The organism is Xanthobacter aminoxidans (assembly GCF_023571765.1).
GTDB classification, from domain to species: domain Bacteria; phylum Pseudomonadota; class Alphaproteobacteria; order Rhizobiales; family Xanthobacteraceae; genus Xanthobacter; species Xanthobacter aminoxidans.
On record NZ_JAMJXC010000011.1, the window covers coordinates 110353 to 166784 of the forward strand.

The following is a 56432-nucleotide window of genomic DNA, read 5'->3' on the forward strand; positions in this document are numbered from 1 at the left end:
CACGAAGGGCCGGCGGCCGTGCAGGCGCACGAGCGCGCCCAGCTCACCAAGTGCCTCGGGGCCCTGGATGTAGCGGGCCGGAGACCCGAACGCGCGCACGCTCATGCGTCACCCCAGTGGAAATCGCGCTTGCCGCCATCCATGCAGATCAAGGCGCCGTTGATGAAAGCCGCCTGCGTGGAGCAGAGGAAGGCGACGAGCGCCCCCACCTCCTCCGGCTGGCAGAAGCGGCCGACGGGATTCTGTCCGGTGATCACCGCCCGCTTCTCCGGCGAGAAGGTGGCGATGAAATCGGTGGCCACATAGCCGGGCGCGATGGCGTTCACCGTGATGCCATCCGCACCCACTTCCTTCGCCACCGTGCGGGTGAAGCCGAGCACGCCGGCCTTGGCCGCCGAATAGTTGGCGACGCCCGGCCGCCCGCCGCCGGTGACGTTCATGGACGAGGTGTTGACGATACGGCCGAAGCCGTTCGCGCGCATCAGCGGAATGGCGTGCTTGCTGCACAGGAAGGTGCTGCGCAGGTGGGTGGAGACGATGATGTCGAAATCGTCGATCTCCATCTCCGCCACACGCCGCCCGAGATGGCGCCCGCCCGCCCCGGCATTGTTCACGAGAATGTCGAGCCGCCCGAAGGCGACCGCCGCAGCAGCCACAACGCCGGCGGCGCCCGCCTCGTCGGCCACGTCGCCCGGCGCTGCCGCCGCCTCGTACCCAGCCTGCCGCAGGTCCTCGGCGCAGTGGGCGGCGCCCTCTGCGTCGATGTCGTTGATGACGATGCGCGCGCCCTCGGCGGCGAGCCCCAGCGCCTCCGCCCGGCCGATGCCGCGCGCCGCGCCGGTGACAAGGGCGACCCGCCCCTTCAGTCCCAGATCCATCTTGGTCTCCGATCAGCCCTTCACCGCGCCCGCGCCGAGCCCCTGGATGAAGTATTGGCTCAGCAAGGCGAAGGCGCCGAACAGCGGCAAAGCGATGAGGGTGGAGCCGGCCATGATCTCGCCCCAGCGCAGGTCGAACGAGCCGACCATGGAGGCGAGCCCCACCGGTACGGTCTTGTTGGCATCGGAGCCGATCATGATCAGCGCATAGGTGTAGTCCGTCCACGACAGGAGGAAGGAGAAGATTGCCACCGTGATGAGCCCCGGCAGCGACAGCGGCAGCACCACGCGCAGGAAGGCGCCGAGCCGCGTGCAGCCATCCACCATGGCGGCCTCCTCCAGCTCGAACGGCATGCTCTTGAAAAAGCCCCACAGGAACCAGACGCCGAGCGGCAGGGTGAGGGTGAGATGGGAGACGATGACGCTCGCCAGCGTGTCGCCGAGCCCGAGCTTGGCGAAGATGGAGAACATGGGAATAGCGATGAGCAGCGGCGGGAACATGTAGGCGTAGAGCATCGCCCCCACGATGATCCCCTTGCCCCGAATGCGGTGGCGCGTGACCGCATAGGCGATCATGATCGAGAACACCATGGTCACCGCCACCGTCACCGCCGCGACGATCAGCGAGTTCAGGAACTGGGTGGGATAATCCGTCAGCTCCAGAAGGTTGGTATAGTATTCCCAGGTGAACGGGCCCGGCAGCAGCGACGTGGAATTGATGAGCGCCTCCGGAGCGCGGGTGGAGGACACCACCATCCAGTAGATGGGGAAGGCCGAATAGACCGCGATCAGCGTCGCGGCGCCATAGAGCGCCACGCGGCCGGCGAGCGAGCGGGGGGAGGAGCGAGACATTCCGGCATCACTCCGTGTCGAGCGGGAACAGGCGGAAATAGATGAACACCACCAGCGACAGGATGGCGAAGGAGATGGTCGCCACCGCCGCGCCGCCGCCGATGTCGAACTGCCCGAAGGCCTGGCGATAGGAGAGGATGGCGAGGTGCTCCGTAGCGCCCACAGGGCCGCCTTGCGTGAGCAGCCAGATGACGTCGAACTTGTTGAACATCCACACCGCGCGCAGCAGCACGATCACGGTCAGGATCGGCTTCAGCATGGGCAGGGTGATGTGGAAGAAGCGCTGCACGGCATTCGTGCCGTCCACCTTCGCCGCCTCGTAGAGCGAGGACGGCACCGTCTGTAGCGCGGCGAGGAAGGTGGTGGTGACGAAGGGCGTCCACATCCACACGCTCACCAGGATCACCGACGCCATGGCGGCGCCCGGGCTCTCGAACCACTGCACCTGCGGCAGGCCGACGGCGGACATCATGGTGGTGAGGACGCCGATGGAGCCGTCGACCATCCATTTGAAGGTCAGCACCACCACCACGGTCGGCAGCAGATAGGGCAGGATTGAGAGGCCGCGCACGATATTGCGGCCGGGGAAGACCTGGTTGAGCACCAGCGCGAAGCCGATGCCCAGCACCACCTGGAAGATGATGGTGCCGAACGAATAGATGAATCCGTTGATGAGCGCGCGCCAGAACACCCACTGCGACAGCATGCGCGTGTAATTGTCGAGCCCGGCCCATTTGGGCGCGCCGACGAAGGAATCCATCTGGTAGAAGCTCAGCGACACCGCATAGACCACCGGCGCCACGATGAGCAGCGCGGTCACGGCGAGGCCCAGGATGAGGAAGGAATAAATCGTCGCTTTGGAGCTCACCTGCGGCGCCTCGCTGGAGCGGCTTGTGACCCTTCAGGGCCAGCACGGAAACGCCCGGCCGGAGGGCCGGAGCGATGTGGAAGGATTGGCCGGCAGGCCACGATCAGGGCAGAGCCTGCCGGCCTTGCGTCTTCGGACGAAACCCTCAGGACGCAATCATGTGGCGATGACCGCTCACGAAGCGATGACCTGCCGCATGCGGTCGGCCGCCGTCTTCACGCACTCGGCGGAGGACATGCCCTTCAGCACCTTGTTCTGGAGCATCTCCGGGAACACGAAGGCCTCGAAGATCTTGCCCGGCTTCAGGCTCGGCGAGGGACCCTGGGTGTCGATGGAGGTGAGGATCATGTTCTTGTCGGTGAGGAACGACTTCATCATCTCCACCGCCGCATTGTGCTTCTCGATGAGCGGATGGGCCCGCCAGCGCGCATCGTCATAGACATCGAGGCGCGGCGGCTGGAAGTGCAGCGGGGCGGTGTGCAGGAAGTTGATGTACTGGTTCTCCGTGAACCACTTCATGAATTTCATGGCCTCGTCGGACTGGGGCGTCTTCAGCACCACCCAGCCGTCATAGCCATGGTTCACCGCCTGATGCTTTCCGGCGGAATCCATGTAGGGCATGATGCCGTACTTGTCGGCCAGCGCGGGGTTGTTGCGCTCGATGGTCTCGATGATGCGGCCCGCATAGGCGGTGTGCGCCACCTTGCCCGAGGTGAAGTTCGACAGCACCTCGCCGAAGCTCGCCTGGCTCGTGCCGGACGGCATGGTCTTGTAGAGATCGCCGAAGAAATCGAGATAGCGGCTCGCGCGCGGCGCCATGTCCGCATTGTCGAAGATGATGTTCCACTTGTCGTCGAACAGCTGCACGCCCTCGGCCCACATGAAGCCTGGGGAGAGCCAGTTGGTGGCGCCGTTCGAGCCGATGGGGAACAGGGAGCCGGACGTGCCGTCGCCGTTGAGCGCCTGGCTGTTTTTCAGGAAGCCGTCCCACGTCTTCGGCACGTCGAGCTTGTTCTTCTCGTAGAGATCCTTGCGATAATAGATCCAGGCAAGGTTGTAGTCGTAGGGATACCAGTAGACCTTCCCATCCACCGGGAACAGGATGTTCGGCCCCCACTTGTACTTGTCCGTCAGCTCGTTGAGCGGCATCAGCTGCCCCTCGGAGGCGAGGATCAGCACGTGGCCGATGAAGGCGAAGGTGGCGATGTCGTAGGGCGTGCCGCCGCGCAGCGACGTGGTCACCTTGGTGAAGATGCCGTCCAGCGGAACGGAATCCACCACCACCTTGGTGCCGAACTGCTTCTCGTATTCGGCCGCCGCCACCTTCAGCGCGCGGATGCTGTCGATGGAGGTCTCGGCATTGAGGAAGCGGATGGTCTTGGTGCCCTGCGCGCGCACCACGGCGGGGGCCGCGAGCCCACCCGCGGCGATGCCGGCACCGAGGGCTCCGGCACCCTTCAGTAGGGTCCGGCGTGACAGCCCGTCCTTCTTGATCTCATCCATGGCGTTCTCCCGATCGTCTTGTTCTGCGTTCTTGTTTTCACTCGGCAAATTCAGGCGGCGGGGCGCCGCCCCACGTCCGCGTCAGCGCGGTTGATCCGCGCTCCGGTTTCCTTGGAGAAGACATGCAGCCGGCCGGGCCGGAACTGGATGGGAAGGGTCGTGCCGTTGCGCACGGCGTCGGTGCGGTCCATGAGCACGCGAAGGCGCACGCCCGCGACCTCGCCGATGCAGAGCGTCTGCGCGCCGAGCTGCTCGATCACCGCCACATGGAAGGTGTGCGCGCCCGGCGCCTCGCCGACGCCGATATGCTCGGGCCGCACGCCCAGCACCAGCGGCGTGCCCTCGGCCACGGCGATGCCCGGGGGCAGCTCAATGGACAGGCCGCCGGCCTTGAGCGCGCCGCGCTCCAGATGCCCTTCGATGAGGTTCATCTCGGGCGAGCCGATGAAGCCCGCGACGAACAGGTTCGCCGGCCGGTCATACACCTCCAGCGGAGCGCCCACCTGCTGCACGTGGCCATCGCGCATGATGAGGATGCGGTTGGCGAGCGTCATCGCCTCCACCTGGTCGTGGGTGACGTAGACCATGGAGGTGCCCACCTCCTGGTGCAGGCGGGCAATCTCCTCGCGCATGCGTACCCGGAGCTTCGCGTCGAGGTTGGAGAGCGGCTCGTCGAGCAGGAACACGTCGGGGTCCCGCACCAGCGCCCGGCCCAGCGCCACGCGCTGCATCTGCCCGCCGGACAGCTGCTTGGGCTTCCGCTCCAGATAGGGATCGAGCCCCAGCATGGCGGAGGCAGACTTCACCCGCCGGTCGATCTCCGCCTTGTCCATCTTGCGCATGCGCAGGCCGAAGGCGAGGTTCTCGTAGATGGTCTTGTGCGGGTAGAGCGCATAGTTCTGGAACACCATGGCGATGTTCCGGTCCTTGGGCTCAAGGCGGGTCACGTCGCGCCCGCCGATCTCGATCGTGCCGGTGGTGATCTCCTCCAGCCCCGCGATCATCCGCAGCGTGGTGGACTTGCCGCAGCCGGAAGGGCCGAGGAACACCACGAACTCGCCGTCGCGGATGTGGAGGTCCACCCCATGCACGGCCACCTGGCCACCATAGGCCTTGCGGACGGTATTGAGCCTGACTTCAGCCATGGGTGACCTCATCCCGGCGGGCCGTGGCGTTGGCCCGCTCGTCCTCGACGAAGGCGTGAATGCGATGGTTGATCGGGGCGAGCGCCGCCTGGATCTCGCAATAGAGCCCGTGTCCCCGCGCATAGAGCGCCGCGCGCGCGGGATCGGGCGTGGCAGTGGAGACGATGGCGACGCGCCGCGCCGCATCCGCTTCGTCGGCATACGCCCCGACGCCCACGCCAGCCAGCAAGGCTGCGCCGAAGGAGGCTTCCGCCACCGCCGGCAACTCAACTTTCACATCCAGCACATCGGCCACGATCTGCCGCCACAGGGCGCTCTTCGCCCCGCCGCCGGTGAGGCGCGCGGTGGAGAAGTCCAGCCCCTTGGCGCGCAAGGCGACGAGGCAATCCTTCAGCGAATAGGCGATACCCTCATAGAGCGCCCGCACGAAGTGGCCCGGCCCGTGGTTGAAGCCGATGCCCACGAAATCCGCCCGCAGCAGAGGGTCCCAATGGGGGCTGCGCTCGCCGTTGAGATAGGGATGGAAGAACAGGCCCTCCGCCCCCGGCCGCACGGCGGCGGCAAGGCGGTCCATCTCGGTGAACACCGCGCCCCCATCCTCGCCCCCGCGCTTGAAGAAGGTGTCGCGCAGCCATTTGTGAGCAGAGGCGCAAGAATTGGTCGCCGCGATCACATACCAGTGGTCCGGCATGATGTGGGGGTAGTTGATGACGGTGAAGTCCGGCCGGGGATGGCGGGAGAGCACGCTCACCGTCGCCGCCGTGGCGAGCTTCACCACGCCGAGCCCCTCGCCGGTCATGCCCGCGCCATAGGTCTCGGCCGCCGTGTCGGAGGTGCCGCACACCACGGGCGTGCCCTCGGCAAGGCCCGTCTGCCGCGCGGCTTCCGCCGTCACGGTGCCCACCACGGTCTTCGGCGCCACGATGGGCGGCAGCGTCTCCAAGGGCCAGCCGATCATGGCGCACAATTCGGGCGACCAGCCGCCGGTTGTGGCATCGGCCATCAGCGTGCCGACGGCGTCGATGGTGTCCGTCTCCCAGGTGCCGGTGAGGCGGGAGCGCAGCCAGTCCTTGGCCACGTAGAGCCGGCGCACGCGGGCGAAGGCGGCCGGCTCATGCCGGCGCAGCCACAGCATCTGCGGCAGGGTCCAGGTGGGATTGGCGCGGTTGGCGCCGATCTCCAGGATGCGCGCATCCCATTGCCGGCGCAGGTCCGCTGTCTCGGGGCCGGAGCGCTGGTCGTTCCACAGAATGGCGGGGCGGATCACCGCGCCGTCCGCATCCTCCAGTACCTGGGTATGGGCACCGGCGGAGAAGGAGACGGCGAGTACGTCGCGCGGCGATGCGCCGGCGGCGGCGAGCGCGCGCGGCACGGTCTCACATACCGCGCGCCACCAGTCGTGCGGGTCCTGCTCGCTCCAGCCGGGATAGGGCGCGGAGGTGGCGATGGGCGCGGACGCCTCGCCCGCCAGCGTGCCGTCGATGCGGATCACGCTGGTCTTCAGCGCCCCCGCGCCGAGATCGATACCGATGAGGAGATCAGCCGCCACGGCGCACGTCCACCGCTCCGGCGGCCGGGCGCAGGCCCAGCTTGCCGGGGTTCATGAGGTTGCCCGGATCCAGCGTGTCCTTGATGGCCTGCAGGATGTCGAGGCCGACGCCCAGCTCCCGCGCCAGCCACGGGTTGCGGAACACGCCGACGCCGTGATGGTGGGCGATGGAGCCGCCGTGGTCCAGCGTCAGGGACTGGATGGTCTCCCACAGCCGCGCATGGAGCGGCAGCGCCTCGGCCTCCGGCATGGGCGGCAGGCGGATGGTCATGTACTGGCAGGCGCCCTCGGGATAGATGTGCGACCAGTGCGCACCGAAGTGGATGTTCGGGTAGATGGCCCGCACCGCTGCTTCCATGGCGGCATACATGCCGGGAAGCGCGGACCAGTTGCCCGTCACCTCGATGGTGTCGTTGTAATAGCCCGCCGCTTGCCATTTCTGCGAATAGGCGACGTAGCGGTTTTCCTTCCAGTGGTGGTACGGCCCATCGGGCGCGATCAGCGCGCCCTGCGCCTTGGCGATGGCGAGGCTCATCTCCTGTTCCGCGCTCACCATGGGCTCGGTGCCGGAGAAGGCGAAGATGCCGAGAATGGGCCGCGTGGCGAATGCCTCAAGCCCCTGCGTGCGCTCCGCGCTCTCCGCCGCGTCGTAGAGGCGGGCGATGGTCGGGCGCAGTTCGGCCTGCATGATGAGGCGGGCAGTTTCCCACGCCGCTTCCAGCGAGGGGAAGGCCAGCACCACGCCGCGCTCCACCTCGGGCTTCTTCCAGATGCGGAGCGTGACCTCGGTGATGATGCCGAACGCACCCTCCCCGCCCACCATCAGGTCGCGGATGGACGGCCCCACCGAACGGCGGGCGAGCGGGCGCACCTCCAGCAGGCGGCCGTCCGGCAGCACCGCCTTGAGGCCGAGCACGATGTCCTCGATCTTGCCATAGCGGCTCGAGGCCTGCCCGCCGCCCCGGCAGGCGACCCAGCCGCCCACCGTCGAAATCTCGATGGATTGGGGAAGATGGCCGCAGGTGAAACCCTCGGCATTCAGCGCCGCCTCGAACTCCGCGCCGTTCATGCCGGTCTCGACGGTGACCATGGCGTTTTGCGGATCGACCGAGACGATCTTGTCCAGCCGACGCAGGTCCACCATCACCTCGCGGGCGAGCGGGATGGCGCCGCCCAGCACGCCGGAGCCGTTCCCGAACGGGATGAGCTGGATGTTGCTTGCCCGTGCATGGCGCACGATGGCGGCCACCTCGTCCGCCGAGCCGGGCCGCACCGCGAGCCGCGGCATGACGCCGGCGAGCTTGCCGGTGCGGGCGCGGAAATTGGCGAAGGGCAAGCGGTCATGGGCATAGGCGCGCCGGTCTTCGTCGCCGGTCAGCACGTTGTCGCGGCCGACCAGCGCGGCGAAGGCGTCCACCAGCTCCGCATCGGCGGACGCTTCGGATCGCGCGGCTTCGTTGATGTTGGTTTGGACTGCGGCCGGACCGGTCATAGGCACCTCTTTGCGCGAGAGGCACGGCGATGCGATCCCTTGCGGGCTCCCATGCTGGCGTCCTCCCATCGTCGTTTTCGATCTTGAACAATCGTTTGTTCAAAGCTGTCAGAGAAAGCCGGAGGCGTCAAGCGGGGATATTCAGATGGGGGCGGGACCGGTGGAGCCGCGCACCACGAGGGCGCCGGGCGGCAGCGGCGCGACCGGGGCCGGGTCTTCCCCGCCGAGCGCCCGGATGAGCAGGTCGGCGGCGACGCGGCCCATCTCCTCGGTGGGCATGGCCACGCTGGTGAGGGCGGGATAGAGCATTCGCGCCACCGGCGCGTCGTGCAGGCCGATGACGGAGATATCCTCGGGAATGCGCAGGCCCGCCTCATGCAGCGTCGCCATGGCGCCGGCGGCGGACACAAGCGTCGCCGCCAGCACCGCCGTGGGGTGTTGCGGCAGCAGCGCCCGCATGGCCTGCGTGCCGCCTTCGGCCGTGTAGCCCGCCACGCCTACAAGCGCTTCATCGAAGGCGATGCCGGCCGCCGCGAGCCCGTCGCGATAGCCCTGCAGGCGCTCGCGGGCATTGAAGCCGCCCTCGCGACCGGCAAGATGGGCAATGCGGCGGTGGCCCAGCGCGGTGAGATGCTCCACGCCCTTGCGGGCGGCGGCGCGGCTGTCCAGCACCACGGAGAGCGGCGCGCCGGGCAGGATGCGGTTCATGAGCACGAAGGGCACCCGCGCGGCGGCGAGATCCGTGCGCAGCACCTCGTCATCGTCGAGGCTCGCGACCAGAAGGCCGTCCACGCGGTTGGTGCGGGAAATCTTGGCGATCGTGGTGGCCGTCTCCCCCGGCTCGCGATGGGAGATGAGCAGCGAATAGCCGCGCTCGGCCGCCTCCAGCTCGGCCCCGCGGATGGCCGAGGCGAAGACCGGGTTGTCGAGCTGGGGCACCACGATGCCGAGCGTATCCGTGCGCTGGGTCCTGAGCCCACGCGCCAGCGGATTGGCGAGGTACTGCATCTCCTCGGCGATCTTCAGGATGCGGACGCGCGTCTCTTCGCGCACCCGCTGGCTCGCCTCCCCCCTGAGGACGCGTGAGGCCGTCGACATGTCGACGCCCGCCGCCCGCGCCACATCCGCCAATGTCACCCTCGCCATTCCGCCGGAGCCCCCTGCCAGCTCTCCCGCGCCCACCATCCTCCAGGCACGGGCGTCTTTGCAAGGCGGGCGAAAAGCCCCGCCGACCGGGCCGGCGGGGCGGAGCGGCTCAGTGGCCGAGCGACCAGCGCCGCTCGATGGGGGCGGGCTGCTTCTTGCGGGTGGCGCAGAGCGAGCAGCCACAGCCGGCCAGATGCTCGCGCTTGACCACCTTGGGCTCGGCAGAGGTCTTCTCCGAGCGGTCGATGGCCCGGCGCAGCTTGCCGTTCATGGTGCTGAGGCGGGGCATCGCCATCTCGCGCGGCGCCTCGCCGCTGCAATTGGGGCAGCAGGCGGGCTGTTCGGCCGCGCTCATGGAGCCCCAGTCGTCGAAGGGGCCGCAGGCCTCGCAGGAGTAGGTATAGAGGGGCATCGTCTGTCTCCCGGGGGGAAACGGGCGGCCCACGGGCCGCCCGGATGGAGTGTCAGGGGTTGAGCCAGCCCTGAAGCAGCGAGAGGCCGGGCACCCAGCCGGTGAGAATGCCGATGAGCACGGTGAAGGCGCCGGTGAACTTCAGGATCGGCTGCTTCATGGTCAGCAGCAGGAAGTAGCAGAACCAGAGCAGGCCCCAGCCCACCCAGTTCCACCCCATCCAGAGCCCGATGGGGCTGTCCGCCCCACGCAGCGACTGGATCGCCACCGGCGCCACGGTGATGGCCACGAACAGGCTGAACCAGCCGAGCCCCCGCCCGTCCACCTTGGTGACGCGGTTGTAGGCCACCCAGAAATAGGTGGCGGTGAACAAGAGCGTCAGCGCGGCGCCCTTGATGGAGGCCGCATCCGCCGCCGGGTTGAAGGCCCAGAACAGCGAGATGGCGAGCGTCACCACGCCCGACACCACGTTCACGACGATGATCTCGCGGTCCTCGATCTTGCCCAGCAGCCAGAGGCCGTTGAGCACGAGCACCGCGCCCACATAGAGCAGGCCAAGTCCAAGCAGCATGATGGATCTCCTCAGCCCCGGCCGATGGCTCGGCCGGGGCGACAGGGGTTGTTCCGAAGGTGCCTGGACTTCAGCTCGCGCGGGCGACGTCGACACCCGAGACCTGCCGGGTGGGCCCGGTGGAGTTCGGGTTGATGTCGAAGTCGAAGATCTTGGTGGGGATCGCTACCGTCGCGCACACGTTCGGGATGTCCACGATGCCGGCGATGCGCCCCTCCACCGGCGCGGTGCCGAGGATGGTATAGGCCTGCTCGCCGGAATAGCCGAATTTCTTCAGGTATTCGATGGCGTTGAGGCAGGCCCGGCGATAAGCGACATGGGCATCGAGATAGTATTGCTCGCCGGTGTGCTCATCCACCGAGATGCCTTCGAAGATGAGGTAGTCGTCGAAGTGCGGGTCGATGGGGCTCGGCTTGAAGATGGGGTTGATGACCCCGTATTTGGCCATGCCGCCCTTGATGAGGCCCACGCCGATGTCGATCCACCCGGCCATCTCGATGGCGCCGCAGAAGGTGATCTCGCCGTCGCCCTGGGAGAAGTGGATGTCGCCCATGGAGAGGCCGCCGCCCTTCACATAGACCGGGAAGTAGCAACGCGAGCCACGCGACAGGTTCTTGATGTCGCAATTGCCACCGTGCTCGCGCGGCGGCACGGTGCGCCAGCCTTCCGCCGCCGCCTTGTCGCGCATCGCTCCGGTCATCTGGCCCATCAGGGCAGTGTCGGCATAGGGCAGCGCCGCGAGCGGCGGCACGCGCTGCGGATCGGTGGCGACGAGGGCGGCCTCGCGGCGGTTCGCCTCGGCCATCAGCTTGTGGTCGGGCAGGCAGCCGATCAGGCCGGGGTGGATGAGGCCGGGATAGCGCACCCGCGGCACATGGCGGGAGGTGGTGTAGATGCCGTGGAAGTCCCAGCAGGACTTCACCGCCTCGGGATAGTGCTCGGTGAGGAAGCCGCCGCCGTTCTGCTTGTCGAACAGGCCGTTGAAGCCCCACTCGGAACCTTCGATGGGGCCGATGTCGAGGATGTCCACCACCATCAGGTCGCCCGGCTCGGCGCCCTCCACGCCGAACGGACCGCTCAGATAGTGCACCTTGGTGAGGTCCACGTCGCGCACGTCGTTGGCGCTGTCGTTGTTGCCGATCTGCCCGCCGGTCCAGTCGTAGCATTCGACCCGGAACTCGTCGCCCGGCTTGAACATCTCGACCATGGGCAGGTCCGGATGCCAGCGATTGTGCGTCTTGATGGTCTGCTGCTCGGGCTTCTTGTTGAGGTCGATCTTGAAGACGGTCTTTGCCATGGGGCTTCCTCCTTGGAGGGTGCCGCGGCTTTCGCGCCGCTCTACGGGCAGCCTTGAAGCCGCCACGCCCGCACCCTGCCCAGGAAAGCTAGGAAGCCCATGTAAGCGGCTTAGGCGCTTCGTGGGCCGCGCATGTAAAATTTTGTAAGCGGCCGCGGCTCGGGCGCGCATCGCCCGCCGGTCGCGCTATGATCGCGAGGCGAAGCAATCTTGGGACGAAGCAGAAGCTCAGCGCGAGGGTGCACGGCGGGATGATGAACGAGGCTGCGCGCAGTCCGAAAATCCTGATGGTGGACGACGACCGCCGGATGTGCGGCTTCGTCACCAAGTTCTTGGCGCGGGAAGGCTTCTGCGCCGATTTCGCGCTGGACGGCAGCGCCATGCGCGACGCGCTGGCGGCGACGCGCTTCGACCTCATCATTCTCGACCTCACCTTTCCCCGCGGCGAAGACGGGCTCTCCCTCGCCCGCGCGGTGCGCGCCGGCTGGGACATGCCACTGCTCGTGCTGTCGGCCAAGTGCGAGACGGTGGACAAGATCGTGTGCCTGGAACTCGGCGCGGACGACTACGTGACCAAGCCGTTCGAGCCGCGCGAGCTGCTCGCACGGGTGCGGGCGCTGTTGCGGCGCGCCAATGGCGCCATCCGCACCACGCCCCCCTCCCCTGCCCCGGCCGTGTCCGCCGGCCATCATCTGGCGTTCGGCGTCTTTCGGCTCGACCTCGACCGCCGCGAGCTGACCCGGCAGGACGGCACCCGCGTGGCGCTGACCAGCCACGAATTCCGCCTGCTCGCCGCCCTCGCCGAGCGGCCCGGCCGGGTGCTCACCCGCGACCAGATGCTGGATCTCGTCGCCAACCGGCAGTGGGCGCCATTCGACCGCAGCATCGACGTGCTGGTCGGCAAGCTCCGGCGCAAGCTGGAGGATGGCGGCGGCGCCGAGATCATCAAGACCGTACGCGGGGAAGGCTATGTCTTCACCCCGCCCGCGCCCCACTGAAGCGTCGCCTCAAGCGCCGCGCGGGGCGGCCGGCAGCAGCAGCGTGACGCGGGTGCCCGCCCCCGGCTCGCTCTCGATGACGAGGTTGCCGCCAGACTGCCGCGCGAAGCCGTAGACCGTCGCGAGGCCGAGGCCGCTGCCGCTCTCCGCCGGCTTGGTGGAGAAGAAGGGATGGAACGCCCGCTCCACCACGTCCGGCGCCATGCCGCAGCCGGCATCCTCCACCACCAGCGCCACGTAGGTGCCGGGCGGCATGTCATCCAGAAGCACGGGCGCGCCGGGGGCAAGGTCACGCAGTTCGGCGCCGAGGCGGATGGTGCCGCGCCCGTCGAGGGCATCGCGCGCGTTGAGCATGAGGTTGAGCAGGCTCGCCTCCAGCTGGCGCGCATCGACAATGGCGGCACACGGCTCACGCGCGACCAGCCGATCCAGTGCAATGCCGGCGCCCAGCGCGGCGTTCGCCTGGTGGATCACCTGGTCGAGCACATGGTCGAGGTCCACGAGGCGCGGCAGCAGCGGCTGCGCCCGGCCCACGGCGAGCAACTGGCGGCTGGCGGCGATGCCTTCCTCCACCGCGCTGAGCGCATCCGCCACCAGCTCGCGCATCACCGCGCGATCCCCCGGCGGATCGCGCAGCACCTCCTCCTGAAGCAGCTTGAGATTACCGCCGACCACCGCGAGGAGGTTATTGAAATCGTGGGCGATGCCCGCCGAGAGCCGGCCGATGGCCTCCAGCCGCCGGCTGCGGCGCAACAGTTCCTCCGCCTGCGCCCGCTCGTGGGCCAGCGCGTGGCGATCGAAGCAGCGGCCGAGGGTGGCGAGAAGATCATCGGGATCAAACGGCTTGCAGACATAGTCATAGGCGCCGGCCTGCAAGGCCCGGATCGCGGTGGGCACGGAGGCATAGGCCGTCACCATCACCACCAGCAGGTCCGGCCGGATGCGACCGAGTTCCGTGGCGAGGGCCACGCCGTCCTCCCGTCCGAGGCGGATGTCCACCAGAGCGACGCCCGGCGCCTCAGGCGCCATGGCTTCCACCCGCGCTCTGGCACCGGCGCCGTCATGGGCGACGGCGATCACATAGCCTTCCATCTCCAGCAGCGCGGCGAGGCTGCCGGCGAAGTCCTGGTCGTCGTCCACGATCAGGACGCGTCGTTCCGCCCTACGCGGCATCGGCATGCTCCCCGGCAGCCGGCAGCGTGATGTCGACGCGCGTGCCCCGGCCCGGCTCGGAGCTGATGGAGACGCTGCCGCCGTGGCGCTCGGTGATGCGCTTGACCAGCGCGAGCCCGAGGCCAAGCCCGAACGGCTTGGTGCTGAACAGCGGCTCGAACAGGCGCCGGCGCACCTCATCATCCATGCCCACGCCATTGTCGGTGACGGTGATGCGCACCCGCTCGCCCTCCGCCGCGGTGGCGATGGCGACCCGTCCCGGCAGCGCCCCGGCGGGTCGCTCCAGCACCGCCTGCATGGCGTTCTGCACCAGATTGACGAGCACCTGCCGCAGCCGCTCGCCGTCCGCCTCGATGATCCGGTCGCAGTCGAGGTCCAGGGCCAGCTCGACACCGGACAGGGCACGCAGGTCCGAAGCCTGCTCGGTGATCCAGGCATCAAGCGCCAGCGGCACCATGCTGACGTCTGGCCGGCGGGAAAACTCCAGCAGATCCTCGATGATGCGCACGCAGCGCCGCACGTTGCGCTGGATGCGGTCCAGTTCCCCCCGTTCACGCTCGCCGGCGAGGGTGCCCGCCCGCTGCAGCACCGCCACCGAGGTCGTGAGCGTTCCCAGCGGGTTGCGCAGCTCGTGGCTCACCGTCGCGGTCAACTGGCCGATGGCGGCGAGGCGCTCGCTGCGTGTCAGCTCCTCCCGCGTCTCGTTCAGCTTCTCCAGCGAGCCGACGAGGTTGCGCTCGGCGAGTTCCCGGCTCTCGTTGGCGAGCACGATCCACCACGCGCTGATGGCGAGCAGCGGCAGCATGGCGAGGAACACGCGCAGCAGCAGCCCGCCATTGTCCAGATGGGGCGTCTCCGCCCCCGGATCGATCAGCCGGTAGGTGAGCAGGAACAGCGCCGCGGTGACCACCGTGAGGGCGACGAGCACGCCGCCGACCTTGAGGAGGCGCTGCGGCATGTGCGGCGCGATGCGCCGCCGGAACCCCTCGCCGAAATAGCGCGAGCGCGAGCTTTCGAGATCCTGATGCGACTTCTTGCAGGCATCGTGGCAGTGCGCGTCGAGGCTGCAGCAGAGCGAGCAGATGGGCCGCTCGTAGAAGCTGCAATAGGCCATGTCGTCCCGCTCATAGCCGTGATCGCAGATCTCGCAGCGCAGGACGGGCCCGCTGCCCTGCGCCAGCGAGGCGTCGACGGGTGGCCGGGCCAGATAGTAGCGCCCGCGCGTGGCGAAGCCGATCGCGATGGCGGTGAGGAAGGCGACGAGGAAGGAGAGCGGCGCCGCATAGGCCTCGACGGCCGGACCGAAGACCCCGGTGAAGGCGAGGAGGGAGACGAGCGAGCCCGCCGCCATGCCGCCGCAGCCCACCGGGTTGAAATCGTGCAGGTGGGCGCGCTTGAACTCGATGAAGCCGGGGCTGACCTTCAGCGGCTTCAGCACCAGCAGGTCGGCGATGATGGCGCCGACCCACGCCATGGCGATGTTGGAATAGACCGCCAGCACCACATCCAGCGTCTCGAAGATGCCGAGCAGCATCAGCAGCAGCGAGATGAGGATGTTGAACACCAGCCACACCACCCGGCCGGGATGGTAGTGGGTGACGCGGGAGAAGAAGTTCGACCATGCCAGCGAGCCGGCATAGGCGTTGGTCACGTTGATCTTCACCTGCGACACCAGCACGAACAGCGTGGCGCAGAACAGGGCCAGCGCCGGGTTATCGAATACGTGCTGGTAGGCGACGAGGTACATGTAGATGGGCTCGAGCGCCGTCTGGTGCGGCAGGCCGGCGCCGAGGACGAGCACCGCGAGCAGGCCGCCGGCGAGGATCTTCAGCCCGCCAATGACGATCCAGCCCGGCCCCGCCATCACCACCGCGCCCCACCAGGCGAGCCGGTTCGACGCCTTCTTCTCGGGCAGGAAACGCAGATAGTCCGCCTGCTCGCCGATCTGCACCACCAGCGAGCACATGACGCTCACCGCCGCGCCGAAGGCCAGCGCATCGAACCCGGATGATCCGGTGTCGCGGCCGACGAAGCGGGTCCACGCCGCGACTTCTTCCGGCGCCTTCAGCCAGATCATCACGAAGGGCAGCACCATCATCGCGAGCCAGAGCGGCTGCGTCACCATCTGCAGCCGCGAGATCATGGTGATGCCCATGAGCGTGACGGGGATGATGACGACGGACGACAGGATATAGCCGAGCACCAGCGGCAGGTCGAAGTAGAGCTTCAAGGCCTGCGCCATGATGGCGCCTTCCAGGGCGAAGAAGATGAAGGTGAAGCTCGCATAGATCAGCGACGTGACCGTCGAGCCGATATAGCCGAACCCCGCCCCGCGAGTGAGCAGATCGAGGTCGATGCCGCATTTGCTGGAGTAATAGGCGATGGGCAGGCTGGTGACGAAGATGAACACGGACACCGCGAGGATGGCGAGGCTCGCATTGGTGAAACCGTAGTTCAGCGTGATCGAGCCGCCGATCGTCTCCAGCGCCAGGAAGGAGATGCCGCCGAGCGCGGTGTTGGCGATGACGAAGGGCGACCAGCGACGGAAGGACCGCGCCGTGTAGCGCAGCGAATAGTCCTCCAGCGTCTCGTTGGCGATCCAGGAGTGATAGGACCGCAAAGCGGGCAGTTCGGGCGTTTCCAACGCGTTCTCACCTTGTTATTGCCTCCAAGGCTAGAGGTTCGCGCACGCAGAGGCCAGCCCCGCCGTCCGTGTGTGGCGCCGGTGCCCTCAGCCGCCGCCGGCGACGGTGGTCCAGACGGCCTCGGCGCTGACGGCGGTCACGCTTCCGCGCCGCATATGACACCTGCTTTTTGCAGATCCTGATAGTCTTCGGGGCTCATCCCGATCTCATCAAGCAGCTCGCGATTGTGCTGTCCCAGCCGGGGCGCCGCCAGCCGGATCGACCCGGGCGTCTGGTCGAGCCGTGGCACCACATGGTGCATTGGCAGGAGGCCCATCTCGGCGTCGGGATAGTCGGTAAGCAGTTCGCGTTCGGCGACATGGGGATCGGCCATGATCTGCGGCGTGTCGTAGATCGGCCCGATGGTGACCTCGGCCTGCTCGAAGAAGGCGACGTTTTCCGCCTGCGTGCGGGCCCCGATGAAGGCCCCGATGATGCGGTCCAGCTCAGCGGCATGCTGCAGCCTGTCCGCATTGGTGCGAAAGCGGGGATCGCCGACGAGTTCAGGACGCCCGATGGCCCGGAACAGCCGCTCGGTCATCTTCTGGGTGGAGCCGGACAGGCTGACATAGCCCCCGTCGCTGCACCGATAGGCGTTGCGGGGCGCGGAATTCGTCGATCGGCTGCCGGTGCGCGGCTTCACCTTGCCGGTCAGGCGGTAGTTGGCCGCCTGCGGGCCGAGGATGGCGAACAATGGGTCCAACAGCGGCAGGTCGATCACCTGGCCCCGGCCTGCCTTCACCTCCACCTCACGCAGGGCGATCATCGCGGCGGAGGCGCCATAGATCCCGGCAACGCCGTCGGCGAGATACATGGGCGGCAGGACCGGCTCGCGATCGGCAAATCCGTTGATGGCGGCAAAGCCGGACAGGCCTTCGATAACGGTGCCGAAGCCCGGCCGCTGCGCGTAGGGTCCGTCCTGTCCCCATCCCGAGATGCGGATGATGACCAGCGCGGGATTGATCGCGTGCAGCTCAAGCGGCGACAGTCCCATCTGCTCCAGCACGCCGGGGCGAAAGCTCTCGATGAACATCTGCGCCGACGTCACCAGCCTGCGGATGATCTCGATGGCGCGCGGGTCGCGCAGGGAAAGCGCCAGGCTCTTCTTGTTGCGTCCGTAGATCTTCCAGTGCGTCTCGATCCCTTCCGCCTTCCATGCGCGCAACGTGTCGCCTTCGGGTGGCTCGATCTTGATCACCTCCGCGCCGAAGTCGCCGAGAATCTGCGTCAGCACGTTTCCCGCGAACAGGCGCGACATGTCGAGGACACGAATGCCGTCCAGCGTTCCGCGTGCCTCTGGCTGATAGTCGAGGGTCCGAAGCGTGCTCATAGGGTCCTTTCGAGCGGATTCCGGTCCGCCAGGCGCATGACCGCGCGGGCGCGCTCGACGAACGGCTTGTCGATCATGTGACCGTCGACCAGATAGGCGCCGATGCCGCGCGCCTCGGCATCGGAGGCGGCCGCAACCACCTTTCGCGCCCAGGCGATCTCGTCGGCGTCCGGCGCGAAGATTTCGTTGGCCGTGGCGATCTGGCTGGGATGGATGCAGCTCTTGCCGGAAAAGCCGTGGTGCCTGGCGGCGATGCATTCGGCGCGGTAGCCGTCGCGGTCGCTGACGGCGGCGAAGGCGCCATCATAGGCGGCGATCCCGGCTTCCGCCGCGGCGAGCCGGACGGTGAGCCGCACATGCGCGAGCGCGGCCCCATCACGGCGTGCGATGCCGCAGGGTTCAAGCAAGTCCGCGTAGCCGACCTGCAAGCCCATCACCCACGGATGCGCCGCGGCGAGTTCGGCCGCCTTGCGCAGCCCCCTGGGCGTCTCGATGTTGAGCAGGATCTTCGGGCTGCGGTCCGGCGCGGCGTGTGGCCGGCAACCTGCGATCCGGGCGATGGCCTCACCCACGGCGCCCGCGTCCTCCGCCATGGGCAGGTTGACCACGTCGACGTGGAGACTGCCCAGAACCGCCATGTCCGCGTCGAACGCCTCGGTGCCAAAGGCATTGACCCGCACCACGATGGTCTTGGCCGTGGCCGGCCGGCATTGAAGGAACGCGGCGAGATTGGCGCGGGCCTGCGATTTCTGGTCCTGGGCCACCGCATCCTCGAGATCGAACGCCACGGCGTCGGCCTCTGACGCGAATGCCTTCTCGAACAGTTCGGGGCGGGAGGCGGGGACGAACAGCTTGCTTCGCATCAACACGGCCCTCGTCCTCCCCGTGCCTCTGGGCGTTCCGGATGCGGCCGATCTTGCGGGTCGGTCGATCTCGCGTAAAATGCATTAATCGCAATTTTTCATGAGTATTCTGCATGAAAATCCCCATCGACGGCGTTCAGGCTTTCGTGCATGTCGCCGAGCTCGGGAGCTTCCATCGCGCCGCAGAGCATCTCTTCATCACGCAGACCGCGCTCACCCGTCGGATCCAGCGCCTCGAGGCCTTTGTCGGATTGCGGCTGCTGGACCGGACGACGCGCACGACCACCTTGAGTCCCATGGGAAAGGAGTTCCTGCCCATGGCGCGGCGCATCATCGATGATCTTGTCGATGGTCTTGACCGGCTGCGTACCTCGTCCCGGCTGGGGGTGGGGGATGTCACCGTGGCGACCCTGCAGTCCGTCGCCTTTCGACACCTGCCCTCGGCGCTGCGCACCTATGCCCGCGCGCACCCGGACAATCGTGTCCAGGTGCTGGAGCGTTCGGGGGCGCTCGTCACCGAGGCGGTGCTGCAGGGGCATGCGGACTTCGGCATTCACATTCAGCAGGATCCCCACCCGGACCTGACCGAAGACATGCTGATGCGCGACCCGTTCGTGCTCGTGTGCAGCCGGTCGCATCCCGTTGCAAAGGCAAAGGGCGTGGCCTGGTCGGATCTGAAGGGCATCGACCTCATCACGCTCGGCGGCGCGAGCGGCAATCGTCGCAGCGTCGAAACCCAGTTGGCCAAGGCCGGTCTGAACACCCGTGGCCGGTTCGTGGTGGAGAGCACGCCCAGCGCCATCGCGCTTGCCCGGGAGAATGTCGGCGCGGCGATCCTTCCGGCCGCCATGACCAAGACGCTGGCGGCCGGCCTCGTGGAGGTGCCACTGGTCGAGCCGGTCGTGTTCCGTCTGATCGCCTTGGTGAAACGGAAGAACGAGACGCTTTCCCCTGCCGCCAGCGCGCTCTACGCGGTGATCAGGAACGAACTCTCGCACGCCCGCACAAAGACGCCGGCAGGACGCGCATAGCGACCCGACGCCGCGTCACAGCGCTCGGGCGACCTCCCGCACGGCATTGAAGAACAGCTCCACCTCCGGCCCGGGTCCATGCCCGGCCCGGGTCGTGAGGCCGACCGGACCGCCGGAAATGGAGGTGGACAGAGGCAGCCGCACGAGGGTGCCGTCTTCCAGATCACTCGCCACCACGCCCTGGGAGATGACCCAGACCGCATCGCTGGCCAGAACGTGGGCGCGTGAAAAGCTCGGGTCGGTGGTCTCGATCCGTTCGGCCGGGGTCCTGATGCCTTCCAGCAGAAACAGGCGATCGATCTCCGGGCGGATGATGGAGCCCGTCCCCGGCAGGATAAGGGGATGGCGGATGATCTCGGCAAGCGCCACCGGATGGCCGGTCTGCGCCGGGTGGTGCGGCCGGGCGACGAAGACGATGGGCTCCGAGTAGAGGTGCTCGAACGCCAGCCCCATCATCACCGCCGGGCCGGCAAGGCGACCGACCACCAGGTCCAGCCGCCCCTGCTTGAGTTCCTCCAGCAGCCATCCGTTGGGACCGGCTTCGATGGCGATGGCGCCGGCAAGGCCCGCCGCCCTCGCCCGCTGCACCGCGCGGGGCATGATGCGCGCCGCCACCGTGGGCAGGGCGCCGACGCTCAGGGTGGCCACCATGCCGGACTGGGGATGACGCAGGGTGTCGATGCCGCGGTTAAGCTCCACGAAGGCTGCGCCGGCGTGGATCCGGAAGGCGCGGCCCTCGGCCGTGAGCGAGGCCCCGCTGCGGCCGCGATCGAACAGCGCCGCGCCGAGGATCTCCTCCAGCTCCGCGATCGCCCGTGAGACGGCCGGCTGCGTGAGGTTCAGCGCCTCGGCCGCACGCCCGAAGCCGGCGCGGGCCGCCACCTCAAGGAAGCAGGAGATGTGGCGAAGCTTGATTCGGCCGTCGATCATGGCGCGTTACATATCAAAAACGCATGGGATGATACGAAACTATCATTTTTCATATCGAAATGCACATGAGAGCGTGACCTAGGGTGTACCGCAGCGACCGTTGCGGCACGCCGCTCCGAAGCCATGCAGAGGCATGGCGCATCCCGCTTTCCGCCCACTCACCCGCAAGAGGCGCCATGTCATCCCCCGCCGGCCGATCGCAACGTTGGACCACAGGCATGGCGACCCGTCGCGCGGTGCTCGGGGACGCCCATGTGGAAGCGGCAACGGCCCGCGCCACCCCGCTGGACGAGGCGTTCCAGACCTTCATCACCGAAGGGGCCTGGGGGTCCGTGTGGTCGCGCCCCGGCCTGAGCCGGCGCGAGCGCTCGATCATCACCATCGCGCTGCTTGCCGCCCTCGGCCATGACGAGGAACTGGAGATGCATGTCCGGGCGACGCGCAATACCGGGGCGAGCGCCGAAGATGTGTCCGAGGCCCTGATGCATGTGGCGGTCTATGCCGGCGTGCCGGCGGCCAACCGCGCCTACAAGATCGCCAAGGGGGTCTACGCCGAAGCCAGCTCACATGGAGACCAGGGCTGAGACAGGCAGATTCGAAGGCGGGACATACGTCTCCGCCTGGTGAGAAGACCCGCGCGCTGCGTCGGTCGTGACGGGGCGCTGACCGCTCGACAGCGGCGTCGCCGACTGCGCGTGTGCCCTCCAAGAATTCGAGAAACCAGGGAAGAAACGTATGACCACCCAAGACGCCGCCGCTCCCCCGCGCCCTCGCCGAAGCTTTGTGGCCGGATCGGTCTATCTGTTCGAGCGCCTCCTCCCCGATCCCTTCGTCATCGCCATCGGCCTGACGTTCGCGGTGGCGGGCGCGGCGCTGCTGTTCGCCCCGAAAGGCGACCTCGTGACGGTGGTGACGTCCTGGTACACGGGCGTCTTCGGCATTGTCGGCTTCGCGTTCCAGATGGTCATGATCCTCGTGACGGGCCATGCCGTCGCGCACGCCCCCGTCGTCCAGCGCGGCCTCAAGACGCTGGTGGCGACGGTTTCCACGCCCAATCAGGCCGTGGTACTCACATTCCTCGTCGCGGCCGCTGCATCCTGGCTCAACTGGGGATTTGGCCTGGTCGTCGGCGCGATCCTGGCGCGGGAGGTTGCCAAGCGCATCCATCTCGATTTCGGATGGCTTGTCGCGGCCGCCTATTCGGGATGGGTCATCTGGGCCAGCGGACCGTCGAGCTCCATCGCCCTGTCCCAGGCCACGCATGGCAACGCCCTGAATATCGTCGAAAAGCTGACGGGCAAGTTGCTTCCGTTCGGTGACACCGTCTTCACGACCTTCAATCTGGTCCCGACCATTCTGGTGGTCATCCTGGTGCCCATCGCCTTCATTCTTCTCAAGCCCCGCGAGGATGAGATCGTCGCGTTCGTTCCCGGGCCCGACGAGCAGGCGGCGCCCGCTTCGGCGAAATCGGCCGGCACCTTCGCCGACAAGGCCAACCGCTCGCGGATGGTCAGCCTCTTCCTGGTTCTGCTCGGCGTGGCCTATCTCGGCGTGTCCTGGACGACGAAGGGCGTCAAGTTCGACGTCAATACCGTCATCCTCATCTTCCTGATCCTGGGTGTCGCCCTTCATGGCACCCCGGTTGCTTATTCCGACGCCATGAAGAACGCGGCGAAGCAGACCGGATCGATGATCCTGCAGTATCCCATCTATGGCGGCATCATGGGCATGATCGACGCCACCGGGCTTGCCGCGATGATCTCGAAATTCTTCGTCGTGGTGTCGACCGCCCACACCTTGCCGTTCTGGACCTACATCGCCTCGCTGTTCATCACGTTTCTCGTCCCCAGCGGTGGCGGACACTGGGCCGTACAGGGACCTTTCGCCATACCGGCGGCGGTTGAACTTCACGCCTCCATTCCGGCGGTGACCATGTCTGTCGCCATGGGTGAGCAGGTGTCCAACATGATGCAGCCGTTCTGGGCCCTGCCCGTCGTGGCGATGGCCGGCATCGGCATTCAACGGGTGCTCGGCTTCACGGTGGTGACGTTCTTCCTCGCGGGCATCATCTATGGTGCCGCGCTGCTGCTGCTCCCGTGACAGGCGTGCCGCATTCCGCCGAAACCGCGCGGCCGACCACGGCCGCCCCGGCGGGCGCCTGCGATGCCCATTGCCATATCGTCGACCCCCGCTTTTCCCCCTCCGGGACCGGCGGGCCGGCCGGCATGGCCATCGAGGATTATCAGCATCTCCAAAGGCGGATCGGCACCACACGCGCGGTGTTCGTGCAGGCGAAGTCCCACGGGACCGACCATGCCTGTCTGCTTGATGCCATCAGCCGCCTTGATGGCAACGCCCGCGGCATCGGCGTGCTCCATCCCTCTGTCACCGACAGCGAGCTGAAACGGCTCGACGCCGGCGGCATTCGCGGGCTTCGCTTCAGCCTCTGGAAGCCCGCCGATGCGGTCGTCACGATCGACATGATCGAGCCGTTGGCGAAGCGGATCGCCGACCTCGGCTGGCACGTCCAACTCCACCTGTCGGGAGATCAGATCGTCGAGGCGGCGGCGCTGCTCGCCCGGCTGCCCTGCCCGATCGTGTTCGACCATATGGGACGCCTGCCGCCGGACCGCGGTCCGGATCACCCGGCGTTTGCCGTGATCGTCGACCTCGTGCGCAAGGGGCGGGCGTGGGTGAAGCTCGCGGGCGCCTATCTCAACACCAGGCAGGGACCGCCCTATGGCGATGCCACCCGGATCGCCCGGGCCTATGTGGCGCAGGTGCCCGAGCGGCTCGTGTGGGGCAGTGACTGGCCTCATGTCACCGAGACGCACAAGCCGGACGACGCGGAGCTTTTCGATCTGCTTGCGGTCTGGGCCGGCAGCGATCGCGTGCGCGACCTCATCCTGATCGAAAACCCCGCAGAGCTTTACGGCTTCCGGTAAGAGCCGAAACCAGCAGGCCGGACGGACGCCAAAGGCGCCCGTCCCGCTCTCGCATTCGCCGCGAAACCTGCGGCGGGGGCCGTTATTTCGCGGCCGGATGGGCGATGGGATCAAGGCCCGTCTTGCTGATGACGGGAGCGGCCTGCGGGGAGCCGAGGAAGGCAATGAGATCCGCGCCGGCCTTGGGCGATCCGGCCTTCGAGGACATGCCCGCGGAGAAGATCGTGATCTTCTGCACGCTCTCGGGAATGGGGCCGACCACGTCCACCCCCGCCACCGGCAGAAGCTCGCTGATCTGCTGGAAGCCCAGCTCGGCTTCGCCGCGCGCCACCACCGCGGCCACGGGCTCAGCCGGGATCATCCGCGCCTTGCCCTTCATCTGCTCCTCGATGCCGAGGCGCTTGAACAATTCATTCTCCACATAGACGCCGCTCGCGCTGTCCGAATAGGCGACGGACTTGGCGTTGACGAGCGCCGTGCGCAGGGCATCCACGGTGGAGATGTCGGGCTTCGGCGTACCCGCGCGGACGGCGACGCCGATGGGCGAGCGGGCGAGATCGACGCGCGAGGCCTTGTCCGCTTTCCCCTGCTCGGTCAGTCCGGTGAGAGCCTCGCCCACCATGATGAGCACATCCACCGGCTCACCCCGGTTGAGGCGCACCGGAATGGCGTTCTCCGTGGTGCCCATGGACGGCCCGTAGGCGGTCGACACCTTGTGCCCGGTCGCGCGTTCGAACTGCGGCACCAGCTGCTTGTAGGCAGCCGAGAAGCCGCCCGAAATCATGACGCGCACCTCGTCGGCGCGCGCCGAGGCCGGCAGCGCCAAAGCGGCGCCGATCAGCAAGGCGGAAACCCAGCGTCGTGAGATCGTCATTGTCTTTCCTCCCGAGATCGATGTCTTGATTTTTTCGGTCCTGCCGGCCGCATGAGCGACGGCCGCGCCCACCGGCTCGCGTCGCCCCAGGTCGCGTCCTTTGGCGTCAGGCGCAGCCCGAGCGCTCCTCGACGGAGCGAACAACCATTTTTCTGGTTCAGCGGATTCAGGGACCGCCACCCGATATGCGGACGCGGCGCCCGAGGGGCGCCGCGTCCTTGCCTTCAACCTCGTGAGAGGGAGGCGTTGCGACCGCGATAGATGAGGATGGTCGCGATGAGGCCCGAGGCGGCCGCCGCCATGAGCCAGAAGCCGGGGGCCGCGCGGTTGCCCGTCATGTCGATCAGCCAGGTGGAGACCAGGGGCGTGAACGTGCCGAACAGTGCGGCGGCGAGAGCGAACGCGAGCGAGAAGCAGGTGGTCCGCACATGCGCCGGCACTTCCTCCGACAAGGCGGCCACCATGGCGCCGTTGTAGACGCCGAAGCACATGGAGAACCACAGCTCCACCATCAGCATCTTGTTGAAGGTCGGCTCCACCACCAGCCACGCAAGGGCGGGATAGGCCGTCGCCAGCGCCAGGATGGCGATGGTCAGCAGCACCGGACGGCGCCCCACGCGGTCGGAGATGGCGCCGCCGATGGGCAGCCAGATGAAGTTGGTGGTGGCCACCAGCAGTGTGACCAGCAGACTGTCGGTAATGGACAGCTTCAGCACGTTCCTGCCGAAGGTCGGCGTGTAGACGGTGATGAAATAGAAGGTCACCGTGGTCATGGCCGTCAGCATCATGCCGAGCACCACGATCCGCCAGTTCGCCAGCATCGCGGCGAAGACCTCGCTCTGGGTCGGGTGCTTCTTCTGCTTGAGGAACTCGGGGGTTTCCTCCAGCGTACGGCGGATGAAGAAGATGAAGGGGATGATCGCGCAGCCGATGAAGAAGGGAATGCGCCAGCCCCAGGCGGTGATGGTCTCGGCCGGCATCAGCTGGCTCAGCGAGAAGCCGATGATCGCCGCGAAGAAGATGGCGACCTGCTGGCTGGCCGACTGGAACGAGGTGTAGAAGCCCTTGTTGCCGGGCGTCGCGATCTCGAACAGGTAGATCGAGACGCCGCCCAGCTCCACGCCCGCCGAGAAGCCCTGCAACAGGCGTCCGAACAGCACGATGAGCGGCGCGGCGATGCCGATCTGCGCATAGGTCGGGCACACGGCGATCAGCACGGTGCCGGCGGCCATGATGCCCAGCGTCACGATCAGGCCCTTGCGGCGGCCGATGCGGTCGAGATAGGAGCCGAGCACGATGGCGCCGACCGGCCGCATCAAGGCGCCGAGCCAGAAGGTGGTGAAGGTGAGGAGCAGTTCCGTGACTTCATTTCCGGTGGGGAAGAACGCCTTGGAAATGGACGTCGCGTAGAAGCCGAACAGGAAGAAATCGAACTGCTCGAGGAAATTGCCGCTGGTCGAGCGCAGGATCGCTGCGGTTCTCGATTTGATGGCAGGCACCTGTGTGCCCGCAGCGGATGGAACGGCGGCTGCCGAAGGCCCGACCATGCGTTGTCTCCCATGCCGGCGCAGCCGCTCGCGGCGTCTCTGCGCTGCTTCTTGTTGCTTCGTCCGGCCGTCTGCAGCCGGCCAGTCCCTTGGCGGGAATCTGGCGCAGCCCATCGCATGACGGCATCGGCGGGAGCCTAGGGGGGAGAACCTGTCAAGAACCTGTCACGTCTTCCGCGACGTTGGTCTGATGCGCTCAGGCGATCATTCGCCTTCCAGCGCCTTCCGCCATGCGCGGAAGAAGATGCGGCGCCGGGACTGGTCCTGATAGGCCAGAAGCTCGGGGCCCACATGGATCGGGCGCAACCTGGCGGGATCGGCTCCGGCCTCCGCCGGCGGCGGCATGTCGAGCCGGACGGTACCGAAGGCCCGGCGTGCGAGGTCCTCCTGGCCTTCGCGGGACAGGAGGAAATCCAGGAAAAGATGGGCCTGCTCGGGATGCGGCGCCTGTTTGGGAATGAGGGCGATGCGCGTCATCACCAGCGTGTAGTCCTCAAAGGCCACGACGCCGATGGCCGGCTCCTCCCGCGCCCGCGCCCGGGCATAGGACGAGATGGTGTTGTAGGCGAACAGCTGGTCGCCATCCGACACGCGGTCGAGCATGGTGTGGGCGAAGGAATAGAGCTTCGGTCCCGTCCGCCCCATGGCCCGGACCAGTTGCCAGGTGTCCGCGGTGATACGCACATCGCTGTTCCAGAATAGAAAGCCGGTCCCGCTGCGCTCCGGGTCGTAGGCCGCGACCTTGCCCCGGTAGGCTGCGCCCTTCTCGCGCAGGAGGCGGATGAAATCGGCATGGGTGCGCGGCACGTCTTCCGGCGGCACCCGCATCTTGTTGTAGACGAGGACGATGGGTTCCGCCGTGACCCCGAAGGCCTCGTTGCGCCACACCGCCCAAGGCGGCAGCATCGCCGTGGCAGGGGATTCGTGGCGCGCGGCATAGCCGTCGTTCACCAGCTTGATCTGGAGATCCATGGCGGAACTCCAGGCGATATCGGGACACGGGCGGGTGTCGTTGCACTCCACCACGTCGGAATAGACGTACAGCGAATTCTTGTGCCGGTAGGTCAGCTTGATGTCGGGATAGCGCGCCCGCCAGTGCTCCAGCAGCTCGCCCATCTCCACGAGATCGATGGAAGACACGACGGTGAGTGAGCCGGCGGCGCCGGTGCCGACCGAGATCTCGTCCGAGCGGGACTGCGCTCCAGCCGGGCGGCCCGCATCCGCGAGGGCCCCTGCGATGACGAGCGCCACAGCCAAGGCGATCCCGCTCATACGCCCTGCAACCGCCCGAAAGCGCCGCCCCGCGGACGGCACGGCGATCCGCCCCCAGTCGCTGCCCGTCGGGGCCATCCACCCGCCTCCCGCACGCACGTCCGCACCGTCTCTTGCACTTGCTTCCGTTAGCCGGTCTACATTATGCGATGCGACGGGTGTGGTCACGTATGGGGCATCCTTCCAGCTCCGAACCCGGGGCTTTCATGCCTTGCGGCCGGTTGCAGCCCGGCCGGGAGCCGGCTTGATGCGTATCCTCATCGTGGAAGACGACCGGGCGCTTGCGAGCGGACTGAAGCGTTCGCTCGCCTCGCTTGGCTACGCGGTCGATCACGAGGCCGATGCGGCGGATGCGGTCGGGCTGGCAACCCGCGAGGCGTACAATCTGGTCGTGCTCGATCTCGGCCTGCCCAACGGCAGCGGATATGACGTGCTCAGGGCGATCCGCCGCGCGGGCCTCAAGACGCCCGTCATGATCCTCACCGCGCGCGACCATGTGAGCGAGAAGGTGAAGGCGCTGGACCTCGGCGCCGATGATTATGTGAACAAGCCGTTTGCCCTCGCCGAGTTCGAGGCGCGGGTGCGGGCGCTGGTGCGCCGGGGCTTCGGCGTCAGCGACGCCCTGATCGAGTTCGGGCCGCTGCAGTTCGATACCGTACAGCACGTGGCGCGCCTGGAGGGCACGCCTCTCGATCTTAGGCGGCGGGAGCTTGCGGTTCTGCACCTCCTTCTGGTCCAGGCGGGCAAGCTCGTGCCCAAGGCCCGCCTCATCTCGGAAGTGTTCGGGCTAGACGATGCAGTCGGCCCCAACGCCCTGGAACTGTACATCGCCCGCCTGCGCAAGAAGCTCGGGGCCGGCGGGTTGCGCATCCGCACCGTCCGCGGGCTCGGCTACATGCTGGAGAAGGACTGATGCGCCCCGCCCGCCGCTCGCTGAAGCGCGCGGTTCTCCTCAATCTGCTCGCGCCGGTGCTGCTGCTGGCCGTGGCCATCGGTGCCGGTGGCTATCTCACCATCACTTCGGTGGTAGAGAGTTCCCACGACCGCCTCCTCGACGGCTCCCTGATGGCCATCGCCGAGCGCCTCGCGGTGGAGAGCGGCGAGGTGGTGGTGGACATGCCGCAGGTTGCCCTCGGCATGCTCGAAACCAAGACGCAGGACAATGTCTATTATCTCGTCACCTCGGACGCCGGGCCGGTGACGGGCTATCCCGACCTGCCGCTCGGCCGGATGGCGGCGGCCTTGCCGGGCCAGCCGACCCACTGGAACGACACGTACCGCGGCAATGCCGTGCGCCTCGCCGCGGTGGCGCGCCGCGTCTATGGCGTCGAGCGTCCGGTGATCGTCGCCGTCGCCGAGACCCGGCTCGCCCGCAACCAGCTGCGCAACGAGATGCTGCGCAACCTGGGTCTGGCGGAGGCCGCCCTGATACTGGCCATCGGGGTTCTGGCGTGGGTTTCCGTCGAGCGCGGGTTGATGCCGCTCGCCGACCTCAGCCGGCAGATCGACACCCGCGCCGTCAGCGACTGGCGCGATCTGCGGCCGCTCGATCTGTCCGAGGTGCCGCAGGAGGCGATGGCTCCCGCCACCGCCATCAACGCCATGTTCGAGCGCCTGCGCTCGGCCACCGAGCTGCTGCGGCGCTTCACCGCCGACGCCTCCCACCAGATGCGCACGCCGCTGGCCATCGTCAGGATGCATGTAGACCTGCTGCGGCGGGAAAGTGCGGATCCCGAGCTGAGGGGCAGCGCGCTGGCCGAGCTGGATCAGGGCGCCGAGCGGCTGGAGCGGCTCATCACCCAGCTTCTCACCCTGGCCCGCGCCGACGAAAGCGCGGTTTCAGCCGCAGGCGGCACGCCCTGCGATCTGGGCGACGTGATCGAGCACGTCATCGCCGAGCGCATCGCCGGCATCCCGCCCGACACCCAGGTCTCCTGCCTCATCCGGCAGCGCCCGTTGCCGCTCGTGTCCGATACCGTGCTGCTGTCCGAACTGCTGGGCAATCTTCTCGACAATGCGGTGAAATATTCCGGCGCCGGTGGCCAGGTGGTGCTGTGCGCCGACCGCAGCGGCGATGCAGCCGTCGTGACCGTTGAGGACAGCGGCCCCGGCATTCCCGAGGCCGAGCGCGAGCGCGTGTTCCAGCGCTTCTACCGTGCGCCCAACCGGGCAGACGTCCCGGGCAGCGGCCTCGGCCTGTCGATCGTGAAGGTGATCGCGGACCTGCTGCACATCACGATCACCCTCGACAGCAGCCCCGATCTGGGCGGCCTGCGGGCCACGCTCCGCATGCCGCTATCGACCCGGACAACGCCTGGCGCCTGAGTCCTTCAGATGGGCGGGATGGCCTGAAAGGAGATGATCGAGGCGCGGCACGAACATGGAACGTCAGCACCAAACCATGCCGCCCTACGACCCCACCCGAGCGATTTCGGCCCGGTCGATCTCACGCACGGCGTGCTCCGGCCCTCATGTGGCGCGCCAGCCTAACCGGCGAAATGGTGCAGGAGCCGGAGCAGGACCGAAATCGCGTGGAGCAGCGCCACTGCGAAAACGACCATGCCCGTGACGGCGGCAAGCCGGCGGCTTGGCTCGGCGACGACCTCGTCCGTGCCGTCTTCGTAGCGGGATCGCTGGTGGCCGCGATACAGCAACAGGCCGGACGTCCCGCTCAGCAAGAGCGCCGCCAAGAGCTGGCTGAAGGAGAAATGGGAGAGGCCGCCGCGCACGGACAGCAGGGCGACGAGCATCATCAGGAAGCCCGTCCGCGACCAGGCCAGCCCCGTCCGCTCGCGCTGGAGGCCTGGGTCTTTCATGCCGCGGGTCCGGTCAGATCAAGACCATGAGGCAGGCGAGCCCCACGGCAAGGGTGGCAGTGAAGGCCGCCAGAAGGGGAAGCAGGGCGCTGACGGGCAGATCGGCGTTGTGACGCATGGCTTGCTCGGCCCGCACCCAGCGGGGATAGGCCATTCCACCGAGCACGCCTCCCGCCACGAACAGGATCAGTGCAAGACCAAGCCGCAGGGGCAGCGGCCCGAGATGTGAGGCGAACTGGTCGATGCCGACCGCACCGGCAATCAGCGCCAGAGCCGTCCGGATCCAGGCGAGAAACGTTCTCTCGTTGGCGAGCGAGAAGCGATAATCCGGCCGCGCCCCGCGCTGCCACCATTTCAGAGACGGTCCATGCTCTGACCGGTCAGCGGATGTGTCGAGAGACAGATTGGACATTGTTGCACGCTGTGCTGTGTATCAGGTCGCCATGAAGGTCAGATCGACACGTGACGAACTCATCGTCCGGGCGGTCTACGCGAATTGGGCCGCGCCTGCATCCAGCGCGGCGACGCGAAAGCCGATATTTCCGCTGCTGCTGTTCGGCGTATTGGAGTTCCGGGCCGCGACCCGATAGCGGTTGCAGTAGGAGCTATGGCACAGATACGAGCCGCCACGCATCGAGCGGCTCGCGCCCGGCCCGTCATGGACGGGGTCGCGATCGCCTGTGACCCGGTGATATTCGGGGCTGAAGACATCCCGAACCCATTCCCAGACATTGCCCGCCACGTTGAACAGGCCGTAGCCGTTCGGCTCGAAGGCATGGACGGGGGCGGTGCCGACATAGCCGTCCTCCGCCGTGTTCAGATCCGGGAAGGCGCCCTGCCAGATGTTGCAGCGATGCCGGCCGCCAGGGGTCAGCTCATCTCCCCAGGGATAGAGCTTGCCGTCCAGTCCGCCGCGCGCGGCATATTCCCATTCCGCTTCGGTCAGGAGGCGCGTGCCCGACCACGCGCAGAAGGCCACCGCGTCGTTCCAGGACACATGCACCACCGGGTGATCCAGGCGGTCGAGAACGGTGGTGCCGGGGCCTTCCGGCTGGGCCCAGTAGGCGAACGGCACGGGCAGCCACCAGGGCGCCTCCACCGGCACCCGCTCGATCCGGGCCGCGGTCTCCGGCGGCACCAGCGCGTGGAAGACGTAGGACCAGTTGAAGCGTTCGGCCTCCGTGACATGGCCTGTCGCCCGGACAAAATCGGCGAACTGCGCGTTCGTCACCGCATAGGCCGACACCCGGAACGGACTCAGCGTGACGAGCCGCGCCGGCCCCTCGCCATCGCCCGCGAAGCCTTCGGCGCCGGACGTGCCCATCAGGAAGCGTCCACCCGGAAGCGCAATCCAGCGAAAGGCCGTGCCCTTCCCCCCGGCAGAGGCCGGCGGAGGTGGCGGCGGCGCTTCGCCTGCCGTCTCGGGGCGGCGCGCGCAGCAGCAGGTCGGCGACTTGCCGGCCTCATCCGCCCCGCCGCTCTCCCGCCCCTGTGTCACTCCTCTTCCTCCCAGAAGGCGGCGGCGCCCTGCGCCTTCATCAGCTCGAGGATCTTCTCGCGCGGGATCACGCCGCAGCGTTCGGCCCACGCCTGATAGAGGCCGATCATCTCCTGGACGCGCTCGGGGTGGCCCGCCGAGAGATCGTGCAGCTCGGTGCGGTCGGCCTCCATGTCGTAGAGCTCCCAGGGGCCGGGGTATTTGCGGACCAGCTTCCACTGGCCGACACGCACCGCGGCATTGCCCTCATGCTCCCAGAACATCGGCTCCGTGCGTTCGCCGTCCTCCGGGAAGGAGGGCGCAAGGCTGACGCCTTCGCAGGGCAGGATGGCATTGCCGTCATGGGTCTGGGGATAGGCGGCGCCGGTCACGTCGAGAATGGTCGCCATGATGTCCGGCAACTGGCCCGGCACATGGCGCAGTTCGCCGCCTGCCGTGATCTGGGCCGGCCAGTGGAGAATGAGGGGCGTAGCGATGCCGCCTTCGTGGACCCAGTGCTTGTAGAGCCGGAATGGCGTGTTGGAGAGGTTGGCCCAGGCGACGCCGTAGCTCTGATAAGTGTCCTCCGCGCCGGGCATGATCTCGGGAATGTTGCCGAAGCGCACGGGGCGGCCGTCGCGGGTCTGCGCCCGGGCGATCATCAGGTCCTCGACGAGGGCCTGGGGCGAGACATCCTCGGGAATGTCCTCGGCGCAGGCGCCGTTGTCGGAGAGGAAGATGACCAGCGTGTCGTCCATCTGCCCGGTGTCCTCGAGCGCCTTCAGCACGCGGCCGATGCCCTGGTCCATCCGGTCGATCTGGGCGGCATAGACCTCCATGCAACGGGCCAGCCACGCGCGCTCCTCCGCCTCCGTCCACGGCGGCTGGGTGGGATCGCGGTCGGTCAGCTTCCAGTCCGGATGGATCAGCCCCGACTTAATCATGCGGGACAGGCGCTCCTCGCGCAGTTCGTCCCAGCCGGCGTCGAAGCGGCCCTTGTACTTGGCGATGTCCTCGGGGTGGGCATGGAGCGGCCAGTGCGGGGCCGTATAGGCCACGTACTGGAAGAAGGGCTCGCCGGCATGCTCCTTCGCGTGACGATGGATGAAGTCGGAGGCTTCGGTGCTGATGGCGTCCGTATAGAAGAAGTTGGGATCTTCCTTGGCCTCATGCTCGGCATTCTCATTGCCGCGCGTCAGCGTATTAGGCCAGTAGAAGCTGCCGGCGCCGATGATGGTGCCGTAGAATTCATCGAAGCCGCGCTGCAGCGGCCAGGTATCGGTGGGCTCGGTGAGGTTCGCCGCCACATGCCACTTGCCGGTGAGGCGGGTCCGGTACCCGGCCTTGCGCAGCACCTCGGCGATGGTCACGCAATTCTTGTTCAGATTGCCCACATAGCCTTCCGGCCCGGTGCTGTAGGTGAGGATGCCGATGCCGGTCTGGTGCGGATGAAGGCCGGTGAGCAGCGACGCGCGGGACGGGCTGCAGCGTGCGGTGTTGTAGAACTGCGAATAGCGCAGGCCGTTCGCCGCCAGCCGGTCGAGATTGGGCGTCTCGATCTCGCCGCCGTAGCAGCCGATATCGGAAAAGCCCATGTCGTCATTCAGGATGAGGACGATATTCGGGCGCTTGGTCGCGGGCGTATCGGACATGGATGGCTCCAGGGGCGCGGCGTGACCTCGTCACGCCCGTCGCGTCAGATTGATGGTGAAGCGGAAATAGTCGGGCAGGTAGACCGAGCGCAGCAGCTCCAGCGGCCGGCCGTCCGTGGAGATGGTCAGGCGCTCCATGGCCAAAAGCGGGTCGCCGGGGGCGATCCCGAGCAGCCCGGCCGTCGCCTCGTCGGCGAGCGTGGCGGAGATGCTCTGGCTCGCCTCCTTGATGTTGAGCCCGAGCTCCTCCTCGAACACCCGGTACATCAGGATGGAGACGAGGTCCCGCTTCTCCAGCTCAAGGCCGATATCGGGCGGGTAGAAGGCATGCTCGATGGCGATGGGGATCGCATCCGCGAGCCGTACGCGCTTCAGCTCCCAGACAGCGCGCTCGCGCAGGGTCTCGCGTGCGGCGGTGTCGTGGGCGTTGGTCATTCCCTGGTGGAGAATGCGCGCGCCGGGTTCGAAGCCGGCGTCGCGGATGGTCTCGGAAAAGCCCATCAGCCGTCCGAGCCAGTTCTCCGGCTCGTTCGACTTGAGGAACGTGCCGCGACCGCGCTCGCGGGCGAACATGCCCTCTTCCACCAAGGGCTGGATGGCGTGGCGGATGGTGATGCGGCTCACGCCGAAATGCTTGACCAGCTCGGCCTCGGGCATCAGGCGGCCGTCCGCGTCGATCAGCTTGCCCTCGCGCACCTGGCTGCGGATGGCTTCGCGCACCTGGATGTGAAGCGGCGGCGCTCCGGCCCCGCCGGATTTGGTCCCGTTCGCTTCACGCGCGGACTTGCCTTTCATGGGCGCGAGTTTGATGGGCGCGAGCATGTCAGATCCGCCGGCCGGTGGTTGGGTCGAACAGATGGATGTCTTCGGGAGCGAACGAAACGGCCATCGTCTCCCCTTCGCGCGGCAGCGGGAAGCGGTCGTATCGAGCCCTGAGCGGGGTGCCATCGAGGGTGAGGTCGAGGATGGCGGCGTCGCCGAGGTTCTCCACGACCTCCACCGTCACGGGAATGCCGGCCGGATCGAACCGGACGGCGCTGGGCCGCACGCCCACCACCACCGCGCGCCCTGCCTCGAGAGAGGCGGCCACCGGAACATGACGGCCGCCGATCAGGACGCCTCCGGCCGTGCTCCGGGTGGTGAGGAGGTTCATGGGCGGACTGCCGATGAAGGCGGCAACCTCGATGCAGTTCGGCGCGGCGAACACGTCCGCCGGCCGGCCGATCTGGCAGATCTCGCCTTCCCGGAACACCGCCATGCGATCGGCGAGGGTCATCGCCTCTTCCTGGTCGTGGGTGACATACACCGCCGTCACGCCGAGCGACCTCTGCAGCTTCTTCAGCTCCACGCGGGTGGCGAGGCGCAGCATGGCATCGAGATTGGAGAGCGGCTCATCCAGCAGGAACAGCCGCGCCTTGCGCACGATCGCCCGGGCGAGCGCGCAGCGCTGCTGCTGGCCGCCTGAAAGCTGCCCCGGCTTGCGGTCCAGAAGATGATCGATCTTCACCTTGGCGGCCGCCTCCCGAACCGCGGGCGCGATCTCCGCCTTCGGTGTCTTCGCCATCTCCAGGGGAAACGCGATGTTCTCGGCCACCGTCATGTGCGGGTAGAGCGCATAGCTCTGGAACACCATGGCGATGTCGCGGGCGCGCGCATCGGCGCCGGTCACGTCCTTCCCATCCAGCAGGATGCGGCCGGAGGTGGGGGCATCGAGGCCGGCGAGAATGCGCAGCGTCGTGCTCTTGCCGGAGCCCGACGGCCCGAGCAGGGCGAAGAATTCGCCCGGGCGGATCTCGATGTCGATGCCCTTCAGGGCTTCGAACGACCCATGCTTCTTGACGATCTTTTCGAGCTGAACCAGTCCGCGCGCGGTCATCGGCGTCCCCCTCCCTTGACGGCGCCGACCGTCAGGCCTTTCACGATGTGTTTCTGGGCGATGATGCCGAGGATGATGACAGGCAGCATCGCGAGCGCGGACACCGCCGCCAGCTTCGACCAGAGCGTCTGTTCCACCGACACGAAGTTGAACATGGAGATGGTGACCGGCCTCACCACGTTTCCGGACAGCACCACGGCGAACAGGAACTCGTTCCAGGCATTGAGGAAGACGAAGACCACGGTCACCGCCACGCCGCCGCGCACCTGGGGCAGGATGATGCGCCACAGGGTCATCAGCCGGCTCGCGCCGTCGATGAAGGCCGCCTCTTCCATCTCGAACGGCAGGTCCTCGAAATAGGACACCAGCAGCCAGATCGCGAACGGCAGCGAGAAGGAGAGATAGATCAGGATGATGCCCTGATAGGTATCGATCCAGCCGATATCCCGCAGGATCAGGAAGTAGGGAATGATGATGCCCACCGGGGGCAGCATCTGGGTGGCGAGCACGTAGAAGCCCGACCACTTCTTGCCCGGCACCCGCAGGCGGGCGAGCGCGTAGGCGGCGGGGATCGCGAGCACCATGGTCACGATGGTCGTGCCGATGGAGATGATGAAGCTGCTGACGAGGTTCGGCACGATGGACGTGGGGCCGAACAGCACGTCCCTGAACGCCGCGAGCGTCGGCGAGAAAATCAGCTTCGGGGGATAGGCGAGCACATCCTGCTCGCTCTTGAAGGCGTTGAGGAGGCTCCAGAAGATCGGGAAAATCCAGGCGAGCAGAAACAGGCCGGATACGCTCAGGAGCAAGGCAAGGCGCAGCTTGTGACCCTTCATTTCGCCCTCCGGAGTGCGAACAGGACGCCGGTGATGACGAGCGTGAAGATCAACAGAGCCACCGCCAGCGCCGAGCCGTAGCCGATGGACAGCTCGGTGAAGGACTTGCGGTAGGCGTAGAGATTGAGGATCTCGGTGGCCGTTCCCGGACCGCCGCCGGTGACGGTGAAGATGGCCGCGAACGCCGTGAGCGCCACCATTGTGCGCATGATGATCACCATCACGATGGCCGGGCGCAGCAACGGCAGGGTGATGCGTACGAAGCAGAGCCACGGGCTCGCCCGGTCGATGCGCGCGGCCTCGTAGATGTCCTCGGGCAGGGCCGCGAGACTGGCCAGCAGCACCATGAAAGCGAAGGGCGTCCACTGCCAGGTGTGGATCACCACGACGGAAAACAGGGCGAGGGAGGGATCGCCGAGCCAGTTGTGGCTGCCGAGGCCGGCCGTCATGCTCAGATAGTCCACCACGCCGAATTCGGGGGTGAGCATGAAGGTGCGCCATACCATGCCGACAACGGCGGGCGAGAGCACCACGGGCAGGATCGCCACGATGCGGAACAGCGCCTGTCCGCGCTTCATGCCGTTGACGAGCAGCGCAAGTGCGAGGCCCAGGACGACCTGCAGGATCACCGTGGAAAACGTATAGACGAGGCTGACCCCGAGCGCGGACCAGAAACGCGGATCGCCGAGCAGTTCCCGGTAGTTGTCGAGCCCGACGAAGCCGTCCATGAACGGCATCGCGAGGTCCATCCGGTGCAGGCTGGTCCATCCCAGATGCAGCAGCGGAAACGTGGTGGTCGCCATCAGGGCGATGAAGGCGGGGGCGAGCAGCGCCGCCGCGAAGCGGCGCTCCCGTCCCTCCATCATCCGCGCGGGATCTGCGCGACCGCCGACAGGAACGTCGAGGGTAGTGGCTTTCGTCACGACATCAGCCTCGCATCATCGGCTCTAGGCGGCGCTGCGCCTCGTCCAGGGCGGCCTTGGTGGTGGCCTGCCCCACCAGCGCCTGCTGGATCGCGGTGGCGAGCGTGTCGCCGATGGCCGGCCACTGGGGCACGCGCGGACGCCAGTTCACGTCCGTATCCTGTTCCAGCGCATCCAGGGTGGTGGCGACGAAATTGTCGCCGAAGCTGTTCATCAGCTTCACAAAGTCCGGGTTTTTCCACAGGCTCAAGCGGTTCACGCCGGACCGCTTGGCGGGACCGGAAAACTGGTAGGACGTGAGCGCCTGGGTCTGGAGCGACGCCGCCCACTGGATGAACAGCCAGGTGGCCTTCTTCCGCTTCTCCGGCAGCGAGGCATTGATGGGGAAGCCCCAGTTCCAGATGGACGACACGCGCTTGCCGGTCGGCCCCTTGGGCCAGCGCGCGAAACCGATCTTGCCGACCACCTTGGACTTCTCGGGATTGGTGATGACCGAGGCGGACGTGTTCGCGTCGATGTAGCTGGCGATGGTGCCCTGCGAGAAGGCGTCGGCGATGTCGGGCCAGTTCCAGTTCTGGGCCGCGGTGGGCGCGTATTTGCGCATCACGTCCACATACCAGTTGAGCGCCGCTTCGGCCTCCGGCCCGTTGACGCGGAACTTGCCGCCCGGGAACCAGTCTCCGCCGAATTCCTTGAAGAGCGAAGAATAGATGTAGACGTTCTGCCCGGCACCGGCGACGCCGCGCAAGGCGGCGCCCCAAAGGCGGTTTCCGGGATCGTTCAGCGCCGCGGCGTTGGCGACGTAGTCTTCCAGCGTATCCGCCGCCTTGAGGCCCTTCGCGTCGTACAGATCCTTGCGATAGACCTGAACCGTGACCTCGCCGTCATACGGCACGCCATACAGCTTGCCGTCGATGGTGTTGGCGTTGCGCCACGCGGGAATGATGTCGTCCGGCTGGAACCAGGCGGGGTCGGTGAGGGTCGCGTCCTTGAGATAGGGATCGAGCGACTCCACCCATTTGTTCGCGGCGTAGAGCGCGTAATACATGGGGTCGGCCGCATGGGTCGAATATCCGCCGGCCTTGGACGTGAGGTCGATCACGGCCTTCTGGCGGATCTGCGCGGGCGGGATTTTCTCGAACCGGACGCTGATGCCGGTCAGCGCCTCGAACTGGGGCGCGAGCGCGATGAGCGCGTCGAAGTAGCTCGCCGGGATCACCGCGACGGTGATCTGCTCACCGGATGCCTGGCGCCAGTCGATCTTGGCCGCCTTGTAGGCCGAAAGGTCCGCATCCTGCGCGCCGGCCGAACGGATGAGAGCGGGGAAAGCGACGGCGGCAAGGCCAGCCTGCAGCACGTGACGCCGCGTGGGCTTCACAGAAGTCATTGGCGTTTCCTCCTGGCCGATATGGATCCGGCCTATTGTCATAACAATCTATGAGACATCATAACCTGTCAACCGACGCACCTGTCTTCCGTGCGGGTTGAAGGTCCGTCCTGAGCGTGCAGCGCCTGCGCGACCGCGTGGCGCCAGCCCTTGATTTTGCTGGATCTCCGGTCGTCCGCCATCTCAGGTGAGAAGCGCCGGTCGAGGTGCCAGTTGCGGGCAAACTCCTCTGGCCCGCCGTAAAGGCCCGCACGCCATCCGGCGAGAAAGGCCGCCCCGAGCGCCGTGGTCTCCCGCACGACCGGGCGGTCCACGGGATTGCCGAGAACGTCGGCGATGAATTGCATCGTCCAATCGCTGTCGGACATCCCGCCATCCACCCGGATGACCGCCTCGGCTCCCTCAAGACCGGCGTCGAGCATGTCCGCCCGCATGGCCTCCAGAAGGTCGAGGGTCTGATAGCCGACGCTCTCCAGCGCCGCGCGGGCGATCTCCCGGCGGGTGGTGCCGCGGGTGAGGCCACTCAGCATGGCGCGCGCATCGCTGCGCCAGTGGGGGGCGCCAAGGCCAGTGAAGGCCGGGACGAGATAGACTGGCTGATCATCGTCCGCCTCGGCCGCCAGCCGCGTGCTCTCGGCCGCCGTGGTGATGATGCCCAAGCTGTCCCGCAGCCATTGCACGGTGGACCCGGCGGAAAAAATCGAACCCTCCAGCGCGTAGGTCCGCTTGCCATCCCATTGATAGGCAATGGTTGTCAGGAGGCGGTGGCGCGAGCGCGGGCGGGCATCGCCCGTATTGAGCAGCATGAAGGCGCCGGTGCCATAGGTCGCCTTCGCCAGCCCCGGCGAGAAACAGGCCTGCCCCACGAGGCTCGCCTGCTGGTCGCCGACCATGGCCAGCACCGGCACCTCGCGCCCCAGCCAGGCGGCGGCAGTGCCGAACGCGCCGGCGGTGTCGCGCACCTCGGGCAGGATGGCCGAGGGGATCTGGAACAGGCGCAGCAGGTCCTCATCCCAGACGCCGGAGTGAATGTCGAACAGCATCGTCCGGGCGGCGTTGGTCGCATCCGTGGCATGCACGGCACCGCCGGTGAGCCGCCAGAGGAGGAGCGTATCCACCGTGCCGAAAGCGAGCGCCCCGCGCTCTGCCCGGCTCCGCGCGCCGGGGACGTTGTCCAACAGCCAGCCGATCTTGGTGGCCGAGAAATAGGGATCGATCAGCAAGCCGCTGCGTTCGGCGACGAGGCCCTCGCAGCCCTCCGCCGTGAGACGGTTGCACAGGTCCGCCGTGCGCCGGTCCTGCCAGACGATGGCGGGCGCGATGGGCTCTCCGGTCTCGCGATCCCACAGGACGGTCGTCTCGCGCTGGTTGGCGATACCGATGGCGGCGATGTCAGCCGCCGTCAGCCCCGAGCGCGCAAGTGCATCGCACATGGTCGCAAGGCTGGTCTCCCACAGATCGCGCGGATCATGTTCGACCCAGCCGGGATGCGGGAACGACTGCGGGAATTCGCGTTGGGCCGAGGCCACGGGCGTGAAGTTGCGATCGAACACGATGGATCGCGTCGAAGTCGTGCCCTGGTCGATGACAAGTATATGCGTCTCCACCCGCCTCCTCCCCCTTCTTGTTCTTGGTCATTCTTGTTCTGGGCCATGCCCCACGTCAGGCCGCGGCGCCGTTGCGCTCCAACGCCATGAAGTCTTCCAGCGCCGAAACTTCCGTCGACGTCAGGCGAAGGCCGAGCTTGGTCCGGCGCCAGAGCACGTCGGCGGCCGTGCGTGCGAACTCCTCGCGCATCAGATGGCGCACCTCCGCGACCGTCAGGCCCGCCCCGAAGGTGGTCCGCGCGGCGGGATCGGCATCCGCCGCCGCGAGAAACGTCTCGGCCCTGGTGCCATAGGTGCGCGCCAGACGGGCGGCATCCGGAGGCGTCAGCCAGGGCCGGTTCTGCCGAAGAGACTGCGCCAGCTGCGCCGTCCCGCCGCGAGGAAAATCGCCGCCGGGCAGTGGCGCGCTCCCTGTCCAGTCCCCACGGCGCGCGGCCGCTGCGCCAAGATGCGGACTGAGCTTGTCCAGCGCGTCGAGGGCGAGATGGCGATAGGTGGTGATCTTGCCGCCGAGCACGGAGAGGAGCGGCGCGCCTCCCGCATCGTTCAATTCCAGCACATAGTCCCGCGTCGCCGCCTGAGCGGCGCTCGCCCCGTCGTCATACAGCGCGCGCACGCCCGAATAGCTCCACACCACGTCGGCAGGCGAGACGGGGCGCGAGAAGTATTCGCTGGCGGCGGCGCAGAGATAGCCGGTCTCGTCGGCGGTGATCGCAGCCGCGGCCGGATCTCCCTCGAAGTCGTGGTCAGTGGTGCCGATGAGGGTGAAGTCCCCCTCATACGGAATCGCGAAGACGATCCGGCCGTCGGGGTTCTGGAAGATGTAGCTGCGGTCGTGATCGAACAGGCGCGGCACGATGATGTGCGAACCCTGCACCAGCCGCAGCCGGCCGGCGAGGGGCGGAAGCGTCTGGCCCGCGAGGCGGTCCGCCCAGGGGCCTGCGGCGTTGATGAGCACGCGGGCGCGCACATCCTTGCGCTGGTGTGTCTCGGCATTCTCGACCTGAAGTGTCCAGCCGTCCGAGGCGCGCGCGGCATCCACCGCCCGCGCCCATGTCTCGATCACGGCGCCCCGGGCCCGGGCGTCGCAGGCGTTGAGCACCACGAGCCGGGCATCGTCCACCCAGCAGTCGGAATATTCGAAGCCGCGCGTGCGCAGATCCGGCTTGAGGGGCGCACCGGCCTGGTCCCGGCCGAGGTCGAGGGCGCGGGTGGCGGGCAGCAGCTTGCGCCCGCCGATATGGTCGTAAAGGAACAGGCCGAGGCGCAGCATCCACCACGGGCGCATACCGCGGCGATAGGGCAGCACGAAGCGCAGCGGGCGCACGATGTGGGGCGCGATCCCCCAAACCACTTCCCGTTCGGTCAACGCTTCGCGCACCAGCCGGAACTCGTAATATTCGAGATAGCGCAGGCCGCCGTGCAGCAATTTGGTGGAGGCGGAAGAGGTGGCGCCGGCGAGGTCGCCCTGCTCGCACAGATAGACCGAATAGCCCCGTCCGGCCGCGTCGCGGGCGATGCCGCAGCCATTCACGCCGCCGCCGATGATGGCGATATCGAAGGGATCGTCCGCTGCCGGACGGCCCGCCGACACCTGCGCGGACGTGCGCTCTCTTTCCATCGACCCAGCCTCCGCACCCCATTGCAGCGCGTGTCTCGCGGCGATGCGGCGCCGGGCCTATGCGGCCAAGGAGCGATCCGGATCACGGGTCAAACCTAAAACGAACAAATCCATGTTCGCAATCGAAAACAACGAACATTGCACGATAGATATATCATGTTAAATCAATAAGTTATCTGTTTTCGTTTTCCGGCGGCGCTTCCACCACCCGCACGCCATGCGTGGCGCACACGGCGCGCAGGCGACCCGAAGACAGGTGGTCGGTGACGAAGGCCGATACTTGGGAGAGGTGTCCGAGACGGACCGGCGCGACGCGTCCCACCTTGCTGCGATCGCACACCAGGATCACCCGGCGCGCATTGTCCATGATGGCCCGCGCGACCGTCACCTCGAGGGGATCGAAGTCGAGCAGCGATCCGTCCTCGTCGATGGCCGAGGCGCCGATGACTGCGGTGTCGACCTTGAACTGGCGGATCATGTCGACCGCCGCCGGCCCCACGACCGCCCCGTCCGAATGCCGCACTTGTCCGCCCGCGACCATCACGCGGATCGCGGGGAAAGGATAGAGCCTCAGGGCCACATTGATGTTGTTGGTGATGACCAGAAGGTCACGATGGGCGGTGATGGCCCGGGCCACTTCCTCCGTGGTTGTGCCGATGGTGATGAAGAGCGAGGAATTGTCCGAGATGAGCGCCGCCGCGGCGGCGCCGATGGCGCGCTTGGCGGGTGCCGCGATCTGCCGCCGCGCCTCGTAGGACAGGTTTTCCACGGATGACGAGATGACGGCGCCGCCATGGGTGCGGGCCAGAAGATTGCCGCTGCACAAGGCGTTAAGGTCGCGGCGGATGGTCTGTGGCGTCACGCCGAAGCGCAGCGCAAGGTCCTCGACGTCCACATGGCCGCTCGCCCGGGCAAGGGACAGGATGGTGTTCTGGCGATCGTTCAACACAGGCACGTCGGCCAACCCCGGTACGAAATTCCGACGTGCACGATGTCAACCCGTGCCCATCCGATCAATGGGAACGTGTCGGAAGGTCGCTCCTGGGCTCGGTTTCTGGACGAGTGCGCCAAGTTCAACATCACGCCGGTCCAGTATGCGGCCATGGTGGCGATCGAGGAGCGGACCCGCGTCGATGCCACCATGAGCTTTGACGGTACGATGTGAAGTGCGGACGCGCGCCTGCCGTTCAGCTTCCGCCGCCGCCGCCCCCGCTGCGGAGCCACCGGCCGGAAAAGGTCCCGGCGGCCACCACCGCTTCGGGACTGCCCGGATCGAGGGTGAGCACGACGGTAAAGATCCCGCTCAGCCCCCGGCGGCTGATCTGCGCCGCGGACGCATGGATCGTCGCGCCGCCAGGAACAGGACGGATGAAGGTGAGATCGCTGCCCGTGGTCAGGATGGTGCCGTCGTAGTAGCCGGCCGCGCCAAAGACCATGTCGGCCAGCGTCCACAGGGCGCCGCCATGACACGTCCCATGGCCGTTCATCTGCGCCGGGCCGACCTCCATGGTGATCACCGCGCGCCCCACCTCGGCCTCGACGAGGCATAGCGGCATCGTCCCCGAGAAGGCATTGCGCGAGAACATCCGCAGGATGCGCGCCCTCAGGCTCTCGGATGATACATCCGCGTGAGACATGGTTACGTCCGTCATCGCTTGGCCTGGACTGGAGCGGCGGTGGATGCGCGAATGCGTCCGGCAGTGTCGATGGCCGGCTTGCCGAAACCCTTCCGCGAGGCACTGTCTGCGTTCGCCGTCGGCATGATGGGAGAACCCTCCAGCTCTTTGATGGGGTGCGTCTGCTTCACGCGAGGCGGCCTCCGCCTCGCGTGAAAACGCTCCAGGTCTACCCTACTTCACCAGCGGGCAACCGCCTTCATTGAGCGGGCGGAACGCCTGCGCTGCCGGGATGGTGGCGAGGGTCTCGTAGACGTCCCATTCGCCCTTGGACTGGGCCGGGGCCTTCACCTTGAACAGGAACATGTCGTGCACCGCGCGGCCGTCGATGCGCACCTCGCCCTTGCCGAACAGGGGATCGTCGATGGGCATTTCGCGCATCTTGGCCAGCACGGTGTTCGTATCCTTGGTGCCGGCGACCTCCACGGCCTTCAGATAGTGCATGATGGAGGAATAGACGCCGGCATGAACCTGGGTCGGCATCTTGCCCTTGTGGAGCGCGGCAAAACGCTTGGCGAAGGCGCGGCTCGCATCGTCGCGGTCCCAGTAGAACGCCTCCGTCAGCACCAGACCCTGCGCGAGTTTGAGCCCCAGCGCATGGATGTCGGTGATGAAGGTGAACAGGCCGGCGATGGACTGCCCGCGCTGCACGATGCCGAACTCGGAGGCCTGCTTGATGGCGTTGATCATGTCCTCGCCGCCACTGGCGAGGCCCACCACCTTGGCGCCGGAGGATTGCGCCCGGATCAGGAAGGACGAGAAGTCGCTGGTGCCGAGCGGATGCTTGACCGATCCCAGCACCTGCCCTCCGGCGGCCTTCACCACCGCCACGGTGTCGCGCTCCATGGCATGGCCGGAGGCCTGGTCCACCGCGATGAAGAACCAGCTGTTGCCGCCCTGGCGCACCATGGCGCTCCCGGTGCCGTTGGCATTGGCCCAGGTGTCGTATGTCCAGTGGATGGTGTTGGGCGTGCATTTGGACCCGGTGAGATCGGCGGTCGCCGCGCCGGCATTCAGCTGGATCCTGTCCTTGTCCTTGACGATCTGGCTGACCGCCAGCGCGACCGGCGAGCCGGTGACGTCGCCGATGACGTCGACACCCTCCTGGTCGATCCACGAGCGGGCGATGACGGAGCCGATGTCCGCCTTGTTCTGATGGTTGCCGGAGACGATCTCCACCTGGATGCCCTTCTCTGCACCCTTGAAGTCCTCCACCGCGAGGCGGGCGGCCGCCACCGAGCCGGGACCTGCAAGATCCGAGTATGGTCCGCTCATGTCGCTCAGGATACCGATCTTGATCCTGGTCTCGGATGCGGCGGGCCCAGTCCACATGGCGACTCCCACCAAAACCCCTAAAATGCTCATATAATGACGCATGGCGTGTCCTCCCCTTGCGGTGACTGAAGCTGTTTTTATTGGCGCCATTTACGTCAATCACATTCCATATATTATGTAAATATATTTGCCAAATTTTTTGGACGAGGCTACGTTGGGCGCTCCGCCGGGCGCGGAGAATGATCCACGGCCGGCCGCATGCCGATCCGGGTTGGAGAGGAGAGGACGATGCAGGACTTCCACGTGAAGCCGGGCGATTCAGCCGTCTTCACGAAAACGGTTGGCGAGACCGACGTGTACCTGTTCGCCGGCATCACCGGCGACTTCGCCCCGAACCACGTCAACCGCCCCTTCATGGAGCGTTCGCGCTTCGGCCGGCTACAAGCACATGGCGCGCTGCTGGTGGGCTTCATGTCCACCGTCGCCGGGATGATCGCGGCCCGGACACCACCCGAGGCAAACGAGACCGCCGTGGCGCTCGGCTACGACCGCATCCGCTTCGTCAAGCCGGTCTTTCTGGGCGATACGGTGACCACCCATTATCGCGTCCGCACGGTGGATGCCGCACGCAAGCGCGCCAGTGCCGAGATCGAGGTCACGAACCAGGACGGCACGCTGGTGGCCGTCGCCTCCCACACGCTCGCCTGGGTGCCGAACACCCCCGCCGCCGGATAGGCGATGGCCGCCCGCTGCGTCCAGACGAAGCCGCCATCGCCCATCGCATCCCTCACATGTTCGGATAGTTCGGCCCGTCGCCGCCCTGCGGGGTCGTCCAGGTGATGTTCTGCGCCGGATCCTTGATGTCGCAGGTCTTGCAGTGGACGCAATTCTGGAAGTTGATCACGAAACGCGGCGCCGCCTGATCTTCAACCACTTCATAGACCCCCGCCGGACAATAACGCTGGGCCGGCTCGGCATATGTCGGCAGGGTGACGGCGACGGGAATGGAGGGATCGGCCAGCTTCAGATGGGGCGGCTGGCTCTCCTCGTGGTTGGTGAAGCTGAAGGCCACGTTGGTGAGGCGATCGAAGGAGAGCACGCCATCGGGCTTGGGATAGTCGATGGGGGTGAAATCCTTCGCCTCTCCCGTCGAAGCGGCATCGCTCTTGCCGTGCTTCAAGGTACCCAACAGGCTGCGTCCGAAGAGCTGATTGGTCCACATGTCGAAGCCGCCCAGCGCCAGCGAGGCCATAAGCCCGTAGCGCGACCAGAGCGGCTTCACGTTGCGGACCTTGTTCAGGTCCTGCCCCACCGCTCCCGTCCGGATCTCGCTCTCGTAGGACGCCAGTTCGTCACCGGAGCGGCCGGAGGCCAGCGCCGCATGGACCGCCTCGGCGGCCGCCTTGCCCGAGAGCATGGCGTTGTGGTTGCCCTTGATGCGCGGCACGTTCACCAGCCCCGCCGAACAGCCGATCAACGCCACCCCTGGAGCAACCAGCTTCGGCAGCGACTGAAGACCGCCCTCCGAGATGGCCCGCGCCCCGTAAGCCACGCGCTTGCCGCCCTTCAGCAGATCCGCCACCAAAGGGTGATGCTTGAAGCGCTGGAACTCCATGTAGGGAGAAAGATAAGGGTTCGCATAGTTCAGATGAACCACGAAGCCCACATAGACCTGATTGTTGTCGAGATGGTAGATGAAGGAACCGCCGCCTGCATTGGCGCCCAGCGGCCAGCCCATGGTGTGGGTGACCGTGCCTTCCCGGTGCTTGGCGGGATCGACCTCCCATATCTCCTTCATGCCGATGCCGAACTTCTGCGGGCAATGACCGGCGGAAAGGTCGTATCTGGCGATGACCTCCTTCGCCAGCGAGCCGCGCACCCCCTCGCCCAGCAGCACGTACTTGCCATGCAGCTCCATGCCCGGCTCGTAAGCCGGGCCGGGTGAGCCATCGGCGGCGCGGCCGAACTCGCCGGCCACCACCCCCATCACCTCGCCGGACGCACCATAGACGAGGGCGGAAGCCGCCATGCCGGGGAAGATCTCCACGCCCAGCGCCTCCGCCTGCGCGGCGAGCCAGCGGCACACATTGCCCATGGAGACGATGAAATTGCCATGGTTCGACATCAACGGCGGCATCGGCCAGTTGGGAATGCGCACGCCGCCAGTTTTGGTGAGGAAATGGAAATTGTCCTCGCGCACCGGCACGGTGATGGGCGCCTCGCGCTCGCGCCAGTCGGGCAGCAGCGCGTCGAGCCCCGAAGGGTCGAGCACAGCGCCGGACAGGATGTGGGCGCCGACCTCCGAGCCCTTCTCCAGCACCACCACGGCGAGGTCGGGATCAAGCTGCTTCAGCCGGATGGCGGCGGACAGGCCGGCCGGGCCCGCGCCGACGATCACGACGTCATAGGCCATCGCCTCCCTTTGGATTTCGGACATGACGTCCCCTCATCTGGTCTCAGTATGCCGAGAGAGGCGCAGACGCGCCTCCCGTATGCGTCAGACTCGTTCGAGCAGCAGCGCGGCCCCCTGGCCGACGCCGACGCACATGGTGGCCAAGGCGTGGCGGCCCCCGCCGCGGGACAGTTCCAGCGCCGCCGAGCCGGCGATGCGCGCGCCGCTCATGCCGAGCGGATGGCCCAGCGCGATGGCCCCCCCGTTGGGATTCACTCGCGGATCGTCGGCAGCAATGCCGAGCTGTCGCATCACGGCGAGCGCCTGGGCGGCGAATGCTTCGTTGAGCTCGATCAGGTCGATGCCATCCAGCCGGATGCCAGTGCGCGCGCACAGCCGTTCCACCGCAGGCACCGGGCCGATGCCCATGATGCGCGGGGCCACGCCCGCCGAGGCCCCGGCCACCACGCGGGCGAGAGGGGTGAGGCCGTAGCGCCGCGCCGCCGCTTCCGAAGCCACGATCAGCGCCGCGGCTCCGTCATTGACGCCGCTGGCGTTGCCCGCCGTCACCGAGCCGTCCGGGCGGGTGATGGGCTTCAGCCGGGCAAGATCGGACTGGGTCGTGGCACGCGGGTGCTCGTCCCTCGCCACCTCTTCCGTCTTGCCACGGCCGAGCGGCACGCTGACGGGGAGGATCTCCATGGCGAGCCGCCCGTTGACCTGGGCGGCCGCTGCCTTCTCCTGGGAGCGCAGGGCAAAGGCGTCCTGGTCCTCGCGGCTGATGCCATGCTCGTCGGCCAGATTCTGCGCCGTCTCAGGCATGGACTCGGTGCCGTAGTCCTGCGCCATCCGCGGATTGATGAAACGCCAGCCGATGGTGGTGTCGTGGATTTCCGTGGCGCGCGACCATGGCCCGGCGCCCTTGGGGATCACGAAGGGGGCACGGGTCATGCTCTCCACCCCGCCGGCGATAGCGAGTTCCATATCCCCGGAGCGGATGGCGCGCGCGGCAGCAACCACCGCTTCGAGCCCGGAACCGCACAGGCGGTTCACCGTCACGCCCGGCACCGTTTTCGGCAGGCCCGCGAGCAGCAGGGCCATGCGCGCCACGTTGCGATTGTCCTCCCCGGCCTGGTTGGCGCAGCCCATCCACACCTCTTCCACCGCGGCGGGATCGAGGCCGGGATTGCGGGCCAGGATGGCGCGCAGCGGCAGCGCGGCAAGGTCGTCGGCACGCACCTGCGCGAGCGCGCCACCGTAGCGGCCGATGGGGGTGCGGATGAAGTCGCAGATGAAGGCTTGGGTCATGGGGCAGCTCCCGGATCATCGGGGTTCAGACCCTCGCGCGCCGCCTCGCGCAGGAGGGCGGGAACACCCCAGGACAGCGGATCTTCGGCCGCGAAGGCCTCGATGCGACGCGCGATCTCGGCACATCCGATGCGCCCGGCGTGGTGCATGGGCCCGCCGCGCCAGCGCGGGAAGGCATAGCCATGCACCATCACCAGATCGATGTCGGAGGCCCGCGCGGCGATGCCCTCCTCGAGGATGCGAAAGCCTTCCTCGATCATGGAACTGATGGCTCGGGTAACGATCTCCTCGTCGGAGAAGGTGCGGCGCGCGATGCCGGCGCGGGCGGATTCCTCGGCCACGATCCGGTCGATCAACGGGGCGGGAGAGGCCGTCCCGCCGTCGTAGTCGTACCAGCCGGCCCCCGTCTTGCGGCCGAGACGGCCGGTCTCCTCGACGATCCGGTCGGCGATGGGAATGTAGCGGAAGCCGTCCTTCGTGGGCCAGCCAAGCCTCTTGCGGTTGGCATAGGCGATGTCGAGGCCGGAGAGGTCCTGCACCTCGTAGGGACCCATGGCCATGCCGAAGCCACGCAGCGCCTGGTCCACCTGGGCCGGCAGCGCACCTTCCATCAGCATGATGTCGCAGGTCTGGCGATAGCGGGTCAGGATGCGGTTGCCGATGAAGCCGTCGCACACGCCTGCGAGGATCGGGATCTTCTTCAGCCGCGCGGCGAGGCGCAAGGCGGTGGCGAGCGTCTGTGGCGATGTGGTCCGCGCCCGGATCACTTCCAGCAGCTTCATCACATGGGCCGGGCTGAAGAAATGCAGCCCGAGGAACCGCTCCGGATGGCTTATGCCTTCGCCGACCCGGTTCACGTCGAGATAGGAGGTGTTGGTGGCAAGGATGGTGCGCTCCGGCAGCGTCGCGTCGAGGGCGGCGAAAACCTGCCGCTTGACCTCCATGTCCTCGAACACCGCCTCGATCGCGATATCCGCCGGCGGCAGGGCGCCATAGCCCTCGTGGAAGCCGAAGCGCGCGGCCTGCTCCGCCTCGGCGGCCTCGGACGTGGTCTTGCCCCGCTTCACCGCGTCGGCATAGAGGCGCGCCACATTGGCCCGCGCCCGCTCGACGCCGGCGGCGTCGCTTTCCACCAGCGCCACGGAAATGCCAAGTCCGGCCAGGGCGTAGGCGATGCTGGCGCCCATGGTGCCGCCGCCCACCACCACGGCGGAGCTGATGTCCGCCCCGCCGCCCTTCCCCTGTGCCATGGCGGCGCGCTCGGCGAAGAAGACGTGCCGCAGGGCCGCCGCCTGATCCGAGGTCTTCAGGGCGAGGAAGGTCTCCCGCTCCAGCGCCAAACCCTCGTCGAACGGAAGGCGGGTCGCGGCGTCAACGAGATCGATTGCCTTCAAGGGCGCGATCTGGCCGGCACTGCGTCTTGCCGCCTGCTCGCGCGCCGCCTCCACCGCATCTGGATCCGGCAGCGGGGCGGGCAAGGCGCCGGTGGCAGGCCGGTTCGGGACAGGACAGCTCATGGCGGCGGCGGCCGGATCGTCCGCGACCGCATCCACCAACCCCAGGTCCTGCGCCTCACGCGCGCCGATCACCCGGCCCTCGCAGATCAGCGACAAGGCCGGCCCGAGGCCGATGAGACGCGGCAGCCGCTGCGTTCCGCCGGCACCGGGTACGATGCCCAGCGTCACTTCCGGCAGGCCCAGAGTCGCGCCCGGCGCGGCGATCCGCGCCCGGCACGCGAGCGCCACCTCCAGCCCGCCGCCGAGGGCCGTGCCGTTGAGGGCCGCGACCACCGGAACCGGAAAGTCCTCGATCCGGCGGATGATGTCCGGGAGGTGAGGCTCCTGGGGGGCGGCGGCGAACTCCCGCGCGTCGGCCCCCGCGATGAAGGTCTTGCCGGCGCCCGTCAGCACCACCCTCTTCACCTCAGCGGCCTCGGCCGCGTCGAGTGCACGGACAAGTCCTTGCCGCACAGCCTGGGACGTGACGTTGACCGGGGGATTGTCGATGGTGACGAGGGCGACGCCCTCTTCGACAACGCAATGAACGGGTCCGGGCATGTCGGCCTCACTCGCGGACATGGGGGATGCGCCACTCCGGCGCACGGGAAGCGCCGGAGCGCAAGGCGGCCATCAGGAGCGGGACTGCTCGTATTGCTCGCGCAGCAGGGTCCGCAGGGCGAACTTCTGGATCTTGCCGGAGGCGGTGGACGGCAGCTGATCGACCACCTCGATCCGCTCGGGAAAGTATTGCTTGGCGAGATGCTGGCTATCGAGGAAGGCGATCATCTCGTCGAAGCTGAAGGTCTTCCCCGCCTTGGGCACGACGAAGGCGCAGGCCCGCTCGCCGAGCCGCTCGTCGGGATAGGCGACGATGGCCACCTGCTGGATGCTCGGATGCTTGTAGAGTACCGACTCGATCTCGACCACGGGCAGGTTCTCCGCGCCGCGGATGATGACGTCCTTGGTGCGCCCGCAGATGCGGATGTAGCCCTGCTCGTCCATGCGCGCGATGTCGCCGGTATCGAACCAGCCATCGGCATCGGTGGCATTCCACTGCGGCCGCTTGAGGTAGCCGCCGAAATTGGAGCAGCCCCGCACGAAGAGCGCGCCCTCCTGGCCAACCGGGAGCGCGGTGCCGTCAGCGGCGCGGATTTGAATCTCCATGCCGGGCAGCACGAAGCCGTCCGTGTTGATGGAGCGCTCGTCCGGGTCGGAGGGAGAAACGAGCGTCAGCGCGCCGTTCTCGGTCATGCCCCAGGCGGAGATGATCTTGGTGCCCAGAACCTTCCGCGCCCGTTCCACCAGCGCCCCCGGAATGGCGGTGCCGGCGCACAGGAAGATGCGGAGCGAGGAGGAATCCGCACCCAGTTCTTCCACCGTGTTGGTCAGGTCCATGAGGAAGGGCGTCGAAGCCATGGTGAAGGTGACACCTTCCTGCTCGATGACGCGCGCCGCCTGCGCCTTGTCCCAGCTGTCCATCAGCACCATGCGGGCCTTGAGCATGAAGGGCATCAGCAGGCCGTACATGAAGCCGGTCTGGTGGGCCATGGGAGAGGCCATCAACACCACGTCCGCCGCACCGAGCCCGAGCCGGTCCGCATAGGCGAACAGGTTGGAATACATGGTGTTAGCGGTGTGCATCACGCCCTTGGGCTCGCCCGTGGTGCCCGAGGTGTAGATGAGCTGGCACACGGCGTTCGCACCGCTGCGGTCGCGGGCGCTGATGTCCCGGACGGCGGGCACGTCCGCATCCAGCGCGGGATCGAGCAGCGACGCCTCGAATGCGTCCGGCCCCTCGCCTCCGGCCACGACCAGATGGCGCAGGTCGGGCAGGTCCGCTTTCAGCCGGTGCGCCATCGCCTCATGGTCGAAGCCGCGGAAGACGCGGGGAATGGCGAACACCTTGGTCTCGCCGTGGCGGAGCATGAACGACAGCTCATGCTCGCGGAAGATGGGCATCACCGGGTTGAAGACGACGCCCAGCCGGAGGCAGGCGATGTAGAGGACGACGAATTCCCACCCGTTGGGCAGCTGGCAGGACAGGACGTCGTCCTTGCCGAGGCCGAGACGGCGGAGCCCGGCGGCGGCGCGCCAGGCGAGGCGGTCGATCTCCGCATAGGTCATTTCGCGCCGCGTCCCGCTGCCGGTCACGACGGTGAGCACGGCCACGGCATCAGGTTTCTCGGCGAGGCAAACGTCGAAATAGTCGAGCAGGGTCTTGCCCTGCCAGAAACCTTCGGCCTCCATCCGGGCACGGCGGGGCTCGATGAGCACGGCGTCGAATTGCATGGTGTCCTCCCCTGTCTCCGGATCAGCCGTTGACCGCGACCCGACCCGCCCGTTCGCGGGCGATGATGTTCTTCATGATGTGCGCGGTGCCGTCGCCGATCTGGAGGCCCAGCACGTCGCGCAGCCGCTGCTCGAACGGCAGCTCGGTGGAATAGGCGGCGTGGCCGTGGATCAGCAGGCAGGCGTGGATCGCCTCATAGGCGAGGAGCGGCGGCCACCACTTGGCCATCGCCGCCTCCGCCACGTGGGGCAGGCCATTGTCCTTCAGCCACAGGGCGTTGTAGCTGAGCAGCCGGGCGCCCTCGACACGGGTGTCGAAATCGGCGAGCTGGTGGGTGATGCCCTGGAAGGCCGCCAGCTGCTTGCCGAAGGCGCGCCGCTCGCCGATGTAGGCCCACGCCTCTGCAAGGGACTGGCGGGCCGTTCCAAGGCATTGCAGGCCGATGAGCGAGCGGGAGAAGTCGAAGCCCTGCATCACCTGCACGAAGCCCTTGTTCTCCCCGCCGAGCAGGTGATCGGCCGGCACCCGCACATTGTCGAAGAAGATGGAGCCGCGGCCGATGGCATGCTGGCCGAGGTCGGTGAAGCGGGTCGTCGAGATGCCGGGGGTGTCCATGGGCACGAAGACGGCGGAGACGCCGTGCGCCTTGTCCTCGGGCCGCCCGGTGCGGGCGAAGACGACGGCGGCGGCGGCCTGGTCGGCGGCCGAGATGGAGGTCTTCTCGCCGTTGATGACGTAATGGTCGCCGTCGCGCTCCATGCGCAGGCCCAGGTTGGCCGCGTCCGAGCCGCCGCGCGGCTCGGTGAGGGCGATGGCCAGCAGGATCTCGCCGGCGGTCAGCTTCGGCAGCCAGTGGCGCTTGATCTCGGGATTGGCGAAGTTCGCGAGGATCTGGCCGTTGAGCGAGGCGAGGACGTTGATATAGCCGAAGTTGAAATCGCCTTTGGCGATCTCCTCGATGATGACGCCCGAATAGATGGAGCCGGCACCGCTGCCGCCGAATTCTTCGGGCAGCTCGGGCGCGATGAGGCCGAGGCTGCCCATCTCGCGCACCAGATCCGTGCCGAACGTGCCGGTGCGCTCGCGTTCCTTGTAGCCGGGTGCGAGCTTTTCGGCGGCGAATTTCGCTGCGAGATCGCGCAGGGCGACGAGGTCTTCAGTATCGAAAACCGTTGGATACGCCGTGGGTGTCATGGCTTGCCTGCCTTGGTTTCCTGCGTGCTGTTCTTGCTGCCCCGGCGTTTCCCCGCCGGGTTCGGCGCGGCCGCCCGTGCGCGGCCCTGTGGTCGTCCGCCATGCCGCCGCCCTGACGTGCGGCATGGCGGAGCCGTCCTGTCCCTTGCGCCCCTGGCGGGACGGGACCAGACGACGGCGCGAAGCCCTACTTGCCGAACTTGCGGAAGTCGGGCTTGCGCTTCTCGCGGAAGGCGACGCCGCCTTCCTTGCTTTCGTCGGTGTCGTAATAGAGGCTCAGCGCCCGCATCCCGAGGGCGGAGATGCCCCGGATGTTCTCGCTGTCGGCATTGAAGGACACCTTGGCGAGGGCGAGCGCCGTGGGGGAGCGCTCCATCAGCTCGGCGACCCAGCGGTCCACCTCGGCGTCGAGCTCCTCGTGCGGAACCACCGTGTTGACGAGGCCCATGGCCAGCGCCTCGGCGGCGCTGTAGCGCTTGTTGAGGTACCAGATCTCGCGCGCCTTCTTCTCGCCGACCACGCGGGCGAGATAGGCGGTGCCGAAGCCCGGATCGACCGAACCCACCTTGGGGCCGACCTGCCCGAACTGGGCCTTGTCCGACGCAATGGTGAGGTCGCAGATGGTGGCGAGCACGTTGCCGCCGCCGATGGCGAAGCCGTTCACGCGGGCGATAACCGGCTTCGGCACGTCGCGGATCAGGCTCTGCAGTTCGTCGATGGGCAGGCCGATGACGCCGCGCCCGTCATACTGGCCGTCATGGGCCGACTGGTCGCCCCCGGTGCAGAAGGCCTTGTCGCCGGCGCCGGTGAGCACGATTACGCCCACCTTGCGATCCCAGCCGGCGGTCTGGAAGGCGTGGATCAGCTCGTCCACGGTGTGGCCGCGGAAGGCGTTGTACTTGTCCGGCCGGTTGATGGTGATCCAGGCGGCGCCGCCGCGGATTTCGTAGAGGATGTCGGTATAGCTCATCATGTCCTCCCTCAGCCGTGCATGGTCAGGCCGCCGGAGACCGAGATCACCTGGCCGGTGATGAAGGCGGCATCGTCGCTGGACAGGAACAGGATGGCGCCGGGCAGGTCCTCGGGCTTGCCGAGGCGTCCAAGCGGCACCGCGCGGGTGAAGGCGGTGCGCAGCTTGTCCTTGTCGCCGGCCGCCTCCATGAAGCTTTCCAGCATGGCCGTCTCGGTCACGCCCGGGCAAACCGTGTTGAAGGTGATGCCATTGCGGGCATGCTCGCGGGCGAGGGTCTTCATGAAGGCGATGACGCCCGCCTTGCAGGCGGCATAGACCGCCTCACCCGAGGAGCCGACCCGCCCCGCATCCGAGCCGATGGAGACCACGCGCCCGGCAACGCCGCGCGCGACCATGGAGGCAAGCACCGGCTTGGTGATGTTCAGCACCGAGCGCAGGTTGATGTCGATGATCTTGCTCCAGAAGTCGGGTTCCGACTTCAGAAACGGGACGAACAGGTCCCAGCCCGCGTTGTTGACCAGGATGTCGATGGGCCCCAGGGCGCCCTCCACCTCGGCCACGGCCGCGGCAGTGGCGGCGGCATCGGTGAGGTCCACCACCATGGTGACGGCCTCGCCACCGGCCGCCTTGATCTCCTCGGCAACCTTCTCGGCCGCCGCGGCGCCGATGTCGGCGACAACCACGCGTGCGCCTTCCTCGGCGAAGCGCCGGCAAGTTGCCGACCCGATTCCGCCGCCGCCGCCAGTTACGACAACTATTTTACCCTTTAGGCCTCGCACGGTGGTCGTCCTCCATGATCGTGGGCTGGGCCGAAGCGCAGGGCCCCGGCATTTTCGCCTGTTCCGGCGAAGCGCCCGCTCCCCGATACGCCCGTCGCTCTTGTGACTTCTGGTTTAGCGACTCCCGCATTTTAGGTCAATATATTTCCTTATTTTGACCGAACCCCGATCCCTTGACCGAGCCGTGCGGCGCGGTCAAAGTGCTGACATGACAAAGACTGGTGGCACTTCACGCGGGATTTCGCCGGGCCTGAGCAACAGGCTCTTCTTCCGGCTCTACCAATGCGCAAACATGTTGCATAAGACCGGAACGCGGGCGCTGGACGACTACGAGATCACCACCCAGCAGTGGGCCGTGCTCGGCGCCCTCACCCGCCCGGCGTTCGCGGAGGGTGTGGCCGTGGGCGACCTCGCCGCCTTCCTGCTGGTCACGCGCCAGAACCTTGCCGGCGTGCTGCAGCGGCTCGAGGCCATGGACTATGTGGAGCGCACGGTCGACGCCAACGACAACCGCTCGCGCCTCATCCGCCTGACACCCAAGGGGCGAAGCCTTTGGGATGCAAACATGCGCCCGGTCATCGCCGATTATTACGATGCCGCGCTGGCGGGCTTCTCCACCGAGGATCGGATCCACATGATCCATTACCTCGACAAGATGCTGAACAACTTCAAGGCGATCGATCCGGAAAGCGCAGCCCGCCACCAGGAGGAGGCACCGGTGGCGGCGGCCGCGCCGACGCCTAGAGTCCGGCGCGTCCCTTCGCCTCGGCGGTGAGCGCCTTGGCGATGATGATCTGCTGGATCTGCGTGGTGCCTTCGTAGATGCGGAACAGCCGGGCATCGCGATAGAGCTGCTCGGCGCGATACTCGCGGATATAGCCGTTGCCGCCGTGGACCTGGACATTCCGGTCGGCGATCCGCCCCACCGCTTCCGAGGCGAACATCTTGGCGCAGGAGGCCTCGACGCTCACGTCCTGCCCGGCATCGCGCTTTCGCGCCGCATCGAGCACCATGCAGCGGGCGGCATACGCATCGGCCTTCGAATCGGCGAACATGGCCTGAAGTAGCTGAAAATCGGTCAGCGGCCGGCCGAACTGCCAGCGCCCCACCGCATAGGCCAGCATGTCGTCCAGGATGCGCTCGGCGAGCCCCACGCAGGCGGCGGCGATGTGCAGACGCCCCTTGTCCAGCACCTTCATGGCGGTCTTGAAGCCCTGCCCTTCCACGCCGCCGATCAAGGCAGAGGCCGGCACGCGGCAATCGTCGAAGATGACATCGCACACATGGGCGCCCTGCTGGCCCATCTTCTTTTCCGGCTTGCCCGTGGTGAGGCCCGGCGTTCCACGCTCCACCGCAAAGGCCGAGACGCCCGCGGCGCCCTTCTGGGCGGGATCGGTGCGCGCCATCACGGTGAACAGGCTGGCATGCGGCGCGTTGGTGATGAATCGCTTGGTGCCGTTCAGCACATAGACGTCGCCGTCGCGGCGCGCC

General features: G+C 67.3%; 52 protein-coding genes (2 of these 52 only partly in view). 10 read left to right on the plus strand and 42 right to left on the minus strand.

Features of this window, described 5'->3' with window-relative positions; translation table 11 throughout:
- The 12 genes from EJ105_RS17135 to fmdA all read right to left on the minus strand — a co-directional run.
- Positions 1 to 105 carry the beginning of a glycerol dehydrogenase gene (locus EJ105_RS17135; RefSeq protein WP_250167284.1) on the minus strand. 978 nt of this gene lie to the left of the window's left edge, so 105 of the gene's 1083 nt are visible here — the first part of the coding sequence; its start codon is at positions 103 to 105; its stop codon lies off the left edge, out of view.
- On the minus strand, positions 102 to 878 hold the full coding sequence (locus tag EJ105_RS17140; protein WP_250167285.1) for an SDR family NAD(P)-dependent oxidoreductase: 777 nt from the start codon (positions 876 to 878) through the stop codon (positions 102 to 104). The genes EJ105_RS17135 and EJ105_RS17140 overlap by 4 nt, the downstream gene beginning before the upstream one ends.
- A gap of 12 nt (positions 879 to 890) precedes the next feature.
- Positions 891 to 1730, minus strand: coding sequence for a carbohydrate ABC transporter permease (locus EJ105_RS17145; protein ID WP_250167286.1), 840 nt, complete (start codon positions 1728 to 1730; stop codon positions 891 to 893).
- 7 nt (positions 1731 to 1737) lie between these two features.
- Entirely contained in the window at positions 1738 to 2598 is an 861-nt protein-coding gene (locus EJ105_RS17150; protein ID WP_029555665.1) for a carbohydrate ABC transporter permease, read from the minus strand.
- A 174-nt stretch (positions 2599 to 2772) separates the two neighbouring features.
- On the minus strand, positions 2773 to 4101 hold the full coding sequence (locus tag EJ105_RS17155; protein ID WP_250167287.1) for an ABC transporter substrate-binding protein: 1329 nt from the start codon (positions 4099 to 4101) through the stop codon (positions 2773 to 2775).
- Between the two features lie 50 nt (positions 4102 to 4151).
- The gene (locus tag EJ105_RS17160; protein ID WP_250167288.1) at positions 4152 to 5246 is read right to left on the minus strand and encodes an ABC transporter ATP-binding protein; all 1095 of its coding nucleotides are present in this window, start codon (positions 5244 to 5246) and stop codon (positions 4152 to 4154) included.
- Complete coding sequence (gene xylB / locus EJ105_RS17165; RefSeq protein WP_250167289.1) at positions 5239 to 6795, minus strand: xylulokinase; 1557 nt, start codon at positions 6793 to 6795, stop codon at positions 5239 to 5241. Before xylB ends, EJ105_RS17160 begins: the two co-directional genes overlap by 8 nt.
- Entirely contained in the window at positions 6785 to 8287 is a 1503-nt protein-coding gene (locus EJ105_RS17170) for an FAD-binding oxidoreductase (RefSeq protein ID WP_250167290.1), read from the minus strand. Before EJ105_RS17170 ends, xylB begins: the two co-directional genes overlap by 11 nt.
- A gap of 141 nt (positions 8288 to 8428) precedes the next feature.
- Entirely contained in the window at positions 8429 to 9472 is a 1044-nt protein-coding gene (locus EJ105_RS17175; protein ID WP_347881329.1) for a LacI family DNA-binding transcriptional regulator, read from the minus strand.
- Between the two features lie 70 nt (positions 9473 to 9542).
- Complete coding sequence (locus EJ105_RS17180) at positions 9543 to 9845, minus strand: FmdB family zinc ribbon protein (RefSeq protein WP_024280764.1); 303 nt, start codon at positions 9843 to 9845, stop codon at positions 9543 to 9545.
- A 52-nt stretch (positions 9846 to 9897) separates the two neighbouring features.
- The gene (locus tag EJ105_RS17185) at positions 9898 to 10416 is read right to left on the minus strand and encodes an AmiS/UreI family transporter (protein ID WP_029555671.1); all 519 of its coding nucleotides are present in this window, start codon (positions 10414 to 10416) and stop codon (positions 9898 to 9900) included.
- Between the two features lie 70 nt (positions 10417 to 10486).
- A complete protein-coding gene (gene fmdA, locus EJ105_RS17190; protein WP_024280766.1) occupies positions 10487 to 11713 on the minus strand; it encodes a formamidase in 1227 nt (408 codons plus the stop codon).
- 251 nt (positions 11714 to 11964) lie between these two features.
- Here fmdA and EJ105_RS17195 point away from each other — a divergent pair, with 251 nt between their 5' ends.
- Positions 11965 to 12711: a winged helix-turn-helix domain-containing protein gene (locus EJ105_RS17195; RefSeq protein ID WP_250167292.1), complete on the plus strand. Its 747-nt coding sequence runs from the start codon at positions 11965 to 11967 to the stop codon at positions 12709 to 12711.
- A gap of 9 nt (positions 12712 to 12720) precedes the next feature.
- Here EJ105_RS17195 and EJ105_RS17200 read toward each other — a convergent pair whose 3' ends face one another.
- The 4 genes from EJ105_RS17200 to EJ105_RS17215 all read right to left on the minus strand — a co-directional run bounded on the left by EJ105_RS17200 (position 12721) and on the right by EJ105_RS17215 (position 18761).
- Positions 12721 to 13884, minus strand: a complete 1164-nt coding sequence (locus EJ105_RS17200) for a response regulator (RefSeq protein ID WP_250167293.1) — start codon at positions 13882 to 13884, stop codon at positions 12721 to 12723.
- The gene (locus EJ105_RS17205) at positions 13874 to 16528 is read right to left on the minus strand and encodes an ATP-binding protein (RefSeq protein WP_250167294.1); all 2655 of its coding nucleotides are present in this window, start codon (positions 16526 to 16528) and stop codon (positions 13874 to 13876) included. Before EJ105_RS17205 ends, EJ105_RS17200 begins: the two co-directional genes overlap by 11 nt.
- Before the next feature lie 137 nt (positions 16529 to 16665).
- Positions 16666 to 17898, minus strand: a complete 1233-nt coding sequence (locus EJ105_RS17210; protein ID WP_250167295.1) for a CaiB/BaiF CoA transferase family protein — start codon at positions 17896 to 17898, stop codon at positions 16666 to 16668.
- The gene (locus EJ105_RS17215) at positions 17895 to 18761 is read right to left on the minus strand and encodes an HpcH/HpaI aldolase/citrate lyase family protein (RefSeq protein ID WP_250167349.1); all 867 of its coding nucleotides are present in this window, start codon (positions 18759 to 18761) and stop codon (positions 17895 to 17897) included. Before EJ105_RS17215 ends, EJ105_RS17210 begins: the two co-directional genes overlap by 4 nt.
- Positions 18762 to 18874: 113 nt before the next feature.
- Here EJ105_RS17215 and EJ105_RS17220 point away from each other — a divergent pair, with 113 nt between their 5' ends.
- Complete coding sequence (locus tag EJ105_RS17220; protein ID WP_250167296.1) at positions 18875 to 19792, plus strand: LysR family transcriptional regulator; 918 nt, start codon at positions 18875 to 18877, stop codon at positions 19790 to 19792.
- A gap of 15 nt (positions 19793 to 19807) precedes the next feature.
- On the opposite strand, the gene pcaQ is transcribed toward EJ105_RS17220, so the two are convergent.
- Positions 19808 to 20722, minus strand: coding sequence for a pca operon transcription factor PcaQ (gene pcaQ / locus EJ105_RS17225; RefSeq protein WP_250167297.1), 915 nt, complete (start codon positions 20720 to 20722; stop codon positions 19808 to 19810).
- A 176-nt stretch (positions 20723 to 20898) separates the two neighbouring features.
- Between pcaQ and pcaC the strand changes: the two genes are divergently transcribed.
- From pcaC to EJ105_RS17240, 3 genes are all read left to right on the plus strand, one after another.
- Positions 20899 to 21306, plus strand: coding sequence for a 4-carboxymuconolactone decarboxylase (gene pcaC, locus EJ105_RS17230; protein WP_029555679.1), 408 nt, complete (start codon positions 20899 to 20901; stop codon positions 21304 to 21306).
- 151 nt (positions 21307 to 21457) lie between these two features.
- Positions 21458 to 22822 (plus strand): short-chain fatty acid transporter, encoded by a 1365-nt coding sequence (locus EJ105_RS17235; RefSeq protein WP_250167298.1) that lies wholly within the window; start codon positions 21458 to 21460, stop codon positions 22820 to 22822.
- Positions 22823 to 22827: 5 nt separating this feature from the next.
- Complete coding sequence (locus EJ105_RS17240; protein WP_250167299.1) at positions 22828 to 23667, plus strand: amidohydrolase family protein; 840 nt, start codon at positions 22828 to 22830, stop codon at positions 23665 to 23667.
- An 82-nt stretch (positions 23668 to 23749) separates the two neighbouring features.
- Here EJ105_RS17240 and EJ105_RS17245 read toward each other — a convergent pair whose 3' ends face one another.
- From EJ105_RS17245 to EJ105_RS17255, 3 genes are all read right to left on the minus strand, one after another.
- A complete protein-coding gene (locus EJ105_RS17245) occupies positions 23750 to 24541 on the minus strand; it encodes a substrate-binding domain-containing protein (protein ID WP_250167300.1) in 792 nt (263 codons plus the stop codon).
- Between the two features lie 224 nt (positions 24542 to 24765).
- Positions 24766 to 26088, minus strand: coding sequence for an MFS transporter (tcuC, locus tag EJ105_RS17250; protein WP_029555683.1), 1323 nt, complete (start codon positions 26086 to 26088; stop codon positions 24766 to 24768).
- A gap of 204 nt (positions 26089 to 26292) precedes the next feature.
- A complete protein-coding gene (locus tag EJ105_RS17255) occupies positions 26293 to 27438 on the minus strand; it encodes an ABC transporter substrate-binding protein (protein ID WP_250167301.1) in 1146 nt (381 codons plus the stop codon).
- 169 nt (positions 27439 to 27607) lie between these two features.
- Here EJ105_RS17255 and EJ105_RS17260 point away from each other — a divergent pair, with 169 nt between their 5' ends.
- Both EJ105_RS17260 and EJ105_RS17265 read left to right on the plus strand, forming a co-directional pair.
- On the plus strand, positions 27608 to 28273 hold the full coding sequence (locus EJ105_RS17260) for a response regulator (protein WP_024280779.1): 666 nt from the start codon (positions 27608 to 27610) through the stop codon (positions 28271 to 28273).
- Positions 28273 to 29685 carry a sensor histidine kinase gene (locus tag EJ105_RS17265; RefSeq protein WP_250167302.1) on the plus strand — a complete coding sequence of 471 codons (1413 nt, stop codon included), beginning with the start codon at positions 28273 to 28275 and terminating at the stop codon, positions 29683 to 29685. Before EJ105_RS17260 ends, EJ105_RS17265 begins: the two co-directional genes overlap by 1 nt.
- Before the next feature lie 161 nt (positions 29686 to 29846).
- Here EJ105_RS17265 and EJ105_RS17270 read toward each other — a convergent pair whose 3' ends face one another.
- The 12 genes from EJ105_RS17270 to EJ105_RS17325 form a co-directional block, all read right to left on the minus strand.
- Positions 29847 to 30176: a DUF202 domain-containing protein gene (locus EJ105_RS17270; RefSeq protein ID WP_250167303.1), complete on the minus strand. Its 330-nt coding sequence runs from the start codon at positions 30174 to 30176 to the stop codon at positions 29847 to 29849.
- A gap of 13 nt (positions 30177 to 30189) precedes the next feature.
- Positions 30190 to 30588 (minus strand): YidH family protein, encoded by a 399-nt coding sequence (locus tag EJ105_RS17275; RefSeq protein ID WP_024280782.1) that lies wholly within the window; start codon positions 30586 to 30588, stop codon positions 30190 to 30192.
- 75 nt (positions 30589 to 30663) lie between these two features.
- Entirely contained in the window at positions 30664 to 31674 is a 1011-nt protein-coding gene (locus EJ105_RS17280) for a formylglycine-generating enzyme family protein (protein WP_394042411.1), read from the minus strand.
- Positions 31671 to 33305: an arylsulfatase gene (locus EJ105_RS17285; protein ID WP_250167305.1), complete on the minus strand. Its 1635-nt coding sequence runs from the start codon at positions 33303 to 33305 to the stop codon at positions 31671 to 31673. The genes EJ105_RS17280 and EJ105_RS17285 overlap by 4 nt, the downstream gene beginning before the upstream one ends.
- A gap of 30 nt (positions 33306 to 33335) precedes the next feature.
- Entirely contained in the window at positions 33336 to 34127 is a 792-nt protein-coding gene (locus tag EJ105_RS17290) for a GntR family transcriptional regulator (RefSeq protein WP_024280785.1), read from the minus strand.
- A gap of 1 nt (position 34128) precedes the next feature.
- Entirely contained in the window at positions 34129 to 35181 is a 1053-nt protein-coding gene (locus EJ105_RS17295) for an ABC transporter ATP-binding protein (protein WP_250167306.1), read from the minus strand.
- Positions 35178 to 36017 carry a carbohydrate ABC transporter permease gene (locus tag EJ105_RS17300; RefSeq protein ID WP_029555691.1) on the minus strand — a complete coding sequence of 280 codons (840 nt, stop codon included), beginning with the start codon at positions 36015 to 36017 and terminating at the stop codon, positions 35178 to 35180. The genes EJ105_RS17295 and EJ105_RS17300 overlap by 4 nt, the downstream gene beginning before the upstream one ends.
- Positions 36014 to 36940, minus strand: a complete 927-nt coding sequence (locus EJ105_RS17305; RefSeq protein ID WP_250167307.1) for a carbohydrate ABC transporter permease — start codon at positions 36938 to 36940, stop codon at positions 36014 to 36016. The genes EJ105_RS17300 and EJ105_RS17305 overlap by 4 nt, the downstream gene beginning before the upstream one ends.
- Before the next feature lie 4 nt (positions 36941 to 36944).
- On the minus strand, positions 36945 to 38327 hold the full coding sequence (locus EJ105_RS17310) for an ABC transporter substrate-binding protein (protein WP_024280789.1): 1383 nt from the start codon (positions 38325 to 38327) through the stop codon (positions 36945 to 36947).
- A gap of 68 nt (positions 38328 to 38395) precedes the next feature.
- Positions 38396 to 39934 carry a glycerol kinase GlpK gene (gene glpK / locus EJ105_RS17315; RefSeq protein WP_250167308.1) on the minus strand — a complete coding sequence of 513 codons (1539 nt, stop codon included), beginning with the start codon at positions 39932 to 39934 and terminating at the stop codon, positions 38396 to 38398.
- Positions 39935 to 39989: 55 nt separating this feature from the next.
- Positions 39990 to 41555, minus strand: a complete 1566-nt coding sequence (gene glpD, locus EJ105_RS17320) for a glycerol-3-phosphate dehydrogenase (RefSeq protein WP_250167309.1) — start codon at positions 41553 to 41555, stop codon at positions 39990 to 39992.
- A gap of 172 nt (positions 41556 to 41727) precedes the next feature.
- Entirely contained in the window at positions 41728 to 42510 is a 783-nt protein-coding gene (locus tag EJ105_RS17325) for a DeoR/GlpR family DNA-binding transcription regulator (protein ID WP_250167310.1), read from the minus strand.
- Positions 42511 to 42546: 36 nt separating this feature from the next.
- Between EJ105_RS17325 and EJ105_RS17330 the strand changes: the two genes are divergently transcribed.
- On the plus strand, positions 42547 to 42720 hold the full coding sequence (locus EJ105_RS17330; protein ID WP_250167311.1) for a hypothetical protein: 174 nt from the start codon (positions 42547 to 42549) through the stop codon (positions 42718 to 42720).
- Between the two features lie 22 nt (positions 42721 to 42742).
- Here the strand turns inward: EJ105_RS17330 and EJ105_RS17335 are convergent, their stop codons facing one another.
- Both EJ105_RS17335 and EJ105_RS17340 read right to left on the minus strand, forming a co-directional pair.
- Positions 42743 to 43192 (minus strand): PaaI family thioesterase, encoded by a 450-nt coding sequence (locus tag EJ105_RS17335; protein WP_250167312.1) that lies wholly within the window; start codon positions 43190 to 43192, stop codon positions 42743 to 42745.
- Between the two features lie 213 nt (positions 43193 to 43405).
- Positions 43406 to 44563, minus strand: coding sequence for an ABC transporter substrate-binding protein (locus EJ105_RS17340; RefSeq protein ID WP_250167313.1), 1158 nt, complete (start codon positions 44561 to 44563; stop codon positions 43406 to 43408).
- A 231-nt stretch (positions 44564 to 44794) separates the two neighbouring features.
- On the opposite strand from EJ105_RS17340, the gene EJ105_RS17345 reads away from it, so the two are divergent.
- The gene (locus EJ105_RS17345; RefSeq protein WP_250167314.1) at positions 44795 to 45241 is read left to right on the plus strand and encodes a MaoC/PaaZ C-terminal domain-containing protein; all 447 of its coding nucleotides are present in this window, start codon (positions 44795 to 44797) and stop codon (positions 45239 to 45241) included.
- Between the two features lie 52 nt (positions 45242 to 45293).
- Here EJ105_RS17345 and EJ105_RS17350 read toward each other — a convergent pair whose 3' ends face one another.
- The 7 genes from EJ105_RS17350 to EJ105_RS17380 all read right to left on the minus strand — a co-directional run bounded on the left by EJ105_RS17350 (position 45294) and on the right by EJ105_RS17380 (position 54941).
- Positions 45294 to 46943, minus strand: coding sequence for an electron transfer flavoprotein-ubiquinone oxidoreductase (locus EJ105_RS17350; protein WP_250167315.1), 1650 nt, complete (start codon positions 46941 to 46943; stop codon positions 45294 to 45296).
- A gap of 60 nt (positions 46944 to 47003) precedes the next feature.
- A complete protein-coding gene (pcaF, locus tag EJ105_RS17355; RefSeq protein ID WP_250167316.1) occupies positions 47004 to 48206 on the minus strand; it encodes a 3-oxoadipyl-CoA thiolase in 1203 nt (400 codons plus the stop codon).
- Entirely contained in the window at positions 48203 to 50263 is a 2061-nt protein-coding gene (locus EJ105_RS17360) for an FAD-dependent oxidoreductase (RefSeq protein ID WP_250167317.1), read from the minus strand. The genes pcaF and EJ105_RS17360 overlap by 4 nt, the downstream gene beginning before the upstream one ends.
- Before the next feature lie 72 nt (positions 50264 to 50335).
- Positions 50336 to 51994 (minus strand): cyclohexanecarboxylate-CoA ligase, encoded by a 1659-nt coding sequence (gene aliA, locus EJ105_RS17365; RefSeq protein ID WP_250167318.1) that lies wholly within the window; start codon positions 51992 to 51994, stop codon positions 50336 to 50338.
- A 22-nt stretch (positions 51995 to 52016) separates the two neighbouring features.
- Positions 52017 to 53189, minus strand: coding sequence for a cyclohexanecarboxyl-CoA dehydrogenase (gene aliB / locus EJ105_RS17370; RefSeq protein ID WP_250167319.1), 1173 nt, complete (start codon positions 53187 to 53189; stop codon positions 52017 to 52019).
- Between the two features lie 187 nt (positions 53190 to 53376).
- Positions 53377 to 54159: a 2-ketocyclohexanecarboxyl-CoA hydrolase gene (badI, locus tag EJ105_RS17375; protein WP_250167320.1), complete on the minus strand. Its 783-nt coding sequence runs from the start codon at positions 54157 to 54159 to the stop codon at positions 53377 to 53379.
- 11 nt (positions 54160 to 54170) lie between these two features.
- Entirely contained in the window at positions 54171 to 54941 is a 771-nt protein-coding gene (locus EJ105_RS17380) for an SDR family NAD(P)-dependent oxidoreductase (protein WP_024280802.1), read from the minus strand.
- Positions 54942 to 55149: 208 nt separating this feature from the next.
- Here EJ105_RS17380 and EJ105_RS17385 point away from each other — a divergent pair, with 208 nt between their 5' ends.
- Positions 55150 to 55716 carry a MarR family transcriptional regulator gene (locus EJ105_RS17385; protein ID WP_024280803.1) on the plus strand — a complete coding sequence of 189 codons (567 nt, stop codon included), beginning with the start codon at positions 55150 to 55152 and terminating at the stop codon, positions 55714 to 55716.
- Here EJ105_RS17385 and EJ105_RS17390 read toward each other — a convergent pair.
- Positions 55682 to 56432: the 3' portion of an acyl-CoA dehydrogenase family protein gene (locus tag EJ105_RS17390; protein WP_250167321.1), read on the minus strand. The gene runs 416 nt beyond the window's last position; the window shows 751 of its 1167 coding nt (coding positions 417-1167); the start codon falls outside the window, past its right edge — the gene reads right to left on this strand; the stop codon is at positions 55682 to 55684. The genes EJ105_RS17385 and EJ105_RS17390 overlap by 35 nt on opposite strands.

What these genes read in the sequence shown, in the direction of transcription:
- EJ105_RS17140 (WP_250167285.1), bottom strand. Translation starts at nt 878, where the DNA reads ATGGATCTGGGACTGAAGGGGCGGGTCGCCCTTGTCACCGGCGCGGCG.
- EJ105_RS17145 (WP_250167286.1), bottom strand. Translation starts at nt 1,730, where the DNA reads ATGTCTCGCTCCTCCCCCCGCTCGCTCGCCGGCCGCGTGGCGCTCTAT.
- EJ105_RS17155 (WP_250167287.1), bottom strand. Translation starts at nt 4,101, where the DNA reads ATGGATGAGATCAAGAAGGACGGGCTGTCACGCCGGACCCTACTGAAG.
- EJ105_RS17160 (WP_250167288.1), bottom strand. Translation starts at nt 5,246, where the DNA reads ATGGCTGAAGTCAGGCTCAATACCGTCCGCAAGGCCTATGGTGGCCAG.
- EJ105_RS17170 (WP_250167290.1), bottom strand. Translation starts at nt 8,287, where the DNA reads ATGACCGGTCCGGCCGCAGTCCAAACCAACATCAACGAAGCCGCGCGA.
- EJ105_RS17175 (WP_347881329.1), bottom strand. Translation starts at nt 9,472, where the DNA reads ATGGTGGGCGCGGGAGAGCTGGCAGGGGGCTCCGGCGGAATGGCGAGG.
- EJ105_RS17180 (WP_024280764.1), bottom strand. Translation starts at nt 9,845, where the DNA reads ATGCCCCTCTATACCTACTCCTGCGAGGCCTGCGGCCCCTTCGACGAC.
- EJ105_RS17185 (WP_029555671.1), bottom strand. Translation starts at nt 10,416, where the DNA reads ATGCTGCTTGGACTTGGCCTGCTCTATGTGGGCGCGGTGCTCGTGCTC.
- fmdA (WP_024280766.1), bottom strand. Translation starts at nt 11,713, where the DNA reads ATGGCAAAGACCGTCTTCAAGATCGACCTCAACAAGAAGCCCGAGCAG.
- EJ105_RS17195 (WP_250167292.1), top strand. Translation starts at nt 11,965, where the DNA reads ATGATGAACGAGGCTGCGCGCAGTCCGAAAATCCTGATGGTGGACGAC.
- EJ105_RS17200 (WP_250167293.1), bottom strand. Translation starts at nt 13,884, where the DNA reads ATGCCGCGTAGGGCGGAACGACGCGTCCTGATCGTGGACGACGACCAG.
- EJ105_RS17210 (WP_250167295.1), bottom strand. Translation starts at nt 17,898, where the DNA reads ATGAGCACGCTTCGGACCCTCGACTATCAGCCAGAGGCACGCGGAACG.
- EJ105_RS17215 (WP_250167349.1), bottom strand. Translation starts at nt 18,761, where the DNA reads ATGCGAAGCAAGCTGTTCGTCCCCGCCTCCCGCCCCGAACTGTTCGAG.
- EJ105_RS17220 (WP_250167296.1), top strand. Translation starts at nt 18,875, where the DNA reads ATGAAAATCCCCATCGACGGCGTTCAGGCTTTCGTGCATGTCGCCGAG.
- pcaQ (WP_250167297.1), bottom strand. Translation starts at nt 20,722, where the DNA reads ATGATCGACGGCCGAATCAAGCTTCGCCACATCTCCTGCTTCCTTGAG.
- pcaC (WP_029555679.1), top strand. Translation starts at nt 20,899, where the DNA reads ATGTCATCCCCCGCCGGCCGATCGCAACGTTGGACCACAGGCATGGCG.
- EJ105_RS17235 (WP_250167298.1), top strand. Translation starts at nt 21,458, where the DNA reads ATGACCACCCAAGACGCCGCCGCTCCCCCGCGCCCTCGCCGAAGCTTT.
- EJ105_RS17245 (WP_250167300.1), bottom strand. Translation starts at nt 24,541, where the DNA reads ATGACGATCTCACGACGCTGGGTTTCCGCCTTGCTGATCGGCGCCGCT.
- tcuC (WP_029555683.1), bottom strand. Translation starts at nt 26,088, where the DNA reads ATGGTCGGGCCTTCGGCAGCCGCCGTTCCATCCGCTGCGGGCACACAG.
- EJ105_RS17255 (WP_250167301.1), bottom strand. Translation starts at nt 27,438, where the DNA reads ATGGCCCCGACGGGCAGCGACTGGGGGCGGATCGCCGTGCCGTCCGCG.
- EJ105_RS17260 (WP_024280779.1), top strand. Translation starts at nt 27,608, where the DNA reads ATGCGTATCCTCATCGTGGAAGACGACCGGGCGCTTGCGAGCGGACTG.
- EJ105_RS17265 (WP_250167302.1), top strand. Translation starts at nt 28,273, where the DNA reads ATGCGCCCCGCCCGCCGCTCGCTGAAGCGCGCGGTTCTCCTCAATCTG.
- EJ105_RS17270 (WP_250167303.1), bottom strand. Translation starts at nt 30,176, where the DNA reads ATGAAAGACCCAGGCCTCCAGCGCGAGCGGACGGGGCTGGCCTGGTCG.
- EJ105_RS17275 (WP_024280782.1), bottom strand. Translation starts at nt 30,588, where the DNA reads ATGTCCAATCTGTCTCTCGACACATCCGCTGACCGGTCAGAGCATGGA.
- EJ105_RS17285 (WP_250167305.1), bottom strand. Translation starts at nt 33,305, where the DNA reads ATGTCCGATACGCCCGCGACCAAGCGCCCGAATATCGTCCTCATCCTG.
- EJ105_RS17290 (WP_024280785.1), bottom strand. Translation starts at nt 34,127, where the DNA reads ATGCTCGCGCCCATCAAACTCGCGCCCATGAAAGGCAAGTCCGCGCGT.
- EJ105_RS17295 (WP_250167306.1), bottom strand. Translation starts at nt 35,181, where the DNA reads ATGACCGCGCGCGGACTGGTTCAGCTCGAAAAGATCGTCAAGAAGCAT.
- EJ105_RS17300 (WP_029555691.1), bottom strand. Translation starts at nt 36,017, where the DNA reads ATGAAGGGTCACAAGCTGCGCCTTGCCTTGCTCCTGAGCGTATCCGGC.
- EJ105_RS17310 (WP_024280789.1), bottom strand. Translation starts at nt 38,327, where the DNA reads ATGACTTCTGTGAAGCCCACGCGGCGTCACGTGCTGCAGGCTGGCCTT.
- glpD (WP_250167309.1), bottom strand. Translation starts at nt 41,555, where the DNA reads ATGGAAAGAGAGCGCACGTCCGCGCAGGTGTCGGCGGGCCGTCCGGCA.
- EJ105_RS17330 (WP_250167311.1), top strand. Translation starts at nt 42,547, where the DNA reads ATGTCAACCCGTGCCCATCCGATCAATGGGAACGTGTCGGAAGGTCGC.
- EJ105_RS17335 (WP_250167312.1), bottom strand. Translation starts at nt 43,192, where the DNA reads ATGTCTCACGCGGATGTATCATCCGAGAGCCTGAGGGCGCGCATCCTG.
- EJ105_RS17340 (WP_250167313.1), bottom strand. Translation starts at nt 44,563, where the DNA reads ATGTGGACTGGGCCCGCCGCATCCGAGACCAGGATCAAGATCGGTATC.
- EJ105_RS17345 (WP_250167314.1), top strand. Translation starts at nt 44,795, where the DNA reads ATGCAGGACTTCCACGTGAAGCCGGGCGATTCAGCCGTCTTCACGAAA.
- EJ105_RS17350 (WP_250167315.1), bottom strand. Translation starts at nt 46,943, where the DNA reads ATGTCCGAAATCCAAAGGGAGGCGATGGCCTATGACGTCGTGATCGTC.
- pcaF (WP_250167316.1), bottom strand. Translation starts at nt 48,206, where the DNA reads ATGACCCAAGCCTTCATCTGCGACTTCATCCGCACCCCCATCGGCCGC.
- EJ105_RS17360 (WP_250167317.1), bottom strand. Translation starts at nt 50,263, where the DNA reads ATGCCCGGACCCGTTCATTGCGTTGTCGAAGAGGGCGTCGCCCTCGTC.
- aliA (WP_250167318.1), bottom strand. Translation starts at nt 51,994, where the DNA reads ATGCAATTCGACGCCGTGCTCATCGAGCCCCGCCGTGCCCGGATGGAG.
- aliB (WP_250167319.1), bottom strand. Translation starts at nt 53,189, where the DNA reads ATGACACCCACGGCGTATCCAACGGTTTTCGATACTGAAGACCTCGTC.
- badI (WP_250167320.1), bottom strand. Translation starts at nt 54,159, where the DNA reads ATGAGCTATACCGACATCCTCTACGAAATCCGCGGCGGCGCCGCCTGG.
- EJ105_RS17385 (WP_024280803.1), top strand. Translation starts at nt 55,150, where the DNA reads ATGACAAAGACTGGTGGCACTTCACGCGGGATTTCGCCGGGCCTGAGC.